Origin of the sequence: Tabrizicola sp., from assembly GCF_041911175.1 — a bacterium.
Lineage (GTDB): Bacteria > Pseudomonadota > Alphaproteobacteria > Rhodobacterales > Rhodobacteraceae > Tabrizicola.
Map to the genome: position 1 here is coordinate 1 of NZ_JAYRPN010000147.1, position 46,401 is coordinate 46,401.

General features: G+C 66.9%; 47 protein-coding genes. 25 read left to right on the plus strand and 22 right to left on the minus strand.

All coding sequences use genetic code 11. The annotated features are described in order from the left end of the window. The 12 genes from ACE3P6_RS20050 to pyrH form a co-directional block, all read right to left on the minus strand. Positions 1-532 (minus strand): lipid-A-disaccharide synthase (locus ACE3P6_RS20050; protein WP_374398231.1); only part of this gene is annotated, 532 nt, incomplete at its 3' end. 88 nt (positions 533-620) lie between these two features. Further along, on the minus strand, positions 621-1,424 hold the full coding sequence (locus ACE3P6_RS20055; RefSeq protein WP_374398197.1) for an LpxI family protein: 804 nt from the start codon (positions 1,422-1,424) through the stop codon (positions 621-623). Beyond that, positions 1,421-2,227 carry an acyl-ACP--UDP-N-acetylglucosamine O-acyltransferase gene (lpxA, locus tag ACE3P6_RS20060; RefSeq protein ID WP_374398198.1) on the minus strand — a complete coding sequence of 269 codons (807 nt, stop codon included), beginning with the start codon at positions 2,225-2,227 and terminating at the stop codon, positions 1,421-1,423. Before lpxA ends, ACE3P6_RS20055 begins: the two co-directional genes overlap by 4 nt. Positions 2,228-2,230: 3 nt before the next feature. Beyond that, positions 2,231-2,692, minus strand: a complete 462-nt coding sequence (gene fabZ, locus ACE3P6_RS20065) for a 3-hydroxyacyl-ACP dehydratase FabZ (RefSeq protein WP_374398199.1) — start codon at positions 2,690-2,692, stop codon at positions 2,231-2,233. Positions 2,693-2,778: 86 nt separating this feature from the next. Then, a complete protein-coding gene (locus ACE3P6_RS20070; RefSeq protein ID WP_374398200.1) occupies positions 2,779-3,339 on the minus strand; it encodes an OmpH family outer membrane protein in 561 nt (186 codons plus the stop codon). A 2-nt stretch (positions 3,340-3,341) separates the two neighbouring features. Beyond that, entirely contained in the window at positions 3,342-5,666 is a 2,325-nt protein-coding gene (gene bamA / locus ACE3P6_RS20075) for an outer membrane protein assembly factor BamA (protein WP_374398232.1), read from the minus strand. 165 nt (positions 5,667-5,831) lie between these two features. Further along, positions 5,832-7,160 (minus strand): RIP metalloprotease RseP, encoded by a 1,329-nt coding sequence (gene rseP, locus ACE3P6_RS20080; RefSeq protein ID WP_374398233.1) that lies wholly within the window; start codon positions 7,158-7,160, stop codon positions 5,832-5,834. Next, complete coding sequence (gene dxr, locus ACE3P6_RS20085) at positions 7,160-8,347, minus strand: 1-deoxy-D-xylulose-5-phosphate reductoisomerase (protein WP_374398201.1); 1,188 nt, start codon at positions 8,345-8,347, stop codon at positions 7,160-7,162. Before dxr ends, rseP begins: the two co-directional genes overlap by 1 nt. A 1-nt stretch (position 8,348) precedes the next feature. Continuing rightward, positions 8,349-9,155: a phosphatidate cytidylyltransferase gene (locus ACE3P6_RS20090; RefSeq protein WP_374398234.1), complete on the minus strand. Its 807-nt coding sequence runs from the start codon at positions 9,153-9,155 to the stop codon at positions 8,349-8,351. Beyond that, positions 9,155-9,829, minus strand: coding sequence for a polyprenyl diphosphate synthase (uppS, locus tag ACE3P6_RS20095; RefSeq protein WP_374371697.1), 675 nt, complete (start codon positions 9,827-9,829; stop codon positions 9,155-9,157). Before uppS ends, ACE3P6_RS20090 begins: the two co-directional genes overlap by 1 nt. 80 nt (positions 9,830-9,909) lie before the next feature. Continuing rightward, the gene (gene frr / locus ACE3P6_RS20100; RefSeq protein WP_374398202.1) at positions 9,910-10,476 is read right to left on the minus strand and encodes a ribosome recycling factor; all 567 of its coding nucleotides are present in this window, start codon (positions 10,474-10,476) and stop codon (positions 9,910-9,912) included. A 111-nt stretch (positions 10,477-10,587) separates the two neighbouring features. Beyond that, on the minus strand, positions 10,588-11,310 hold the full coding sequence (pyrH, locus tag ACE3P6_RS20105) for a UMP kinase (RefSeq protein ID WP_374371680.1): 723 nt from the start codon (positions 11,308-11,310) through the stop codon (positions 10,588-10,590). An 82-nt stretch (positions 11,311-11,392) separates the two neighbouring features. On the opposite strand from pyrH, the gene miaA reads away from it, so the two are divergent. The 6 genes from miaA (at position 11,393) to ACE3P6_RS20135 (ending at position 19,790) form a co-directional block, all read left to right on the plus strand. Continuing rightward, positions 11,393-12,259, plus strand: coding sequence for a tRNA (adenosine(37)-N6)-dimethylallyltransferase MiaA (gene miaA / locus ACE3P6_RS20110; protein WP_374398203.1), 867 nt, complete (start codon positions 11,393-11,395; stop codon positions 12,257-12,259). Between the two features lie 175 nt (positions 12,260-12,434). Next, positions 12,435-13,235 carry a helix-turn-helix domain-containing protein gene (locus tag ACE3P6_RS20115; protein WP_374398204.1) on the plus strand — a complete coding sequence of 267 codons (801 nt, stop codon included), beginning with the start codon at positions 12,435-12,437 and terminating at the stop codon, positions 13,233-13,235. A 224-nt stretch (positions 13,236-13,459) separates the two neighbouring features. Continuing rightward, positions 13,460-15,094, plus strand: coding sequence for an ABC transporter substrate-binding protein (locus tag ACE3P6_RS20120; RefSeq protein WP_374398205.1), 1,635 nt, complete (start codon positions 13,460-13,462; stop codon positions 15,092-15,094). 83 nt (positions 15,095-15,177) lie between these two features. Next, a complete protein-coding gene (locus ACE3P6_RS20125; protein ID WP_374371672.1) occupies positions 15,178-16,266 on the plus strand; it encodes an ABC transporter permease in 1,089 nt (362 codons plus the stop codon). 13 nt (positions 16,267-16,279) lie between these two features. Beyond that, a complete protein-coding gene (locus ACE3P6_RS20130) occupies positions 16,280-17,692 on the plus strand; it encodes an ABC transporter permease (protein WP_374398206.1) in 1,413 nt (470 codons plus the stop codon). Between the two features lie 4 nt (positions 17,693-17,696). Continuing rightward, positions 17,697-19,790, plus strand: a complete 2,094-nt coding sequence (locus ACE3P6_RS20135) for a dipeptide ABC transporter ATP-binding protein (protein WP_374398207.1) — start codon at positions 17,697-17,699, stop codon at positions 19,788-19,790. A 223-nt stretch (positions 19,791-20,013) separates the two neighbouring features. Here ACE3P6_RS20135 and ACE3P6_RS20140 read toward each other — a convergent pair whose 3' ends face one another. Beyond that, positions 20,014-20,619, minus strand: a complete 606-nt coding sequence (locus tag ACE3P6_RS20140; protein WP_374371695.1) for a lytic transglycosylase domain-containing protein — start codon at positions 20,617-20,619, stop codon at positions 20,014-20,016. A gap of 202 nt (positions 20,620-20,821) precedes the next feature. Here ACE3P6_RS20140 and ssb point away from each other — a divergent pair, with 202 nt between their 5' ends. The 8 genes from ssb to ACE3P6_RS20180 all read left to right on the plus strand — a co-directional run bounded on the left by ssb (position 20,822) and on the right by ACE3P6_RS20180 (position 26,715). Beyond that, complete coding sequence (gene ssb, locus ACE3P6_RS20145) at positions 20,822-21,340, plus strand: single-stranded DNA-binding protein (RefSeq protein ID WP_374398208.1); 519 nt, start codon at positions 20,822-20,824, stop codon at positions 21,338-21,340. A 108-nt stretch (positions 21,341-21,448) separates the two neighbouring features. Continuing rightward, positions 21,449-21,814: an SUF system Fe-S cluster assembly protein gene (locus ACE3P6_RS20150; RefSeq protein WP_374371664.1), complete on the plus strand. Its 366-nt coding sequence runs from the start codon at positions 21,449-21,451 to the stop codon at positions 21,812-21,814. A gap of 99 nt (positions 21,815-21,913) precedes the next feature. Next, a complete protein-coding gene (locus tag ACE3P6_RS20155) occupies positions 21,914-22,543 on the plus strand; it encodes a hypothetical protein (protein ID WP_374398209.1) in 630 nt (209 codons plus the stop codon). After that, the gene (locus tag ACE3P6_RS20160; protein WP_374398210.1) at positions 22,540-23,355 is read left to right on the plus strand and encodes a DUF3307 domain-containing protein; all 816 of its coding nucleotides are present in this window, start codon (positions 22,540-22,542) and stop codon (positions 23,353-23,355) included. The genes ACE3P6_RS20155 and ACE3P6_RS20160 overlap by 4 nt, the downstream gene beginning before the upstream one ends. A 24-nt stretch (positions 23,356-23,379) precedes the next feature. Next, complete coding sequence (locus ACE3P6_RS20165; RefSeq protein WP_374371658.1) at positions 23,380-23,739, plus strand: HesB/IscA family protein; 360 nt, start codon at positions 23,380-23,382, stop codon at positions 23,737-23,739. Between the two features lie 92 nt (positions 23,740-23,831). Beyond that, positions 23,832-24,575, plus strand: coding sequence for a triose-phosphate isomerase (gene tpiA / locus ACE3P6_RS20170; protein ID WP_374398211.1), 744 nt, complete (start codon positions 23,832-23,834; stop codon positions 24,573-24,575). Positions 24,576-24,625: 50 nt separating this feature from the next. Further along, positions 24,626-25,543 (plus strand): DMT family transporter, encoded by a 918-nt coding sequence (locus ACE3P6_RS20175; protein ID WP_374398212.1) that lies wholly within the window; start codon positions 24,626-24,628, stop codon positions 25,541-25,543. Next, positions 25,540-26,715 carry a cytochrome P450 gene (locus tag ACE3P6_RS20180; RefSeq protein ID WP_374398213.1) on the plus strand — a complete coding sequence of 392 codons (1,176 nt, stop codon included), beginning with the start codon at positions 25,540-25,542 and terminating at the stop codon, positions 26,713-26,715. Before ACE3P6_RS20175 ends, ACE3P6_RS20180 begins: the two co-directional genes overlap by 4 nt. A gap of 43 nt (positions 26,716-26,758) precedes the next feature. Here ACE3P6_RS20180 and ACE3P6_RS20185 read toward each other — a convergent pair whose 3' ends face one another. Continuing rightward, positions 26,759-27,220 carry an Lrp/AsnC family transcriptional regulator gene (locus tag ACE3P6_RS20185; protein WP_374375622.1) on the minus strand — a complete coding sequence of 154 codons (462 nt, stop codon included), beginning with the start codon at positions 27,218-27,220 and terminating at the stop codon, positions 26,759-26,761. A 144-nt stretch (positions 27,221-27,364) separates the two neighbouring features. Between ACE3P6_RS20185 and ACE3P6_RS20190 the strand changes: the two genes are divergently transcribed. The 5 genes from ACE3P6_RS20190 (at position 27,365) to ACE3P6_RS20210 (ending at position 31,397) form a co-directional block, all read left to right on the plus strand. Further along, the gene (locus ACE3P6_RS20190; RefSeq protein ID WP_374398214.1) at positions 27,365-27,670 is read left to right on the plus strand and encodes a DUF2849 domain-containing protein; all 306 of its coding nucleotides are present in this window, start codon (positions 27,365-27,367) and stop codon (positions 27,668-27,670) included. Between the two features lie 4 nt (positions 27,671-27,674). Next, complete coding sequence (locus ACE3P6_RS20195; RefSeq protein WP_374398215.1) at positions 27,675-29,345, plus strand: nitrite/sulfite reductase; 1,671 nt, start codon at positions 27,675-27,677, stop codon at positions 29,343-29,345. Next, a complete protein-coding gene (locus tag ACE3P6_RS20200; protein ID WP_374398216.1) occupies positions 29,335-30,087 on the plus strand; it encodes a phosphoadenylyl-sulfate reductase in 753 nt (250 codons plus the stop codon). Before ACE3P6_RS20195 ends, ACE3P6_RS20200 begins: the two co-directional genes overlap by 11 nt. Further along, on the plus strand, positions 30,084-30,500 hold the full coding sequence (locus ACE3P6_RS20205) for a DUF934 domain-containing protein (protein WP_374398217.1): 417 nt from the start codon (positions 30,084-30,086) through the stop codon (positions 30,498-30,500). Before ACE3P6_RS20200 ends, ACE3P6_RS20205 begins: the two co-directional genes overlap by 4 nt. Before the next feature lie 75 nt (positions 30,501-30,575). After that, positions 30,576-31,397: a ferredoxin--NADP reductase gene (locus tag ACE3P6_RS20210; protein WP_374398218.1), complete on the plus strand. Its 822-nt coding sequence runs from the start codon at positions 30,576-30,578 to the stop codon at positions 31,395-31,397. Positions 31,398-31,602: 205 nt separating this feature from the next. Here ACE3P6_RS20210 and ACE3P6_RS20215 read toward each other — a convergent pair whose 3' ends face one another. Further along, a complete protein-coding gene (locus tag ACE3P6_RS20215; RefSeq protein WP_374398219.1) occupies positions 31,603-32,130 on the minus strand; it encodes a hypothetical protein in 528 nt (175 codons plus the stop codon). Positions 32,131-32,338: 208 nt separating this feature from the next. Between ACE3P6_RS20215 and infC the strand changes: the two genes are divergently transcribed. After that, positions 32,339-32,878 carry a translation initiation factor IF-3 gene (infC, locus tag ACE3P6_RS20220; protein WP_374375627.1) on the plus strand — a complete coding sequence of 180 codons (540 nt, stop codon included), beginning with the start codon at positions 32,339-32,341 and terminating at the stop codon, positions 32,876-32,878. A gap of 52 nt (positions 32,879-32,930) precedes the next feature. On the opposite strand, the gene ACE3P6_RS20225 is transcribed toward infC, so the two are convergent. From ACE3P6_RS20225 to ACE3P6_RS20250, 6 genes are all read right to left on the minus strand, one after another. Further along, a complete protein-coding gene (locus tag ACE3P6_RS20225) occupies positions 32,931-33,929 on the minus strand; it encodes a molybdopterin-binding protein (RefSeq protein WP_374398220.1) in 999 nt (332 codons plus the stop codon). Then, positions 33,930-34,916, minus strand: a complete 987-nt coding sequence (locus ACE3P6_RS20230) for an XdhC family protein (protein WP_374398221.1) — start codon at positions 34,914-34,916, stop codon at positions 33,930-33,932. It lies immediately after the preceding gene. Between the two features lie 91 nt (positions 34,917-35,007). Further along, positions 35,008-37,293: an OmpA family protein gene (locus tag ACE3P6_RS20235; RefSeq protein WP_374398222.1), complete on the minus strand. Its 2,286-nt coding sequence runs from the start codon at positions 37,291-37,293 to the stop codon at positions 35,008-35,010. Positions 37,294-37,440: 147 nt separating this feature from the next. Next, on the minus strand, positions 37,441-38,691 hold the full coding sequence (locus tag ACE3P6_RS20240) for a VWA domain-containing protein (RefSeq protein WP_374398223.1): 1,251 nt from the start codon (positions 38,689-38,691) through the stop codon (positions 37,441-37,443). A 65-nt stretch (positions 38,692-38,756) separates the two neighbouring features. Continuing rightward, entirely contained in the window at positions 38,757-39,662 is a 906-nt protein-coding gene (locus ACE3P6_RS20245) for an AAA family ATPase (protein ID WP_374398224.1), read from the minus strand. Next, positions 39,659-40,594, minus strand: a complete 936-nt coding sequence (locus ACE3P6_RS20250; RefSeq protein WP_374398235.1) for a LysR substrate-binding domain-containing protein — start codon at positions 40,592-40,594, stop codon at positions 39,659-39,661. Before ACE3P6_RS20250 ends, ACE3P6_RS20245 begins: the two co-directional genes overlap by 4 nt. Positions 40,595-40,681: 87 nt before the next feature. On the opposite strand from ACE3P6_RS20250, the gene ACE3P6_RS20255 reads away from it, so the two are divergent. The 3 genes from ACE3P6_RS20255 to ACE3P6_RS20265 all read left to right on the plus strand — a co-directional run bounded on the left by ACE3P6_RS20255 (position 40,682) and on the right by ACE3P6_RS20265 (position 44,106). Continuing rightward, on the plus strand, positions 40,682-41,902 hold the full coding sequence (locus ACE3P6_RS20255) for an acyl-CoA dehydrogenase (protein WP_374398225.1): 1,221 nt from the start codon (positions 40,682-40,684) through the stop codon (positions 41,900-41,902). Between the two features lie 96 nt (positions 41,903-41,998). Beyond that, positions 41,999-43,024: a glycosyltransferase family 2 protein gene (locus ACE3P6_RS20260; RefSeq protein ID WP_374398226.1), complete on the plus strand. Its 1,026-nt coding sequence runs from the start codon at positions 41,999-42,001 to the stop codon at positions 43,022-43,024. Positions 43,025-43,188: 164 nt separating this feature from the next. Continuing rightward, the gene (locus ACE3P6_RS20265; protein WP_374398227.1) at positions 43,189-44,106 is read left to right on the plus strand and encodes a phosphoadenosine phosphosulfate reductase; all 918 of its coding nucleotides are present in this window, start codon (positions 43,189-43,191) and stop codon (positions 44,104-44,106) included. Here ACE3P6_RS20265 and ACE3P6_RS20270 read toward each other — a convergent pair. Next, positions 44,103-44,498, minus strand: a complete 396-nt coding sequence (locus ACE3P6_RS20270; protein WP_374398228.1) for a lysozyme inhibitor LprI family protein — start codon at positions 44,496-44,498, stop codon at positions 44,103-44,105. The genes ACE3P6_RS20265 and ACE3P6_RS20270 overlap by 4 nt on opposite strands. An 88-nt stretch (positions 44,499-44,586) precedes the next feature. Between ACE3P6_RS20270 and pyrC the strand changes: the two genes are divergently transcribed. Then, positions 44,587-45,627, plus strand: coding sequence for a dihydroorotase (gene pyrC, locus ACE3P6_RS20275; RefSeq protein ID WP_374398229.1), 1,041 nt, complete (start codon positions 44,587-44,589; stop codon positions 45,625-45,627). Positions 45,628-45,678: 51 nt separating this feature from the next. Beyond that, on the plus strand, positions 45,679-46,356 hold the full coding sequence (locus tag ACE3P6_RS20280; protein ID WP_374398230.1) for an orotate phosphoribosyltransferase: 678 nt from the start codon (positions 45,679-45,681) through the stop codon (positions 46,354-46,356). The last annotated feature ends 45 nt before the right edge of the window (positions 46,357-46,401 follow it).

Sequence of the window (46,401 nt, forward strand, 5' to 3'; positions counted from 1 at the left end):
CGAAAGCCGTCCTCTCCACGTCTGAAGCCAGCGGCTCAGCCACCACTGGATGCCCGACGAAATCGCAACTCATCCCCGCCGCCGTCATGTAGGGCGGCTCGAAGGGCAGCAGCGCGAGCACATGGTCGATCACCCGTGCCATCTTCGCCGCCCGCCCCGGCCGCCAGGCCCAGACCGAGGGCGCGACATAGTGGATGGTGCGAAAGCCGGGCCGCGACGCCTTGACCAGCGCCGCGACGCGCAGAGAGAAGTCCGGGCTGTCAATCGTCACCAGCGCCTCGGCACCGCTGGCCAGCACCGCCTTGGCCGCCTCGCGGATGCGCCGCTTGAGGGGGAAATACTTCGGCAGCACCTCGGCGATGCCCATCACCGACAGCTCCTCCATCGGGAAGATGCTTTCCAGCCCTTCCGCCTGCATCAGCGGCCCGCCCACGCCGGTGAATTCCACCTGCGTCAGAGACTTGAGCCCCGCCATCAGCGCCGCCCCCAGCCGGTCGCCGGAAGGTTCGCCCGCGATGAGGAAAAGCTTCAGAGACCCGCTCATCGTGGGTCTTCGACCCCTCTTCGCTGCGTCAGACCCAGCGAAGAGCGTCGCGAAGCAAGCAATGAGTATCCCCGGCTCATGTGCGAGCCCAAAGGAAAAGCCCCAGCTCCCCGGCCAGGCGCCGCATCTCCGCCAGGTCCAGGCAGATCACCGACCCGGCCTGAACCGCCACCCCGCCCAGACCCGCCACCGCGACACCGCGCAAGGTTTCCGGGCCGATGGTCGGCAGGTCGATCCGACGGTCCTGTCCCGGTTTCGCGGCCTTGTAGAACACCCCCCGTCCCCGCGCCGGATCGGGCCGGAGCCCGCCGATCCCCGCCACCTGCGCCAGCAGCGCATCGGTCCCCGGCAGCGCCTCGACCCCAAGGCACAGGCCCTGCGCCACGACCGCGCCCTGCCCCACGTCCACCGCGCCGAGCGCCGCGACGATGGCCGCCGCGCGCGCCGCATCCGCCTCGTCGCGGGGGCCGACCGAGCCCGCCAGCACGCCCGCGCCGGGCAAGAGAGCCGGGGCCACCTGATCCACGCCCACGACCGAAAAGCCGAACTCTTCGAACAGCTCGATCACCACCCGCAGCGTCGCATCGTCGCCCTGCGCCATCGCCGCCATCAGCCGGGGCAGCAGGCTTGCGGTGGCTTCGTCCAGCAGCGCCGGGTCGAGTCGCGGCCGCGTCACGGCACCGGCGAAGATCACCTGGTCCACCCCGTCCCGCTCCAGCGCGCGCAGGAAGGGGACCAGCCGCTCCACCCGGAAACGCAGGTCGACCGTCAATCCCTCGGGCGCGAACCCGTCCAGCGCGGCGACCAGGGGCGGCTCGGCCATCCCCGCGGCCAGAGCGGCAGGCAGGCGGCCTTCACCGGCGATGATGGCGGTTCTCACCGCCCGCCCTTCGGGGTCAGGAAGCTGCGGTCGGATTTCGACAGGATGAAATCGGCGATCTCGCGCACCAGCGCGTTGTCGCTTTCCTCGGCCAGCTTGCGCGCGCGGTCGAGGAAACTGCCGTCCTCCTGCGCCAGCGTCTGATAGGCGGCGCGCAAGGCGGTGATCCCGGCCCGGTCCACCCCCCGCCGCTTCAACCCGACCAGGTTCAGCCCGTCCAGCTCGCCCCGCGGCGCCTGCACCAGCCCATAGGGGATCACGTCGTTCGTCACCATCGTGACCGCGCCGATGATCGCGCCCTGCCCGATCCGCACCCATTGATGCACGCCCGACAGGCCCCCGACGATCACGTCATCGCCCAGCACGCAATGGCCCGCGATGGCGACGTTGTTGACCAGGATCACCCGGTTGCCGATCTGCGCATCATGGCCGACATGGGCCCCGGTCATGATCAGGCAGTCGTCACCGACCCGCGTCACCCCGCCGCCACCTTCCGTCCCGGTGTTCAGCGTCGCGCCCTCGCGGATGCGGCAGCGCGCGCCGACGATCAGCCGGGTATGTTCGCCGTGATACTTCAGGTCCTGCGGCACCTCGCCGACACAGGCGAAGGGCCAGACCGTGCAATCCTCGCCCAGCTCGGTCCAGCCGGTGATCACCGCATGCGATTTCACCGTGACGCGCGCGCCCAGCACCACTTCGGGGCCGATCACCGCGAAAGGCCCGATGTAGCAGCCTTCGCCGACGACCGCGCCTTCCTCGACAAAGGCCGAAGGATGGACGACCGCCGTGCCGTGAACTGCCATCGCTCAGGCCTTCGCCACGTCGAACATCGCCATGAAGGTCGCCTCGCAGGCAAGCTCCCCCTCGACCATCGCCCGGCCCTCGAACTTCCAGACCCGGCCCCCGCCACGGACAGCCTTGACATGCAATTCCAGCACGTCGCCCGGCACCACCTTGCGGCGGAACTTGACCCCGTCGACGCCCATGAAGAAGACCTTGGCATTCTTGTCGACCAGGTCCATCGACAGCCCGACCAGCACGCCCGAAGTCTGCGCCATCGCCTCGATGATCATCACGCCGGGGAAGATCGGCATCCCCGGGAAATGCCCCTGGAACTGCGGCTCGTTCAGCGTGATGCACTTGATCCCGACGCAGGACTGGTCGACGACGATGTCGCGCACCTTGTCGATCAGCAGGAACGGATAGCGGTGCGGGATGATCCGCTGGATGAGGTCCAGATCGGCGGTTGTGACTGCGGTTTCATCCATCTTCGTTCCCCTGAAAGTCCCGGGCTCTCCAGCCCTTTGCTGTAGCTAGCAAGTCGCGCCGGACGAGACAAGTTGACGCGCACCCGTCAGGGCGTCGGCGCGGGTTTCGCCGCCAGGGCCTTGTTCACCGCGGCAATCGCCTCGTCGGTCACGTCGATCGCGGACAGCGACACGATGACCAGGTTCTTGTCCAGGATCGCGGCGGCCTGCTTCTGTCCCAGAAGCTCGCCCAGGACCGGCACGGCGGCCTGCAGGAAGGCCTTGCGATCCTTGTCGCGCCCTTCGGTCAACGCACGCGCCTTGGCATCCTGCTCGTCGCGGATGCGCTCGACCTTCTGGTCGAAGGCCTCGGCCTTGGCCGAAAAATCCTTCGCCGGAAGGGTCTTCCGCTCTTCCGTCAGGGCCTGTTCCTCGGCGATCAGCTCGGCTTCGATCCGCTTGTTTTCCTGCTCCAGCGCGGCAGTGGCCGTCCGCTCGCGCTCGACCACCGCCTTGCCGAAATCCGACTGCAGGAAGAAGCGGTCCTGGTCGAGCGTCAGGAGCGGCACCGGCGTCTCCTGCGCCTGCACCTGCGTCGCCAGGACCAGCGCCGCCAGGATCAGCCGAAGCCCGGACCACCGGCGGGCCGCGTTGCGCCGCCCCGTCATGATCAGAACTTCGTCGAGATCGTCAGGTCGAAGGTCTGTTCCTTGTCGTAGTCTTCCTTCTTCACCGCATGGCTGAAGTTGAAGCGCAAGGGACCGATCGGCGTGGTCCAGAAGATCGACACGCCGACCGTGGCGCGCGGGATGAAGCTGTCGTCGACGGCCCCGCCATTGGTGTTGTCGAGACTCCAGACCGAGCCCACATCCATGAAGGCGCCGCCGGTGATGCCGTATTCCTCGGGCAGTCCCAGCGGGAAGTCGGCCTCGAACCGCGCCACCGCGAACATGTTGCCGCCAAGCGCGTCATCGTTCGTCGCCGTCAGGTCGCGCGGGCCGATCCCGTTCGGCTCGAAGCCGCGGATCTTGCCGTTGCCGAAGAAGCGGTCGGTCACACGCGTCACGGTGCCGCCGGTCGGCGTGATCGCGCCGCCCTCGAAGATCGCGCGGAGGGTGACTTCCTCGTTCATGACCTTGGTTTCCGCCATCGCCAGCGCGGTCGTCTCGACATACTTGGAATCGCCGCCGACGAAATCCTGGCCAAAGCGCAGGAGAACCCCGCCCTTCGGATTCAGCCCGGTGATCCGGTTGTCGTATTCGTAGCTGTAGCCCAGCGAGAAGGTCGTCAGCGCATCCTGGGCCTCTTCAGCCAGAAGGATCGCCGAGTCGCCGGTATAGTTGTACATCCTGTCCTCGGCGACGCCGACCCGCAGGTCGAGCGAGGACTGCTCGCCAAGCGGGAAGCCGATCCCGGTCTTGAAGCCGATGTTGCGGGTGTCGTAGTAGGAATAGTCCGAGTTGGACGTCTTGTAGTAGCCGCTGATGTTGAACTTCAGATCCCGGCCCAGAAGCGCCGGTTCGGTGAAGCTGAAGCTGGAGTTCTGGTTCTTCGACGCCGTCGAGATGTTCAACGACAGCGCCTGGCCGCGGCCCAGGAAGTTGGTTTCCGAGAAGCCGATGTTGAAGCCGACGCCGCTGGACACCGAATAGCTCATGCCGAAGCTGAGCGAGCCGGTCGGCTGCTCCTCGACGTCGACGTTCACCACCACCTGGTCCGGGTCGCTGCCCTGGTCGGTGCTGACCTTGGCATCGGAGAAGAAGCCGAGCGCGCGGATGCGTTCGGCGGACTGGCGGATTTCGCGCGGGTTGAAGGGGTCGCCTTCGACCGTGCGGAACTGGCGCCGGACCACCTGGTCCAGCGTCGTGGTGTTGCCCTCGATGTCGATGCGTTCGACGAAGATCTTCTCGCCACGCATGATGGCGAATTCCACGTCGACGACCTGGCCGCGCTGGTTCTTGGTCAGGCGCGGCTCGATGCGGATGAAGTTCAGCCCCTTCTTGAGGGCCAGAGTCTCCATCCGGGTGATGTTGTTGTCGATCAGGAGCGGGCTGTAGGTCTGGCCCGGCTTGATCTTCTGCACCGCCTCGAACTCGGCCGCATCCAGGCCCTCGACCTCCGACACCGTGGTCACCTTGCCGATATCATAGGACAGGCCCTCGCGCACCGTGAAGGTGACGAAGGTCGCGTCCCGCTCGCGGCTCACCTCGGCGCTGGCGTCCAGCACCTGAAAGTCGATGTAGCCACGCGACAGGTAGAAGTCGGTCAGAAGCTTCTTGTCGATGTCCAGCCGTTCGGGAACGTAGGTATCGCGCTGGATCAGGTTGCGCAGGAAGCCGGCCTGCTTGGTCTGCAGGATCTGACGCAGCCGCCGGTCGGAGAAATCCTTGTTGCCGACGAAGGAAATCCGCTCGTTCTCGACGACCTTGCCCTCGGTGATCTCGAACACCAGGTCGACGCGGTTGTCGTTGCGACGGATGATCTTCGGCGTCACAGATGCCGCCAACCGCCCGGCCACGCGATAGGCCTCGGCAATCGCCGCCGCATCGGCTTCGGCCTGGCTCGGCGAATAGATCCGGCGGGGTTGCGACTTGATCAGCTCGGACAGCTTCTCGTCCTTCAGCCGCTTGTTGCCCTCGATGCTGATGACGTTGACGATGGGGTATTCCACCACCTTGACCACCAGGGTCGACCCCTGCGGCACCAGCTCCACCTTCTCGAACAGGTTCGAGTTCATGATCCGCTGATAGGCATCGTTCAACTGCGCGGCCGAGACCTCCTCCCCGCGCCTGATTCCGGCGTAGCTGAGGATCGTCGCGGCATCGACCCGCTCGTTGCCCTGGATCTCGACGTTCGAAAACGAAAAGGACTGCGCATAGGCCGGGGCGAGGAAGGGAGCGGAAGCCGTTGCGGCGCCGAGGAAAACCGCCGTGGCGAGAAGACGCGCCCTAGAACTGGCCCTGAACGACCGGCCTTTGGCCGCGCTTTGGGTCATCCGCATGTTGCATCCTCGCCGTATTATCTGTTTCCCGGATAGCTAGCCGGAAAGCCAAGCTTTGTCAAAAGCCTGCGGTCGCTGTGGATAACTTTGCAAGATGTTGTGGCGTCAGGGCAAAGCGCGCGGGGTCGGGTTTTCCTGCCCCACGCGCCTCCGAAAGGGCTACTGGCAGAGAAGATCGCGGCTGAGCCCGAAAATCATGATCGACAGGACCAGCGTCAGCCCGACCGACATCAGCACTCGCAGCGCCCGTTCCGACGGTTGCCGACGCACCACCGCCTCGTAGGCGTAGAACACCAGATGGCCGCCATCCAGCACCGGAATCGGGAAGAGATTCAGCAGCCCGACGCCGAAAGACAGAATGGCTAGCATGCCGATGAAACTCTCCACCCCGTTGCGTGCGGCATCGCCTGCGGTTTCGGCCATGCCGATTGCCCCCGACAGGTTACAGCTGGAAATCGCCCCCTGGATCATGTGCGAGAGGCCCGAAAAGGTGGTGGTCGTCATCAGCCACATGCTTTGCGCGGCATTGGATGCGGCTTCCAGCGGGCCGACGCTGCGGGTGGCCGGTTCAAAGAACAGGCCCGAGTAGAGCCCGAGGAGGTAGCGTTCCGTGAAGCCGCCCTGGCCGTCGTCGACGGTGCGGATGCGCGGGGTCAGCGACAGCTCGAACGTCTTGCCCGCGCGCCAGACCGTCAGCGTCACCGGCTGGCCCTTGCTGGCCGCCACGATCTCGGGCAGCTCGTCGAAATAGCGCACGTCCTTGCCGTCCGCCTTCAGGATGACGTCGCCCTCCTGAATTCCGGCATCCATCGCGGCAGAGCGGATCTGAACCTCGCCCACCACCGGGGCCAGCGGATGCGGGCCTTCGACCACCAGCTCGTCCGTCCCCCGCCCGACCGTATAAGCCAGCGTCGCCTTGCCTTTCAGCCCGTCGGTCACTGTCCCGAACGTCTCCCAGTCCGGGGTCGCCTGGCCTTCGACGGCGCGGATCACGTCGCCTTCCTGCAGGGACGGACCCTCGAAGGGAAAGGCGCGCATCGCGCCGACGGTCGGCTCGTCGCGCGGGGCGCCCAGCACCAGCGCAAGCCCGGTCAAGAGCGCGAAGGTCAGGATGAAATTGAACACCGGCCCTGCCGCCACCGTCGCCGTCCGCGCCCAGAGCGGCGCCCCGGCCATCGTGTGCCGCCGCTCGTCCGCCGAAAGGCCCGAAACATCGCCCGGCCGGACCGAGGAGGCATCGGCATCGCCCAGAAACTTCACATAGCCGCCGAAGGGGATCGCCGCGACCTGCCAGCGGGTGCCGCGCTTGTCGGTGCGGCTGAACAGCACCGGGCCGAAGCCGATGGAGAAGACTTCCGAATGGATGCCCGACCAGCGCCCGACGATGTAGTGGCCATATTCATGGACGAAGACGATCACCGACAGGGCAAGGACGAAGAACAGAACCGTCCAGACCGTGCCGCCAAGGGCCGCCACTATCGTATCCATCATGCTGCTCCTGCCGTCGTCCTGCGCGCGATTTCGCCTGCGCGTCTCCGTGCCAGATGGTCCACCGCCTGCACATCCTCAAGGGTGGGCATGGCATTTTCGCGGCCCAGATCCGGGTCCATCGCCTCCAGCACCGCCTCGACGACGCTGCCCATGTCCATGAAACCGATCCGCCCGTCCAGGAAAAGGTCCAGCGCCACTTCCTTCGCCGCATTGAAGGCAGCCCCGGCCAGCCCGCGCCGCGCCATCACCTCGCGCGCCAGCCGCAAGGCGGGATAGCGCGCAAGGTCGGGTGCGCGGAAGGTCAGCGTGGCGATCTGCGCCAGGTCAAGCCGTGCCACCGGCAGGTGCGACCGCTCCGGCCAGTTCAGCGCATAGCCGATGGAATGGCGCATGTCCGGCGCCCCAAGATGCGCCATGATCGCCCCGTCGCGGTAGCCGACCATCGAATGGATCAGGCTTTCGGCGTGGATGATCACCTCGATCTGGTCAGGAGAGACTCCGAAGAATTCCCGCGTCTCGATGACTTCCAGCGCCTTGTTGAACATGCTGGCCGAATCGATGGTGATCCGCTGCCCCATCGCCCAGTTCGGATGCGCCAGCGCGTCCTTGACCGTCGCCCGCGCCAAGGCATCCAGCGGCCAGTCCCGCAGGGCGCCCCCGCTTGCGGTCAGGATGATCCGCTCGACCGAGGCGATGTCTTCGCCGACCAGCGCCTGGAAGATCGCCGAATGCTCGCTGTCGACCGGCAGGATGCGCGCGCCGTGCCGCCTGGCCTCCGCCATCAGCAAGGGCCCCGCCGTCACCAGGCTTTCCTTGTTCGCCAGCGCCAGCACCGCGCCATGCCGCAGCGCCCGGATTCCCGGCACCAGTCCCGCCGCGCCGACGATAGCGCTCATCACCCAATCCGCAGGCCGGTCCGCCGCCTCGGCAATCGCCTCCGGCCCCGCCGCCGCCGCGACGCCCGATCCCGCCAGCCGCTCGCGCAGCTCCGACAGCCCCGAGGGATCGGCACAGACCGCCACCTCGGCCCGCAAGTCCCGCGCCATCTCGGCCAGCCGGGCGATGTTCCGGCCCCCGGTCAGCGCGACCACACGGAAAGCCTCCGCCCCGCCCGCACGGCGCAGCAAATCCACCGTCTGCTCGCCGACAGACCCGGTCGCGCCGAAGATCGACAGGCTGCGCAATTCAGCCCCCGAACAGCCCGGCAACCGGCAGGACCAGCCGCAACACCATCACCACGACCACCGCCCCGATCAGCGCATCGAAGCGGTCCAACACCCCGCCATGCCCGGGGATGAGGCTGGAGGCATCCTTCACCCCCGCCCGCCGCTTGACCCAGCTTTCCGCGATGTCGCCCATCTGCCCGGCAAACGCCACCAGCGCCGAGAAGGGCACCAGCGCCCAGCTTGCCCCGGTCGCCAGCACCACGGCCAGCCCGACCAGCGCCGCGCCGATCCAGCCCGCCACCGTGCCCGACCAGGTCTTCTTCGGGCTGATCGCGGGCCAGAACTTCGGCCCCCCCAGCATCCGCCCGGCGAAATAGCCCAGCACGTCGGACGCCACGACCACCGCCACCAGCCAGAGGATCACCTGCGTGCCGCCGACCGCGCGCAGTTCGACCAGCCCGTAGCCCGCCAGCATGATCGCCAGCGCGTAGCCTCCCGCAAGCCGCTGGTCCCGCCGTGGCGTCAGCAACAGCGCCACCGAGGGCACGGTCAGGAACAGGACGGCAATTTCCGTCTTCAGCACCAGCGCCGCGACCAGCGCCACGCCCGCCACCCCCGCCACGACCAGCGCCGACCGCCGCTCAAGCGGGGCGGTCATCGTGGCCAGTTCCCAGATCATCACCCCGGTCAGCGCCACGACCAGCACCGCGAAGGCCAGACCGCCCAGCCAGATCTCCACCGCGCCGACCGCGACCATCACGATGGCCGACAGGATGCGGGTGCGCAGGTCGGACCATTTGCCGGACGGAACCGGCGCCGGGTCCATCATCGGGACACCCCGCCGAAGCGCCGCTCGCGGTTGGAAAAGCGCCGGACGATGGCCGCCAGCTCCTCCGGCCCGAAATCCGGCCAGAGCGTCTCGGTGAATTCGTATTCGGAATAGGCCGCCTGCCAGGGCAGGAAATTGCTGGTCCGCGTCTCGCCACTGGTGCGGACCACCAGGTCCGGGTCCGGCAGCCCGCCGGTATCCAGCCGCTCGGCGAAGGCCGCTTCCGTCACATGGCGCGGATCAAGGATGCCCTGCGCCGCAGCTTCCGCGATCTTCCTGACCGCACGGACGATCTCGTCCCGCCCGCCATAGTTGATCGCCACCGTCAGGTTCAGCCGGTCAAGGCCAGCCGTCCGCGCCTCGATCCCCGCCATCATCCGCTGCAGTTTCGGGTCCAGACGGCTGCGGTCGCCGATGAAGCGCATCCGCACCCCGGCTTTGGCCAGACGATCCGCCTCGCGCTCGATATAGCGGGCGAAGATCGCCATCAGGCCCAGCACTTCCTCGGTCGACCGCTTCCAGTTCTCGGTCGAGAAGGCGTAAAGCGTCAGCCATTTGATGCCAAGATCCGGGGCGGCCTTGACGATCTCGCGCACCCGCTCGGCGCCCTTGCGGTGACCCACCAGCCGCGCCCAGCCCCGGTTCGTGGCCCAACGGCCGTTGCCATCCATGATGATCGCCAGATGGTTCACCGGCCGCGCCGCAACACCCACCTGCAAGTCCTTGGACAAATCCGTTCTCCTGCCGCCGGTCAGACGTGCATGATCTCAGCCTGCTTGGCCTCCAGCGCCCGGTCGACCGCGGCAATCGCCTTGTCGGTCAGCTCCTGCACTTCGTCGGACCAGAACTTCTGGTCGTCCTCGCCCATGCCCTGCGCCTTGGCCTTCTTGATCTGGTCCATGCCGTCGCGCCGCACGTTGCGAATCGCAACCTTGGCGCTTTCGGCATACTGGGCCGCAACTTTGGTCAATTCGCGGCGGCGTTCCTCGTTGAGTTCCGGGATCGGCAGACGGATCAGCGGGCCGTCCGTCACCGGGTTGATGCCGATGCCGCTTTCGCGGATCGCCTTCTCCACCTTCGAGATCATGCCCTTGTCCCAGACGTTGATCACCACCATCCGGGGTTCCGGCACGTTCACCGTGCCCAGCTGGTTGACCGGGGTCATCTGGCCATAGGCATCGACCATGATCGGCTCGACGATGGATGCGCTGGCCCGGCCCGTCCGCAGGCTGGCGAATTCCGTCTTCAACGCCGCCATCGCCCCGTCCATCCGGCGCTGGATTGCATCGGTGTCGATCTCGATCTCTTCATGTGCCATAGGACTGGTCCTTCACTTCCCTGCAGGCCGATACCCGCGATTTCGCGCTCTATAGCAGAGCGGCAGGGAGCGGGTATAGGCCAAAGCGCCTGACCTGTCAGGCCGGGACCCTCAGTCCTGGACCCGCGTATAGGTTCCCTGCCCGGCCAGGATGCCCCGGAACCCGCCCGGCTCGTCCAGAGAGAAGACGATGATCGGCAGCGCATTGTCGCGGGCCAGCGCGATGGCGGTCGCGTCCATCACGCCGAGATGCTTCTCCAGCACCTCGTCATAGGTGACATGGTCATAGCGTTTGGCATCGGCGTGCTTCTTCGGGTCCTTGTCATAGACCCCGTCGACCTTGGTCCCCTTGAAGATCGCCTGACAGGCCATTTCGCTGGCCCTGAGCGTCGCCGCCGTGTCGGTGGTGAAATAGGGGTTCCCGGTTCCGGCGGCAAAGATGCAGACCCGCTTCTTCTCCAGATGCCGCACGGCGCGGCGGCGGATATAGGGTTCGCAGACCTGATCCATCGGGATCGCGCTGATGACCCGGGTGAAGACGCCCAGGCTTTCCAGCGCCGACTGCATGGCCAGCGCGTTCATCACGGTGGCGAGCATGCCCATGTAGTCCGCCGTCGTCCGCTCCATCCCCTGCGCGCTGCCCTGCAGCCCCCGGAAGATGTTGCCGCCGCCGATCACCATGCAGATCTCGACGCCCAGGTCGCGGACCGACTTCACCTCCTCGGCGATGCGCTGCACGGTCGGCGGGTGCAACCCATAGCCCTGGTCGCCCATCAGCGCCTCGCCCGAGATCTTCAGCATCACGCGGCTGTACTTGGTGGCCGTTGCGGACATGGCACCCCCCTGCATTTCGTTTTGTGTTTGGACTGCGCCGCAAAATGTCGCAAAACGGCGGCGGGTTCAACTGGGGTTTCGGGTGCAGATCGACAGCATTTCGCGCGAGGCCCCCGTGCTTGTCGCAGGGCCGACCGCCAGCGGGAAGTCGACGCTGGCGATGGCGCTGGCGGCCCGCGATGGCCGGCTGATCGTCAATGCCGATGCGCTGCAAGTCTATGAAAACTGGCGCATCCTGACCGCCCGCCCCAGTGCGGCGGACGAGGCCGCCCTGCCCCATGCGCTCTATGGCCATGTGCCCCGCGACGCTGCCTATTCCGTCGGCCACTGGCTGCGCGATCTGGCGCCGCTGCTGTCGCGGCCGGTGGTGATCGTCGGGGGAACCGGGCTGAATTTCAACGCCTTGACCCGCGGCCTCGCCGAGGTGCCCGACACGCCCCCGGCCATCCGTGCCGAGGCCGACGCCCGGATGGCAGCCGAGGGGCCTGCCGCGCTTCTCGCCGACCTCGACCCCGCAACCGCCGCCCGGATCGACCGCATGAACCCCGTCCGCATCCAGCGGGCGTGGGAGGTGCTGCGCGTGACCGGGCGCGGGCTGGCAAGCTGGCAGGACGACACGCCTGCCCCGCTTTTGCCGCTTGCGCAGGCCGAAGCGCTGGTCCTGCTGCCCGAAGTCGCCTGGCTGAACTCCCGCATCGACCGGCGCTTTCGGCAGATGCTGACCGAAGGCGCGCTGGACGAAGCGCGGGCGAACCTGCCCGGCTGGGACGCGAAACTCCCTTCGTCCAGGGCCATCGGCGGGCCGGAGCTGATCGCGCATCTGCGCGGCGAAATCGGCCTGGATGAAGCCACCGAAGCCGCCATCCTGGCCAGCCGCCAATATGCCAAGCGGCAGCGCACCTGGTTCAGATCGAACATGAAGGCCTGGCGGCAGCTTTCCCTTCCCTGACCGGGGCTTGCGCGGCAAAGTTGCAGCGGTTTTCCGCTTATCCACAGGCTTGTGCACAGAATAATGCAACATCGGTGGGTAACTCGCCCGCCCTTGTGCGAAATTCCCTTGGGTTGGCTTTCGCGCCCTGCTTTACTTCGCCAAACAGCGCCTCTGCCACAGGATCTGCCCCGAAATGCTGAAATCCGCCCCCGCCTCCACCCTGCGTCTCGTCGCCATTCCCCGCCTCGCCGCAGGCGGTCGCTGGCGGGTCGAGGCGATGCGCTCGCTCTCCGAACCCTGCCTGCTCTGGTTCACCAAGGGCCAGGGCCGCATCACGATCTCGGGGGTGACGCGCGGCTACACCGCACATAATGCGGTCTTCATCCCCGCAGGCGTCATGCACGGGTTCGAGGCCGGGTCCCAGGTCTTCGGCACCGCGGTCTTTTTCGGGCGCGATCCGAAGGTCACCCTGCCCAAATCGCCGCACCATCTGCGCATCCGCGAGGTCCATGCCCAGCAGGAGGTGAACGTCCTGCTTGATTCGATTCTGCGCGAACTGGAAAGCGACACCCCCGCCCATGACCGCGCGACCGAGGCCTATGTCGGCCTGCTCGGCGTCTGGCTGGAACGGCAGGCGCGCAAGGCCGATCCGCTGGAAAGCCCGCGCCAGGATGCGACCCGTCGGCTGGTGGCCCGCTACACCGCCCTCTTGGAACGGAACTTCCGCACCGGGATGAACGTCGCCGATTTCGCGGCGGCCCTGGGTGTGACGCCGACCCACCTCACCCGCTGCTGCAACACTGCCTGCGGCCGCCCGGCTTCGGCCCTTCTGCAGGACCGCCGCATCTTCGAGGCCCGGAAGCTCCTGGCCGAAACCCGCATCCCCGTCGGCAAGATCGCGGAACAGCTGGGCTTCAATTCCCCCGCCTATTTCACCCGCGCCTTCCAGCATCTGACCGGGAAATCCCCCACGGCCTTCCGCCGCGCCGGATAGGGCTTTTGTCCGGACGGTAAAGGAATCGACACTTCGATGTCGTTTTTGTCTCTCAACCGTCGAAACCAGCCGTTGACGCAACGTCGAAAAAGGTGCGCAATAGCGACGGGGGTGCGCAGTTGCGCAGGCTGTCGGAGTGTCCTGGCAGAAGCCGGGTTTCTTCGGTGGCATGATGGTCTGTGTCGCCCGAACGAACAGAAAAAAGACCTGACAGGGAGACCAGAATGAACGACATGACCGTGAAGACCGGCCTGCATTCCGCAGCCCGGATGTATGCGTCGGAATATGCCGAAGGCAAACTCAGCCGTCGCGAATTCCTGACCCGCACCACCGCGCTCGGCGTTTCGGCCGCCGCGGCCTATGGCCTGATCGGCCTGCCCACCCCGGCGATGGCGCAAGAGGCCAAGACCGGCGGGATGATCCGCGTCGCGATGGAAGTGAAGGGCACCAAGGACCCGCGCCTGGCCGACTGGCCGCAGATCGCGAACGTCTATCGCGGCTGGCTGGAATTCCTGGTCCAGTACAACAACGACGGCAGCTTCGAGGGCCGCCTGCTGGAAAGCTGGGAAGCCAACGAGGACGCGACCCAGTACACCCTGAAAATCCGTCCCGGCGTGACCTGGAACAACGGCGAGCCCTTCACCGCCGATGACGTGGTGCGCAACTTCGGTCGCTGGACCGATGGCAACGTCGAGGGCAACGCGATGGCCTCGCGCTTCCCCGGCCTCGTCGACGAAGCGACCAAGACGCTCCGCGAAGGGGCTGTGGTCAAGGTCGACGATTCGACCGTGCAGCTGAACCTGACGATCTCGGACATCGCCATCGTCGCGAACCTGTCGGACTATCCGGCCGCCGTGGTGCATTCCACGTTCAAGGACGGCGAAGACCCGGCGACGAACCCGATCGGCACCGGCCCCTATGTCCCGCAGGAAGTCTCGGTCGGCCAGAAGGCGATCCTGGTCCGCGCGCCGAACCACACCTGGTGGGGTGGCACCGCGCCGCTGGACGAGATCCACTACATCGACTTCGGCACCGACCCGGCGGCGATGGTTGCGCTGTTCTCCTCGGACGAAGTCGACAAGAACTATGAATCGGTCGGCGAATTCATCGACATCCTCGACGGCATGGGCCTGGTGAAGGAAGAGCTTGTCACCGCCTCGACCATCGTGGTGCGGATGAACTCCTCGTCCGACCTCTACAAGGACAAGGCCGTGCGCTCGGCGGTCCAGCTGGCGGTCGATCCGAAGGTGGTGCTGGAGCTTGGCTACAACAACCTCGGCAAGACCGGCGAGAACCACCACATGTTCCCGATCCACCCGGAATATCCGACCCTGCCGCCGCAGGTGATCAACCCGGCGGGTCTGATGCCGGCGCTGGAAGCGGCGGGCCTGAAGGATACCGAGTTCGAAGTCATCTCGCTTGATGACGGCTGGGAGGCAGCGACCACCGCTGCGGTGCAGGCCCAGCTCAAGGATGCGGGCATGAACATCAAGCACACGGTCATGCCGGGCTCGACGTTCTGGAACGACTGGCAGAAGTATCCCTTCTCCTCGACGACCTGGAACCACCGCCCGCTCGCGGTGCAGAACATGAGCCTCGCCTACACCTCGACCGGTTCGTGGAACGAGACCTCGATGTCCAACCCCGAGTTCGACGAGCTGATGGGCAAGGCGCTGGCGATCGCCGATGCCGACAAGCGGCGCGAGCTGGCGGCGCGGATGGGGACGATCCTGCAAGAGGAAGGCTACATCATCAACCCGTTCTCGCGGTCGCTGTTCAGCCACCACAAGGAAGGGTTCCTGGGGCTGGAACAGCACCCGGCCTTCGAACACCATCACTACAAGTGGTCGGTCGCCTGACCAGCCTGACCGGCTGACGAAACCGACAGGGGCGCCACGCGCGCCCCTGACCTGGTGGCTATTCTCAACAGACGAGGACCGGCATGGGACTGTTCGTGCTGCGGCGGCTGGGAGTCATGCTCCTGACAGCCATTGCCCTGACCTTCGTGGTCTTCTACCTGACGAACCTGCCACCGAACCTGGAGAAGCTGGCCCGCACCGAGGGCTCGGTCCGCATGAGCGAGGCTGCGGTGCTGGACTGGATCAAGCAGAACGGCCATTCCGGGTCGATCTTCGGGCGCTACGGCCAGTGGCTTGGCGTCGTGCCGGGCTGGACCTACACCGACGAGAAGGGCGACACCCGCGGTCGCTGCTTCAAGATCGGCGAGGACGCGGCAACCGCGCCGCGCTACTGCGGTCTGTTGCAGGGCGACTGGGGCTATTCGACCTTCTTCAAGAAACCCGTGATCGACTCCCTGGGCGAGAAACTGGCCGCGACCGGCTGGCTGATGCTGGCGGTGATGCTGGTGATGGTGCCAACCTCGCTGTTCCTCGGCGTGCTGTCGGGCATGCGTGAGGGTTCGGTGACCGACCGGACGCTCTCCACCTTCTCCATCGCCTCGACCGCGACGCCGGAGTACGTCTCGGGCGTCATCCTTGTCGCGCTCCTCGCCACCGCCTCGACCGGGCTTTCCCCGATCCTCGCCCAATACGGGCTGATCGAGCCGAAGAAGACCCTGTTCCTCGCCTCGGCCACGTCGGCGATGGACGACATCACCTTCTGGAACTTCGCCCTTCCGGTGATGACCATCGCGCTTTACGGCATCGGCTACATCGCCCGGATGACCCGCGCCTCGATGACCGAGGTGATGACCCAGCAATACATCCGCACCGCAAGGCTCAAGGGCGTGCCGTTCCGCACCGTCGTGATGAAACACGCGCTCCGGAACGCGCTGATCGCCCCCTTCACGGTGATCATGCTGCAGTTCCCCTGGCTTCTGAACGGCGTGGTGATCGTGGAAAGCCTGTTCAACTACAAGGGCTTCGGCTGGACGCTGGTGCAGGCGGCTTCGAACAACGACATCCCGCTCCTGCTCGCCTGTTCGTGTGTAGCAGTGGTCGTCGTCCTGCTGACGCAGCTGATCTCGGACATCGGCTATGTCTTCCTGAACCCCCGTATCCGGCTGGCCTGAGGGAGGGCGCGCGATGGATTTCCTGACCTGGACCGGAACTGCGGGCCACACGCTTCTTCCCATCCTGCAACTGGCCGTCGTCCTGCTGGCGCTGGCGCTGGTGGCGAAGCTGCTCTTCGCCCTGGCCGGGCTTGACGGTCCTCGCCTGCCCGCCCCCGACGGCACCACGACCGGCCGCTCGCCCGGGATGCTCGCCGGCATGGGCGTTCGCTACAGCTTCTTCGCCGCCATCGCTGCCTTCCTCTGCATCCTCGCCGCCGGGGCCGTCATGCCCTCGCCGGTCGAGGCCGGGATCCTTGGCGCGATGGCTGTCCGTTTCTGGCCGGTCTGGCTGGCGCTGGTCGCGACCTTCGTCCTGTCGATCCGCTTCCGCCGCAAGCTCGGCCTTTACGGCAAGCTCTTCGATTCCACCGTCGGCATGATCGGCTTCGCCATCGTGATGTTCTGGATCTTCACCGCGATCTTCGCCGGGATGATCGCCACCTATGACCCGTTCAGCCAGATCGCCGGGCTGAAGAACGACGCGCCGGGCGTCGTGGTGCCGGACGGCGCGGGCTACGGCTGGTATCTCCTCGGCGGCGATCATCTGGGCCGTGACGTCTTCTCCCGCATGGTGATGGGCGCACGCGAGGTGCTGAAAATCGCCCCCGCCGCCACGATGTTCGCCTTCATGGTCGGCATCACCCTCGGTCTGCCCGCCGGCTATTTCGGAGGACGGCTCGACACCTTCATCTCCTTCCTCGCGAACCTCGTCCTCGCCTTCCCGGTGATCCTGCTCTTCTACCTGCTCGTCACACCCGAAATCCGCGAGACCGGCATCCCGATCATCCTCGCCGCGCTGCTGTTCATCTTCCCCATCGTCTTCCTCTGCACGCTCTGGAACAGCCGCTACTACACCAACCCGCCGCGCCGGAACCTTTACGTCGGGATCACGCTCCTGATCGGCCTCTGGGCCTATTCCGGCCTTGCCTTCAACATGGACCCGCTCGGCGTCTGGTCGATGGAGCCGAACATGCTGAACGTCTTCGTCTCGGTAGTGTTCGTGAACTCGCCCGGCGTGTTCCGCATCGTCCGGGGGCTGGTGATGGACATCAAGGCGCGCGACTACGTGGCCGCCGGCCAGACCCGCGGCGAAGGCCCCTGGTACATCATGCTCTGGGAGATCCTGCCCAATGCCCGTGGCCCGCTGATCGTCGATTTCTGTCTGCGGATCGGCTATACCACCATCCTGCTCGGCACGCTCGGCTTCTTCGGCCTCGGCGTCTCGCCCGACAGCCCGGACTGGGGCTCGACCATCGACGATGGCCGCAAACTCCTGAACCTCTATCCCCATCCCGCCCTTGCGCCAGCCCTTGCCCTCATGAGCCTCGTCCTCGGCCTGAACCTTCTTGCCGACGGCCTGCGCGAAGAAAGCCTGAAGGATTGATGCCATGACCGCTTCCGACACCTGGGACCCCTCGCAACCGATCCTGGAAATCGAGCATCTCTCGATCAGCTTCTTCACCCGCCTCCGCGAAATCCCCGCCGTGATGGATTTCTCCTGCACCGTCATGGCCGGTGAGGCGATGGGCCTTGTCGGCGAATCCGGCTGCGGCAAGTCGACCGTCGCGCTGGCGGTGATGCGCGAGCTGGGCAAGACCGGCCGCATCGTCGCGGGCTCGATCAAGTTCAAGGGCCGCGACCTGACGCAGATGGACGACGAGGAGCTGCGCCATATCCGCGGCTCGGAAATCGCGATGATCTATCAGGAGCCGATGGCCAGCCTGAATCCGGCGATGAAGGTCGGCGCCCAACTGGCCGAAGTGCCGATGCTGCACTCCGGCATGTCCAAGGCCGAGGCCTGGAAGCTGGCCCGCCAGATCGTCGCCGACGTGCGCCTGCCCGACCCCGACCGCATCATCAACTCCTATCCCCACCAGCTGTCCGGCGGCCAGCAGCAGCGCATCGTCATCGCGATGGCGCTGATGGCCAAGCCCGCGCTCCTCATTCTCGACGAACCCACCACGGCGCTCGACGTGACGGTCGAGGCCGGGATCGTCGATCTGGTGAAGGAACTGGGCCAGAAATACGGCACCTCGATGCTGTTCATCAGCCACAACCTCGGGCTGGTGATGGATGTCTGCGACCGCATCTGCGTGATGTATTCCGGCGAGGCGGTCGAAACCGGCAATGTCACCGAAGTCTTCGACAAGATGCGCCACCCCTATACCCAGGCGCTCTTCCGCTCGATCCCGCTGCCCGGTGCCGACAAGAACGCGCGCCCGCTGATTTCGATCCCCGGCAACTTTCCCCTGCCCCACGAACGCCCCAAGGGCTGCAACTTCGGCCCGCGCTGCGACTATTTCCAGCATGGCCGCTGCGATGAAGCCGAGGTGCCGATGTTCCCGGTCCCCGACAGTGACCGGCATGAAACCCGCTGCTTCCGCTGGGACGAGATCGACTGGACCGCGCCGCCTGCCGCACGCGAGGTGAAGGAAAAGGCCGAGATCGGCCGCGTCGTCCTGAAGATGGAGGACCTGCGGAAATACTACAACGTCTCGACCGGCGCCTTCGGGGGCGGTGCGTCGAAGGTGGTGAAGGCGAACGAGACCCTGTCCTTCGAGGCCCGCGAGGGCGAGACGCTGGCCATTGTCGGCGAATCCGGCTGCGGCAAGTCGACCTTCGCCAAGGTGCTGATGGGGCTGGAAACCGCGACCTCCGGCTCGATCATGCTGTTTGACGAAAACGTGCAGTCGACCCCGATCCAGAAGCGCAACACCGACACCGTCAGCCAGGTGCAGATGGTGTTCCAGAACCCGTTTGACACCCTCAATCCGTCGATGAACGTGGGCCGCCAGATCATCCGCGCGCTGGAAATCTTCAACTACGGCAAATCCGACGAAGACCGGCACCAGCGGATGCTGGAACTTCTCGACCTGGTGAAATTGCCCCGCGCCTTCGCCGACCGGATGCCGCGCCAGCTTTCCGGCGGGCAGAAGCAGCGCGTCGGCATTGCGCGCGCCTTCGCGGGCGGGGCCAAGGTCGTCGTGGCGGACGAACCCGTCTCGGCGCTGGACGTCAGCGTGCAGGCCGCCGTCACCGATCTGTTGATGGATATCCAGCGCGAGAACCGGACCACGCTTCTCTTCATCAGCCACGACCTCTCCATCGTGCGCTACCTGAGCGACCGGGTGATGGTGATGTATCTCGGCCATGTGGTCGAGATGGGCACCACCGACCAGGTCTTCGCGCCCCCCTACCATCCCTATACCGAGGCGCTTCTGTCCGCCGTGCCGATCGCCGACACCAAGGTCGAACGCAAGCGCATCGTGCTGGAAGGTGACATCCCCTCGGCAGTGAACCCGCCGCCCGGTTGCCCGTTCCAGACCCGCTGCCGCTGGAAATCACAGGTGACACCCGCAGGTCTTTGCGAGCGCGAGGTGCCGCCGGTGCAGATGCTGGAGGGCGGCCACCAGATCAAGTGCCACCTCTCCCGCGAGGTGCTGGCGAAGATGGAGCCGGTGATCAAGATCGCGGCGGAATAGGTCCGTCGCTTTTTTCCTGCACGGTCGGATTTTTCGGCGGCATTGGTTGACGATTTCTGCGTCCGCCGCGCGTATGGATGGATGCCAGACGGAAGGAAGACGCGAAACCGATGCCATCCGGGCAGCTTTCGACCGCTCTTCGCCGACAGGTTGACGCAGCGCGCGACCGCTTCACTCCGGGGTCCGTTATCCGCCCGGGTTAAGACAGCGCGCGGTGCCCGCCTTACCCCAGGATCGCCTTCACATAGCTTTCCGTCTCGGCGAAGGGCGGGATGCCGTCATGCTCTTCCACCGCCGCCGGGCCCGCGTTGTAGGCCGCCAGCGCCAGCTCCCAGGTGCCGAACTTGTCGTACATCATCCGCAGGTAGCGCGCGCCACCTTCCAGGTTTTCCTCGGCATCGTTGATGTCGACCCCCAGATGCTCCGCCGTTTCCGGCATCAGCTGCGCCAGCCCCGTCGCGCCCTTGACCGAGACAGCGACCGGGTTCCAGCCGCTTTCCCGCTGCACCAGCCGCAGGTACAGATCCTCCGGCACGCCATGCTTGCGCGCCGCCGCCTTCGCGACCTCCAGGTATTCGCCCTTGTAGTTGCCACGATAGGCGGGAATGCCCTCGACCGCCGCCGTTTCCTCGCCCTTCTTGTATTTGGGAGTCAGCTTGACCGAGCCGGAATATTGCTTCTTCAGCTTCTTGTCGATCAGGTCGGCCTGCGATTTGAAGATCGCGGTGCGCGACTTGGTCGAGCCGGTCAGGTTCAGACCCTCTGCCAGCGCGCCGACCGGCGCACTCGCCAGCAGCACCGCCACCGCAACCTGGCCGATGATCCGCATGTCCACGTCCACACTGTCCCTGCGCACCCGCCGGTGCGACCCGGCAGGACTATAGCGGTTTCGCCCGGAAATTCCAGACGGCTCGTGGCGGGTATTCCAGACCCCGCCGAAGCCCGGTTGCGGCGGGCGCATTTGGCGCTATAGGGTTCCTTAACCATCCGGGGGCCAAGCTGCGCCCCGGACATCTGCAAGGGAGATTCGCATGGCGGGGTCGGTCAACAAGGTCATTCTCATCGGCAACCTCGGCCGCGACCCCGAGGTGCGCAGCTTCGGCAATGGCGGCAAGGTGGTCAACCTGCGCATCGCCACCTCGGAAACCTGGCGCGACCGCAACTCGGGCGAGAAGAAAGAGCGCACCGAATGGCACTCGGTCGCGATCTACAACGAAGCGCTTGGAAAGATTGCCGAGCAATATCTTAAGAAGGGTAGCACCGTTTACCTTGAAGGCGCGCTCGAAACCCGCAAATGGCAGGACCAGTCCGGGCAGGATCGCTATTCGACCGAGGTCGTCCTGCGCCAGTTCCGCGGCGAACTCACCCTGCTCGGCGGCCGCGGCGACGGCGGATCGGGTGGCGATCGCGACTATGGCGGTGACCGCGGCGGGCAGGACGACGGCGGCTACGGCGGCGGGTCCTCCGGCAGCGGGCGCGGCGGCTTCGGCGGCGGCTCTTCGGGTGGCAGCGGCGGTCGCTCCGACATGGACGACGAGATTCCCTTCTGAGGATCGGTCGGATCGTCGCAGGGCCGCAGGTCCCGGCCCGGCGGCTCTGGACCTTCCCGGACACATTCCCTATATAATCGGTCAACATCCCAGGACCGAGACGAAGCCATGCAGGACCAGACCGTGGGCCAGACCGAGGGGCAGCCGCTCATCAAGCCCTCCACCACCGACCATCCGCTTTATCCGCAGATCGTCGAGGCCTGCCGCACGGTCTTCGACCCGGAGATTCCGGTGAACATCTACGACCTCGGCCTCGTCTACACGATCGAGATCGGCCAGGAGAACGAGGTCGAGATCACCATGACCCTGACCGCCCCCGGCTGCCCCGTCGCGGGCGAGATGCCGGGCTGGGTCGCGAACGCGGTGGAACCGCTGCCCGGCGTGAAGCAGGTCGATGTCCTGATGACCTTCGACCCGCCCTGGGGCATGGACATGATGTCCGACGAGGCCCGGCTGGAACTGGGGTTCATGTAGGGCAAGCTATAAGGCTTTCATTGTCAAAATAAAAAGCTTGCTTTTAGAAAAGAAAGCCATATAGCCTTCTCTGGAAGCCATCAAAGGTTGCTCCTTCCGATGCAAGGCGCGGTTCTTCTTGGGGATCTGGTCCGGTCGCGGCGATTTCCCGCCGCCGAGACCGCCGCCGCGCTGGACAGCCTGCGCAATATGGCGGCCGAGCTTCAGCCGATCACCGGGCCTGCGCATTTCACCCGCTTCCGGGGCGATGGATGGCAGCTTGTCACCTCCCGGCCCGAGATGGCCCTGCGGCTCGCCATTGCGCTCATCGCCCGTCTTGCCACCACGACCGGGCCGGGGACGCGCCTCGTCATCGGGCTGGGCGAGATCGACGATCTGGCCGAAGGAGAGCTTGGCGCGGCCTCCGGCAGTGCCTTCCTCCGCTCCGGGCAGGCGCTGGATGACCTGTCCAGCCGACGACGCCTTGGCCAGCTCGGCGCGCCCGCACCGGTTGCCCCCTGGCTGGACGGCGCCCTTCACCTGATCGAGTTCGTCTCGGAGCGCTGGTCGCCGCCGCAGGCCGAGGCCGTGGCGCTGGCGCTGGTGCCCGGCTGGCAGACGCAGGCCGACCTTGCCGACCGTCTGGGCATCACGCGGCAGGCGATCCATGCCCGTCTGGCAGGGGCGGGCTTCCCCGCCCTGATGTCGGCGCTCGCGGCCTTCGAGGGTCATTCCTGGGGCGACATATGACCGAAACCTTCATCGCCCTCCTTTTCGCCCATACCCTCGCCGATTTCGCCTTTCAGTCCAACTGGATGGCCCTGAACAAGCGCAATCCGCTGGCGCTGGGCCTGCACATGGCCATCGTCTACGCCACCGCCGTCGCCGCGACCGGATCGGTCCACCCTGCCCTGCTGGCTCTGGCGCTGATCCACATCGGCATCGACACCGGCAAGCTGGTGCTGCGGGCGGCCTGGAAGACTGCGGGCGGACTCACCCTGTTCCTGATCGACCAGGGGCTGCACCTCGTCAGCCTTCTCGCCCTCACCCTCTGGCTCCCCGACCTCTGGGCGCAAGGGTTCTGGGCGCCCGGAGCCATCGTCACCGGCGACGACAGCGGCATCCTCGGCACTGGCCTGTGGTCCAGCGAGGCCGCGCTGCCCGTCACCCAGCTGCCCGCGCTGATGGTGCTTCTCACCGGCCTGATCCTTGCCACTCGCGCCGGGGGCTTCGCGGTCGGCCTCCTGATGGAGCCCTTCGCCCCGCATCTCGGCAAGGGCGACGCCGGGAAAAGCCTGCCCGGCGCGGGCCGCGTGATCGGCCACCTGGAACGCGGGCTGATCTTCGCCCTGGTCCTTTTCGGCCAGGCGCAGGGCGTGGGCCTGCTGATCGCCGCCAAATCCATCCTGCGCTTCGGCGCGGTCAAGGACGACCGCAGGCTCTCGGAATACGTCATCATTGGCACGCTCGCCTCGTTCGGCTGGGCGCTGATCGTGGCCTATGCGGTGCTTGCGGTCCTGACGCTGCTGCCCCCGCTTGGAATTCCGCCCGCGACGCCCTAGATTGGGGACAAAGGAGCATCCCCCATGTTCGGCATTCCCGGCAAAGCCGCCGTCACCCTGACCCCCGCCGCCACGCGCCAGATCACCCGGCTGATGCAGCGCGAGGGGTCGCAAGGCTTGCGCATCGGCGTCAAGAAGGGCGGCTGTGCGGGCATGGAATACACGATGGAATATGTCGCCGCGGTCAATCCGCTGGACGAGGTGGTGGAACAGGACGGTGCCCGGGTGCTGATCGCGCCGATGGCCCAGATGTTCCTGATCGGGACCGAGATCGACTATGAGACGGGCCTTGTCGAAAGCGGCTTCAAGTTCCGCAACCCGAACGTGGCCGAGGCCTGCGGTTGCGGCGAGTCGATCAAGTTCCGCGATACGCCCGCCGCCTGAACGCCCGCCGGGACGGATTGTTCGCGATCTGCCGTCTTTTCCTTCGGGCGCCAACACGCTAGGCGTGTGCCACGCGCAGAAGGAATTGCACCATGAAGAAACTCGCCGCCGGGAACTGGAAGATGAATGGCACCAAGGCCTCGCTGGCCGAGGTCACGGCGCTTCTTGCCGCCCACCCTGCCCCGGCCTGCGAGATGCTGCTCTGCCCGCCCGCCACGCTGATCGCCCGGATGGCCGAGACCGCAAAGGGCACCGCCCTGCAGGTCGGCGCGCAGGATTGCCACGCCAGGCCGCAGGGGGCGCATACCGGCGACATCTCTGCGGCGATGCTCAAGGACGCGGGCGCGACCCATGTGATCCTCGGCCACTCCGAGCGCCGCACCGATCACGGCGAGACGGATGCCCAGGTTCGCGCCAAGTCGGAAGCCGTGGTGGATGCGGGCCTGATCGCCATCGTCTGCATCGGCGAGACCGAGGCCGAGCGCGATGCGGGCAAGACCCTGGCGGTGATCGGGGCCCAGATCGACGGCTCGATCCCGATGGGCGCGACCGCCGCGAACCTGGTCGTCGCCTATGAGCCCGTCTGGGCCATCGGCACCGGCCGCACCCCCACGCTCTCCGAGATCGCCGAGGTGCACAGCTTCCTGCGCGGCCGGTTGCGCGGCCTGATCGGGGATGAGGCCGAAGGCGTGCGCATCCTCTACGGCGGCTCGGTCAAGCCCTCGAACGCGACCGAGATCTTCGCCGTTCCGCATGTCGACGGGGCGCTCGTCGGCGGGGCCAGCCTGAAGGCTGCCGATTTCGGCGCCATCGTCGACGCGCTTTCCGCCGCCTGACTGTCGCGGACGGGCCAGCCCGGCCCGCCGCCCCGGACTAGGTTCAGCCGATGACCACCTTCGACACCGCGCCGCGCAGCACCCTGGTTGCGTCAAACCTGATCTGCCTGGCCTCGATGGTGATCTGGGCCGCAGGCCTTCCGGCCGCCGACCTGATCATCCCGCACATGCCGCCCGTGGCCCTGACCGCCGCCCGCGCCCTGCTGGCGGCAGCGGTCCTGTTGCCGGTCTGGTGGTTTGTCGAGGGCAAGGCTGCGGTCCTTGGCGCGAACTGGCTCAAGGGCGCCTGGGTGGGCTTCGTCACCCTCGGCCTCGCCTCGTTCTTCGTGATCATCGCGCTGCGCTACAACGACCCGGTGACCGTCGCCATCGTCAGCGCGATCATGCCGGTGATCGGCATCCTCTTGGAATGCGTGGCCGACCACCGCCCCTTCACCCGTGCGCTGGCCATCGGGCTGGTGCTGTCGGTCGCAGGTGGGTTGATCGCCGTCAACGGGGCCGAGGGCGAGGTCCGGTTCGGCATCGGCGTCCTTGCCGCGCTGGCCTCGGTCGCGCTCTACACCTGGGGCTCGCGCGAGACGGTGAAGGCCTTCCCCGACCTTACCCCGCTTGGCCGCAGCACGATCACCATCGCGGGCGGGGCCATCGTCGCCACCCTCGCCGCCCTGGCCGATGGCGTGCTGCGCGGACAATGGCCGGACTGGGCCGCGATCGGCTGGCCGGAGTTCGGCGGCCTTGCCGTCTTCGGGATCGGCTCGATGGCCGTCTCCCAGCTCCTCTGGATCGTCTCGGTCGGGCGGATCGGCATCGGCGCGGCCTCGATGCACATGAACGCGGTGCCGTTCTACGTCATGCTGATGGTCTTCCTGGCGGGCGGCCCGTGGAACTGGGGGCAGACGCTGGGGGCGGCCATCGTGGTGACCGGCGCGGCCATCGCGCAGGGGCTTCTGGGGGGCACGCGGCAATGATCGAGCTTTCGCAATCACCCACTGACCCGGCCTTCGTCCAGGACCCCTACCCGTTCTACGAACGCGCCCGCGCCGCAGGCCCCTTCTTCCGCTGGGCGGATTACAACCTGACCTGCACCGGCAATGCCGCTGCGGTGAATGCCATATTCCGCGACCGCCGCTTCGGCCGCGAGCCGGTGGTGCCCCCGGCCATCCCGCCGCATCTCGCCCCGTTCTACGCGGTCGAGGCGCATTCCATGCTGGAGCTGGAGCCGCCCCGCCATACCCGCCTGCGCAACCTTGTCCTGCGCGCCTTCACCTCGCGCCGGATTGCCGGGCTTGCCCCCGACATCACCGCACTCGCAACCGAACTTGCCGGGTCCGCCCCGCAAGGCGAATTCGATCTTCTGAAAACCTTCGCCCAGCCCCTGCCCGTCCGCATCATCGCCCGCCTCCTCGGCGTGCCCGAGGAGATGGCGCCGGACCTCCTGCACTGGTCGAACGCGATGGTCGGCATGTACATGGCCGGTCGCACCCGCGCGATGGAGGACAAGGCGGTTGCCGCGACCGAGGCTTTCGTCGCCTTCCTGCGCGCCTATGTCGAGGACCGCCGCGCCCGGCCCGCCGACGACCTGATCACCCAGCTCATCGCCGCGGAAAGCGAGGGCGAGAAGCTCTCCACCGACGAGCTGATCACCACCTGCATCCTCCTGCTGAACGCGGGCCACGAAGCCACCGTCCACACCATCGGCAACGGGGTGAAGACGCTGCTCGAAACCCGGACGCCCCTCGCCGCCCTCGCCCCCGACAGCGTGGAGGCAACGGTCGAGGAAATCCTCCGCTACGATCCCGCGCTGCACATGTTCACCCGCTGGGCCTACGAGGACATCGAGGTGATGGGCCACACCTTCCGCCGTGGCGACCAGGTCGGCCTTCTCCTCGCCGCGGCCAACCGCGACCCCGGCGTCTGGGATCAGCCCGCCCGCTTCGACCCCTCGCGCCCGCCAAAACCGCTCGCGACCTTCGGCGCCGGCCTGCATTTCTGCGTCGGCGCTCCGCTCGCGCGCCTCGAACTCCAGATCGCCCTGCCAATCCTGTTCCAGCGCCACCCCAAGCTCGCCTTGGCCGCGAAGCCCGAATACGGCGACGTCTACCACTTCCACGGCCTCAGCGAGTTGCGCGTCACCGCCTGACCGTTCATCTTTGCCCAAATATCCCCGCCGGAGGCTCCTGCCCTCACAGCGGCAGGACGGTCGTCGACTTGATCTCTTCCATGCTCAGAAGGGCTGTCACGTTATAGATCCGCACCTCGGAAATCAGCGCCTGGTAGAAGGTGTCATAGGCCCGCGCGTTCTTCACCCGCACCTTCAGGATATAGTCGATGTCCCCCGCCAGCCGATGCGCCTCCAGGACTTCGGGCCGCTCGCGCAGCGCCTTGAGAAAACGACGCTGCCACTCCGCCTCATGCTCCGAGGTGCGGATCAGCACGAAGAAACAGGCCTCCAGCCCCAAGGCCTCGGCATCCAGGATCGCGGTCGTCCGGGTGATCACCCCCTGCTCGCGCATCCGGCGGATCCGGTTCCAGACCGGGGTCTTCGACGACCCCACCTTCCGCGCGATTTCGTCCAGCGATTGCTCGGCATCCTGTTGCAGTTCGGACAGGATTTTCCGGTCCAGATCGTCCAGCGCGGCGGTCATTCCTGATTTTCCCCATATCCCGGAACAGCGGTTCCCATCCCTGTCACTATCGGAACACACATCCTTATCTGCAAGGGCCACTGGTCCCCAACCGGGAAAATATTCTATATTGATGGCATCATTCCTTGGCCGAGGACCCCGAAGATGAGCCGCCGCTTCACGCCGAAGATCGTGACCGCCAACCGCCTGCGCGAAGGCGACGTGGTCTACCTGACCACCGATGACCGCTGGTCCGCCTTCCATCACGAGGCCGAGCTGATCGAGGACGAGGCCCATGCCCAGATGCGGCTTCTGCATGCCGCCGCGCAGAAACTGCTTGTCGTCGGCCCCTATCTGGCCGATGCAAAGCCGGGCGCGAAAGGCCCCGAGCCCACCCATTTCCGCGAGGAATTCCGCACCCGCGGCCCCTCGAACTACAACCACGGCAAGCAAGCCGACCTCGCGAGCTGACCTGATGTATTCCTACTCCGACTTCGACGAAGCCTTCGTCCGCACCCGCGTCGCGCAGTTCACCAATCAGGTCGAACGGCGGCTGGACGGCAGCCTCACCGAGGATGAATTCCGCCCGCTGCGCCTGATGAACGGGCTCTACTTGCAACTGCACGCCTACATGCTGCGGATCGCGATCCCCTACGGCTCGCTGAACCCCGGCCAGATGCGCCAGCTGGCCCATATCGCCGACACCTGGGACAAGGGCTATGGCCATTTCACCACCCGGCAGAACATCCAGTTCAACTGGCCGAAACTGCCCGAAGTGCCCGCGATCCTCTCCGCGCTGGCCGATGTGGAAATGCACTCGATCCAGACCTCTGGCAACTGCGTACGGAACGTCACCGCCGACCACTTCGCCGGGGCCGCCGCGGACGAGATCGCCGACCCCCGTCCATACGCCGAGTTGCTGCGCCAGTGGTCGATGGACCACCCGGAATTCCAGTTCCTGCCGCGCAAGTTCAAGATCGCCATCACCGGCGCGCCGCATGACCGCGCCGTGACCAAGGCCCATGACATCGGCCTGCGCATGGTCCGCAATGCCGCCGGTGAGCCCGGGTTCGAGGTCATCGTCGGTGGCGGCCTCGGACGGACTCCGATGGTCGGGATGACCGTCCGCGACTTCCTGCCGGAAGCCGACCTGCTTCCTTACGTCGAGGCTGTCCTCAGCGTCTACAACACGCTTGGCCGACGCGACAACAAGTTCAAGGCGCGGATCAAGATCACCCTGCACGAGACCGGCAAGGACGAGATCACCCGCATGATCGAGGCCGAATTCGCCCGGCTGCGCCCGCTTTTCGGCGGCAACGACCAGAAGCTTCTCGCCGACATCCGCGAGGCCTTCGCCCCCCCCGCTTTCCGCGACGCGCCGACCGACGCCTATGACGCCTTCCACAAGGCCGACCCGGTGTTCCGCGCCTGGGCCGACACCAACCTGACCCGGCACCACAACGACCAGTATGCCATCGTCACCGTCAGCCTGAAGGCTCCCGGCCTGACGCCCGGCGACGCGACCTCCGACCAGATGCGCCTGCTGGCGGACCTGGCGGAACGTTACGGTCACAGCGACCTCAGGATCAGCCACGAGCAGAACGTGATCCTGCCGCATGTCCACAAGTCCGACCTGCCCGCGCTACATGCCATGCTGATGAAAGCCGGTCTCGGCACCGCCAATGTCGGGCTCCTGTCCGACATCATCGCCTGCCCCGGCATGGATTATTGCGCGCTGGCCACCGCCCGCTCGATCCCCGTCGCGCAGGAACTTGCGACGCATTTCGAGGCGCTGAAGCTGGAACATGAGATCGGCCCGCTGAAGATCAAGATTTCCGGCTGCATCAACGCCTGCGGGCACCACCACGTCGGCCATATCGGCATCCTCGGCCTCGACCGCGCCGGGGTCGAGAACTACCAGATCACCCTCGGCGGCGACGGCACCGAAGACGCGGTGATCGGCGAGAAGACCGGGCCGGGCTTCGCCTATGACGAGATCGTGCCCGCCATCGAACGCATCCTGCGCGCCTATCTCGGGCTGCGGCAGGAACCGGCAGAGACCTTCCTGCAAGCCTTCAAGCGGGTGGGCATGGAGCCGTTCAAATCCGCGCTCTACGATACGGAAGACGCTCAAGATGCCGCGTGACGGGCGTCACGAAGGCCCGGTTGCCGACCGGGTCGCCACGCTGAATGCGCGCTACAAGCACCATTCGGCGACGGCGGTGCTGGAACATGCGCTGAAGGACGACGACCTGGGCCGGGTGGCGCTGGTCTCCTCCTTCGGGGCGGAATCGGTGGTGCTGCTGCACCTCGTCAGCGTCATCGCGCCCGAGACGCCGGTCCTGTTCATCGACACCCGGATGCTGTTCCAGGAAACGCTCGACTACCAGCGCGATCTGGCCGAGAAGCTGCATCTCTGCGACATCCGCACCATCCGGGCCAACCCCGCGCGGGTGAATTTCGAAGACCCTGACGGCACGCTGCACCAGTTCTCGACCGACGCCTGCTGCAACGTCCGCAAGGTGGAACCGCTGGAGCGCGCCCTTGCGCCGTTCGATGGCTGGATCACCGGCCGCAAGCGGTTCCAGAACGCCGACCGTGGCACCATCGACTTCTTCGAAAACGAAGGCGACTTCCGCATCAAGGTCAACCCGCTGGCGCATTGGGGCCGCGAGGACCTTGAGGAATACATGGTCGAAAACCGCCTGCCCCGGCATCCTCTGGTAGCCAAGGGCTACCCTTCGATCGGCTGCGCGCCCTGCACCAGCCCGGTGAAGCCCGGCGAGGACCCCCGCGCGGGGCGCTGGCGCGGGCAGGCCAAGACCGAATGCGGCATCCATTTCATCGACGGCAAGGCCGTGAAAGTTCCGAAGGAGAACGCGGCATGAGCGCTTCCCAGACCGTCCTCGTGACCGACGCGGGCTTCGCCCCCGCCCCCGTGCGCGAGATCGTCGCCTTGGCAGACCTGACCGACCAGACCTCGGTCGACCTGTCGAACACCGACGATCCCGAGGCGCTGGTCGGGCGGCTGGACCAGCTGACCCTGATCCGCGTGGCCTTCCCCGCCTTCAACGACGGCCGCGCCTTCACCGTCGCGCGAAAGCTGCGGATGCTGGGCTATACCGGGCAGCTGCTGGCCTTCGGGCCGGTGATCGCCGACCAGTACGCGATGCTGCGCCGGGTGGGCTTCGACGGGGCCGAAATCCCGGCCGAGATCGCCGCCCGCCAGCCCGCCGAGCAGTGGCAGTTCCGCGCCGCCGACTGGCAGGCGAACCACTACCAGGCCAGGCTCCGCGCCTGATTTCCTGTCCCCGAGATTTCGCCGCAGGGGGAAGGCTTCCCTTGCCGCGTCCGCTCGCCTATGGAGGGCGAAACGATGAACGAGACCGTGAAGATGGACACCCCCCAGGCGAAACCCCACCTGCCCGACGCGCAGACCGTGACCGCTGTCACCCACTGGACCGACCGGCTGTTCTCGTTCCGCGTGACGCGGCCTGCCAGCCTGCGGTTCCGCTCGGGCGAATTCGTGATGATCGGGCTTCTGGGCGACACCGGGAAGCCGCTTCTGCGGGCCTATTCCATCGCCTCGCCCAGCTGGGACGAAGAGCTGGAGTTCTACTCGATCAAGGTGCCGGACGGGCCGCTGACCTCGAAGCTCCAGCATATCAAGGTGGGGGACGAGATCATCCTGCGCCCGAAGCCGGTGGGAACGCTGGTCCATGATGCCCTGCTGCCGGGAAGCCGGATCTGGTTCCTCGCGACGGGGACCGGGATCGCGCCCTTCGCCAGCCTGATGCGCGACCCGGAGACCTACGACAAGTATGATCAGGTCATCATGATGCACACCTGCCGCGAGGTGGCGGAGCTGGAATACGGGCGGCGGCTGGTGGAGAGCCTGAAGGACGACCCGCTGATCGGCGAGCTGGTGGGGGACAAGCTCCTGTACTACCCGACGACGACCCGCGAGGCTTCGCCAAGGATGGGGCGGATCACCGACAACCTGACCAGCGGCAAGGTCTTCGCCGACCTTGGCCTTGCCCCGATGGACCCCGAGGAAGACCGGGCGATGGTCTGCGGCAGCCTGGCCTTCAACCACGACGTCAAGGCGGTGCTGGAGAAGTTCGGGCTGCGGGAAGGGGCGAATTCCGAGCCGCTGGAATATGTCGTCGAGAAGGCCTTCGTGGGCGACGGAATCTGACCCTGTCCACGGTGGACAGATTTTCCGAGCAAGCAAATTCAATGGGTTGCAAAGCCGCGTTAGGGTGGGGTTAACCTCTGGAGTGATCGGGCCGCGGGCAAATCCTGCGGCCTTTTGCGTGGCACAGCGGCACCGAGACCGCGCAAAGAAAAAGGCCGCGAGGGTTTCCCATCGCGGCCTTTCCGGTTTCGGCGGATGCCGAGGATCACATGCCGAGCGCGGTCTTCACTTGCGCGACAGTGTCGGCGACCAGCGCCGGGTTGGCCTTGGCGGCCTCGACGGCGGTCTTCAGGGTGGCCTTGGTCGCGTCGTCGAGAGTCGAGCCGTCGATCAGCGCCACAACGGCGTCCGCGTTGAAGTTGGCCGGATCCAGCGCGGCGGCAGCGTCCGTCGCGGCGGCGGTCGCATCGGTGGCGGTGCCTTCGACGGCAGCGGCTGCGTCGGTCGCGGCGCCTTCGACAGCGGTGGCGGCGTCGGTGGCAGCGCCTTCAACAGCAGCGGCAGTGCCTTCGGCAGCCTTGGCGGCTTCGTCAGCGGCCTTCTGCGCGGTGGCGGCAGCTTCTTCGGCAGCCTTGGCAGCGGCTTCTTCAGCAGCCTTGGCGTCCGCAGCGGCCTTCTCTTCCGCGGCTTTCAGCTCGGCAGCGGCTTCCTGGGCCGGCTTGTAGCTGAACTGGTAATAGCCGCCAGCGGCCAGAAGGACGACGATGGCGCCGATGATAACGGTTCTGTTCATGTCATATACTCCCATGACCGGAGCGAGCGCCCGGATGCGGGTCATATGCCAGCTTGGTTCCCAAATGAAAAGGGTGCTGCGATGCAGCACGGCGAAAAACGCCGGAAACATGCGGATTTCTCGACCCCAGGTCGGCCAGCCGGGTTGCAGAGCAGCGCGCCCTCGCCTAGATTGCCGCCGCGCAATCAACCATCAAAGGACGACTACCATAGCCCGCAGACCGCACAATGCCCCGCCGCAACGCGAAACCGGTCCCCGCATCAATGACCGCATCCGCGCTCCGGAAATCCGCCTGATCGGTGCGGATGGCGAAAACGTCGGGGTGGTGACCCCTGCCCGCGCGATGCAGATGGCCGAGGAAGCCGGACTGGACCTGGTCGAGATCTCGCCGACCGCCGTGCCGCCGGTCTGCAAGATCATGGACTTCGGCAAGTTCAAGTACGAGACGCAGAAGCGCGAGGCGGAAGCCCGCAAGAAGCAGAAGATCATCGAGATCAAGGAAATCAAGTTCCGTCCCGGCACCGATACGCATGACTATGACGTCAAGATGCGCTCGGTGGTGAAGTTCCTGGAGGAAGGCGACAAGGTGAAGGTCACCCTGCGCTTCCGGGGGCGCGAAATGGCGCACCAGGAGCTTGGGCTGGAACTGCTGAAGCGGGTCGAGGCCGACGTGGCCGAGATCGGCAAGATCGAAAGCTTTCCCAGGCTGGAAGGCCGTCAGATGGTGATGATGGTCGCGCCGAAATAGGGCCGACGGACTCGACCGGGGTCCAAAAATTTTCTAGAAAATTTTTGGACCTTTACTCCCGCATCTCGCGCAACCGACCCCGGATCGGGATTTCCTTCAGCAGGCCGCCGACGCCCATTCCGGCAATGTCCTCCGCGGTGACGGGGATACCGCAGATCAGCCGCTCCAGCACCCAGTCGGCCCCGTTCAGCGCAGGGCTGCGGACGCAGCCAGGCAGGCCGATGACCGGGGTTTCCCCGAGGCTGCCGAGGAAAAGAAGGTTGCCGGGGTCGACCGGCATTCCGAAGCGATGAACCCTGCCCCCTGCCCGGCGGACGGCGGCGGGGGCCACGTCGTCCGGGTCCGAGGTGGCAGAAGCGGTGAGGATCAGGATCAGCTCGGCCCCGTTGACGGCGGCAATCGTCGCGGCAAGGTCGGCCTCGCGGTGCGGGCTGTGCAGGTGGGTGATGAGCCCGGCCCCAAGCGCTGCGAGCCGGTCGGTGATGGCCGATGCCTTGAGCGGCCGGGCGGTCGGGTCGGTGTGGGTTTCAACCAGCGCGACGCGGGACAGCCGGGCCGGATGCAGGCGCAGGGCACAAGCTCCGGCGGTGCAGGCGGCGTCGACCGAGGCCCGCGCGACGCCGTAGGCGATGACCTTGACGGTCGCCACCATCTCGCCCGCCGTCACCCGCTGCCAGCGCGGAACGGTGGCAAGGGTGATCATCGGATCGACGGCGTTCAGCGCCTCGACGCGAGGGGCGAGAACCTCGATCACTCCTGCCACCTGGGCATGGAGGTTCACCCGGCCCGTGCCGACGGCGCGGAGGTCGAGGCCTGCGGCTTGCGGATCGGGGACGAGGGCCTTTGCGATGGCCAGGGCGGCGGCGTCTTCGTGTAGGTCATCTGCGTCGAGGCGGGCGGTGATGACCTCGCTGCGCCCGGTGGCCTGGAGTTGGGCGATTTCCCCGGGGCCGAGGATGCAGCCCTTGCGCAGGCGGCCCGCAGGCAGGGCGACGGAATGGGCGAGGATGGTGCCTTCGGCTTCCGCAAGGGGGATGGGACCGAAGCGCATCTAGGTTCGCAGGGTTTCGGTGATCTGGGCCATGACGCTGACGGCGATCTCCGAGGGCGTCCGGGCGCCGATGTTCAGGCCGACGGGGGCGTGGATCCTGGCGATCTGGTCGGGGGTGAAACCTGCTGCGGCCAGACGCTCGACGCGCTTGGCATGGGTGCGGGTGGAGCCGAGGCAGCCGAGGTAGAAGGCGGGAGAATTGAGCGCGAAGCGGATCGCCGGGTCGTCGAGCTTCGGGTCGTGGGTCAGGGTCACGATGGCGGTGCGGGCGTCGGGAGCGAGTTTCGCCAGCGCCTCGTCGGGCCAGTCGTCGAGGATGGTTTCGCCGGGAAAGCGGGCTGCGGAGCCGAAAGCGGCGCGGGGGTCGATGAGGGTGGGCGCATAGCCGCAGGTGCGGGCGATGACGAGCAGCGGCTGGGCGATGTGGACCGCGCCGATGACGATCAGGCGCAAGGGCGGGTTGTGGATGGCGATGAAGCGGCCATCCTCCTCCAGCCCTGAGCGGTCGGATTTGAAGCGGGCGTCGGCGGCGGGGTCCTCGCCCGGAGTGATGAGGGCCCGGGTCCAGGCCGCGGGCGTGGTCACGATGGCCAGCGCGCGGGAGGCGGCGCGGGCTTCGGTCAGGGCTTCAAGGAGCGGTTCGGGCAGGGCCTCGGGGCCGTCGCCCACGGGTTCGACGAGGATGCGGATGGTCCCCCCGCAGGCGAGGCCGGCGGCAAAGGCGGTCTCGTCGCTGACGCCGAAGGTCAGGATGCGGGGCTTGCGGTCGGCAAGGGCGTCGAGCGCCTCGGCGATCACCGCGCCCTCGACGCAACCGCCGGAGACGGAGCCCGTCATCTCGCCTTCGCCCGAGATGGCAAGCTGGCTGCCCGCGGGACGGGGGGCGGAGCCCCAGGTCTCGATCACGGTGGCGAGTGCCGCACCCTTGCCCGCGCGGACCCAGGCAAGCGCGGCTTCGGGGATCTGGTCATGGGAGGCAGGGGTCATGGCGGAAAGTATGCGTCCGCGCGAAGGTCATTGCCACAGAAATGAACGCGCCGCAGGGGGGCCCGCGGCGCGACTTTGGTAGGGGGTGGCCTCAGCCGCGGGTCTTGGTGCGCAGCAAGGGCGTGATCACCCGAACCTCGACCCGGCGGTTGGCGGCTTCGCTTTCCTGGGTGTCGATCAGAAGCTCCGTCTCGCCATAGCCCTGGACGACCATGTTCTCTGGCGGGATGTCGAAGTATTCGGTCAGGGCCAGCGCCACCGATTCCGCGCGGCGGTCGGAGAGCGCGAGGTTCATCGCCGCCTTGCCGGTCGCGTCGGTGTGGCCTTCGATCAGGAAGACCTCGCGCGGGTTGTCGTCCAGCAGTTGCTGCATGACGCGACCGAGGTCGGCGAGGTTGCGGGCCTCCTTCGCGCCCACCGCCGCCGAACCGGAGGCGAACTTCACCGGCTCGACGTCGATGGTCGCGGCCAGGGCGCGGACTTCCGGGATCTCGCGGATCTGGCGCAGCGAGAACTTGCGGCCTGCGCTGTCGGCTTCCAGCGCCGCAAGCTCGCGCTTCAGGGCGGCGTCGTCGTCCTTGGACGAGATGACGATGCGCTTCTTCGGCTTCGGCAGGTCGCGGACGTAGACCGGGTCTTCCGTCGCCAGGTCGTCGATCAGCACGATCTCGCGGCCCATGTCGTCATAGGTCGCGCGGCGCAGGACCCGGCCCGTCGCGTCGCGGATCGTCACCACTTGCGTCCCGTCGCCGCGCTGGACGATGGTGCGGGTGGAGCCGTCCTTGAACGTCTCGGTCCGAACGGTCGAGCCGGGGCGGCGGATCACGGTGTCGTCGTCTTTCAGCACGCGGTAGGTGCCGTCGGGTTGCAGCACGATCACCCGGTCGCCGGTGTTCGACACGACGCGGCTGTCGCCCATCGTCGAGACGGTGGTGTCGGTGGCGGCGGCCTCGCGGTTGTTCTTGATGATCGCACCGACGGCGAGGGCGCCAAGGACGAGGAGACCGGCCTTTTCAAGATCGGAGAGGCCGGATTTCTTGCCCCCCGCGAGCGCCTTTGGCGCAGCCGCGAATTCCTGGGCCGAGCTGCGGGTGTTGTCCGCCGTTAGGGTTTCCGTGACGTCCGCCACCAGCGAGGCCGGGTCGGCCTTGGCAATCTCCTTCGCATCCTCGGACGGCGGCGCGGAGGCAAGCGCCGCTGCACCAAGCGACGAGGGGTCGATGGCGGTCGGATCGGCGGTGAGGAGTTGGGTCAGGCCTTCCACCTCGGTTTCCGACACGACCGGCGCTTCGACCGGCTCGGCCACCACCGCCGGGTCGGGCTCCGCGACCTTCAGGCCAGCAGCCGGGTCGACGATCTCGCCCGAGGGTGCCACGAGTTCGGCCTCGGCGGCGGCAACGGCAGCGGCGGCGACGGCGGGGTCGACGACCTCACCCGTGGCCGAGTCGATGATGGCATCCGGGGCAACCGCTTCGCCGGTGGGTTCGGCGGCGGGCTCGTCGGTCGCAGGTTCGGCAGCGGGCTCTTCGGTCGCAGGTTCGGCTGCGGGCTCTGCAGCCGGTTCCTGCGCCGTCGGTTCCTCGACAGCCGCAGGTTCTTCGGCGACCGGTTCTTCAGCCGGGGCCGGTTCAACCGCAGGTTCTTCAGCCGGGGCGGCTTCCTCGACGGCAGGTTCCTCCGCCGGGGCTTCGTTCACGACCGGCTCTTCCGCCGGGGCGGATTCTACCGCAGGCTCCTCGGCGGGGGCCTGGTCGACGACCGGCTCTTCCGCAGGCGCGGCTTCTTCAGTCGCAGGTTCTTCCGCAGGTGCGGCTTCCTGCGCCGCAGCTTCAGCAGCGGCAGCGGCATCGGCTTCGGCCTGAGCGGCAGCTTCGGCGGCGGCTTGCTCTTCGGCCGCCTTTGCGGCCGCGGCATCGGCATCGGCCTGGGCCTGGGCTTCCGCTTCAGCCTGGGCAGCGGCGGCGGCATCGGCTTCTGCCTGAGCCTTGGCTTCCGCCTCGGCCGCAGCAGCGGCTTCCGCTGCGGCGGCGGCATCGGCTTCTGCCTGGGCCTTGGCGTCCGCCTCGGCCTGGGCAGCGGCTTCTGCTGCGGCCTGTTCCTCGGCGGCCTTGGCGGCATCGGCCTCTGCCTGCGCGGCAGCGGCTGCGGCGGCATCGGCTTCGGCCTGGGCGGCAGCGGCTGCGGCGGCATCGGCCTTGAGCTGTGCGATGATCGCATCCAGGTCGCAAGCGGCGTCGGCGGTGGGCACGCAGAGCACCGCGCCGTCGGGTCCGCTGACCGATCCGTCTTCGTTCATCACCTGCCCGAAACTGGGCACGGTGGCGAGCGGGCTGATGGCCACCGAAAGGGCCGTCGTCGATACCAGAAGCTTTCTCATTCACCAGTCCTCATTTTGAAGGGCTTGCGGGACAACCACCACGAGTCGGTCCGGTTCCCGTTTGCCCCGACAGGCATAACAAAGGGCGCATCTGCCTGATATGCGATATCACGGACTTGCCAGCGCATAACTTGCGCGGAGAGCCGCCTAATTTCGCAAGAGCGCGAGGAGGCGGTCCTTCTCTCCCCTGTCGTCCTTTTCCGAGATCGCCCGCCCAAGCGCTTCCAGCGAGGCGATGGAATGCCCGGCGCGGAAGCTGTCGACATGCGGGAGGAGCGCCCGGATGCCTTGCGCCTTCGGGGCAAAGCCGGTCCAGCGCAAAAGCGGATTGAGCCAGATCAGGCGGCGGCAGGACAGGTGCAGGCGTTCGGCTTCGCGGGCCAGCAGCGCGGTGTCGTCGCGGTCGAGCCCGTCGGTGATGAGGAGGACGACCGCCCCCTGCCCCAGCACCCGGCGCGACCAGTCGCGGTTGAAGGCATGGAGCGACTGGCCGATCCGGGTGCCGCCGGACCAGTCCTGCGCCTCGCTGCCGGCGGCTTTCAGCGCGGCATCCACGTCGCGGGCGCGCAGGTGGCGGGTGATGTTGGTGAGGCGCGTGCCGAAGGTGAAGGCATGGACCCTGGCCCAGCCCTGCCCCTTCCGGTTGGCGACGGCATGGACGAAATGCAGGACCATGCGGGAATAGTCGGCCATCGAGCCGGAAATGTCGCAGAGGACGACGAGGTTCGGCCAGCGCGGGACGGGGGCCTTGTGTTTCAGGGTGGTCAGTTCGCCGCCGGTGCGCATCGCTTCGCGGAGCGTGCGGCGGGCGTCGATGCGCGCGGTGAGAGTCGAGGGGGCGGAGCGGCGGGTTTTCAGCGGCTGCACGGGGAGTGCGAGTTTCGCCAGCATCCGTTTGGCTTCGGCGATCTCCTCGGTCGACATCTGCTCGAAATCGAGGGTTTTCAGGCGTTCTTCCGAAGACATGGTCGCGCTGGCGTCGATCTCGATCTGCTCGCCTTCGCTGTTGACTTTCGGCGGGGGCGGAAGCTGGCCGTCGAGCAGCGCCTCGGCGGCGCGTTTCTCGGCGGCCCGGGCGATGCGGTCTTCCTGCACGCCCTGGACCTGCGGCAGAAGCAGCGACATCATCTGATCGAGATAGCGCGGGTCGCGCCAGAACAGGCGGAAGACCTGGGCGAAAAGCGCGCGTTCCTCGGGGCGGGAGACGAAGATGGCTTGCAGGGTGAAGTAGAAATCCTCGCGCCGGTCGAAGCCTGCGGCAGCGACGGCTTTCACGGCATCGAGGGTGCGGTCGGGGCCGACGGGCAGGCCCGCCCGACGAAGCGCGCGGGCGAAATGGGCGATGTTCCGGGCGAGCTTGCCCTCTTCGGGAATGTCGAGATCGGGATAGGTCGTCATCTGGGCCTACCCCCGGGGGTTTTCCACCCCCGGACCCCCGAGGATATTTGCGCCAGTATGAAAGGTCATGCCGGGACCAGGTCGCGCTTGACCTCGTCGAGGAGGCGTCTTGCTTCCGAGCCTTGCAGTTTCTGGATGTCGTCCTGGTATTTCAGGATCGCGCCGAGCGTGTCGGAGATGACTTCGGGGGAAAGCGCGATGACGTCGAGGGCAAGGAGGCATTTCGCCCAGTCGATGGTTTCGGCCACGCCGGGGCGTTTGAACAGGTCCTCGCGGCGGAGTTTCTGCACGAAGGCGACGACTTCGCTGGAGAGCTTGGTCTGGGCCTCGGGCGCGCGGGCGTTCAGGATCTGCAGTTCGCGGTCGAAGGAGGGGTAGTCGACCCAGTGGTAGAGGCAGCGGCGTTTCAGGGCGTCATGCACCTCGCGCGTGCGGTTGGAGGTGAGGATGACGATGGGGGGTTCGGGGGCCTTGATCGTTCCGAGTTCGGGGATCGTCACCTGGAAATCGGAGAGGGCTTCGAGCAGGAAGGCCTCGAAGGGTTCGTCGGTGCGGTCGATCTCGTCGATCAGGAGCACGGGGGCGCCGCCGGGCTGCGGGCGCATGGCGGCGAGAAGGGGCCGTTCGATCAGGTAGTCTTCGGTGAAAAGCTGGGTCTGCAGGGTGTCGCGGTCGGCGGTCGCCTCGGCGGTGCGGATGGCGATCATCTGGGCGGCGAAGTTCCATTCGGCGACGGCGGAGGCGGCGTCGAGGCCTTCGTAGCATTGCAGCCGGATCAGGCGGCGGTTCAGTGCGGTGGCAAGGGTCTTGGCGATCTCGGTCTTGCCGGTGCCGGCCTCGCCTTCGAGGAAGAGCGGGCGACCGAGCTTGAGCGAGAGGAAGACGACGGTGGCCAGCGCGCGGGAGGCGACGTAGCCCTGGCTGGCGAGCAGGGTTTCCACGGCGTCGATGCTGGCGGGGAGTGCGGTCACGGGGCCTCCTGTCCGGGCAGAGTGGCGGGCGGGGCGAAGGGGGTCAAGGCGGGATCGGCGGCCTCGGCTTGCAACCATAGTCGTAGGGACCTGAGCGGCGCGCGTTCGGGGAGCGTGGCGGGCCAGACGAGGTGGTAGGAACCGAGCGCGCGGATCGGGGGGCCGAAGACGGCGATCAGGCGGCCCTCGGCCAGTTCGCGCTGGATCAGGAAGGTGGGGATGAGGGCGGCGCCCATGCCGTGGATCGCGCCCTGGGTGAGCGTGGCGAACTGGTCGAACATCATGCCGGGGGGGCGGAGGCCGGGAGAGCCGTGATGGGCCAGCCAGCGGCCCCAGTCGCCGGGGCGGGATTCAAGCTGCAGGAGGGGGTGGCGCAGGATGTCGGTCGCCTGCGCGAGCGGAGGGAAGCCGGGGGCGGCGACGGCGAGGATGTCCTCGTCCATGAGTTTCAGGCTGTCGGCGCCGGGCCAGTCCTGCCTTCCGTAGTGGATGGCGGCGTCGAAGCTGGAACCGGTGAAGTCGAAGGGGCGGAGACGGGTGGAGAGATTGACCGTGACCTCCGGGTGGCTTTGCGCGAAACGGGCGAGGCGGGGGGCGAGCCAGTGCATCCCGAAGGCGGGGAGGATGGCGAGGTTGAGGCTTCCCCCGGTGGGGTTGGCGCGGAGCGTAATGCTGGCGGAGGCGAGGAGGTGCAGGGCTTTTCGCACCTCGGCCACATAGTCGTGGCCCGCGGGGGTCAGGCGCAGGCGCTGACGTTCGCGGGTCAGGAGTTGGACGCCGAGTTGTTGTTCCAGACCCTGCAGCGCGCGGCTGATGGCGCCCTGGGTGAGGCTGAGTTCCTCGGCCGCAGCGGAGGCGGTGCCGAGGCGGTCGACGGCTTCCAGCGCCATCAATGCGGGGATCGGCGGCAGGTAGCGGCGGGGCAGCATTATGAGTTTCCCTCATGAACCCGTGCAGGGCTTTCGATAGCCTGCCCTGCCCTTTTCTGCAATGATCCCGCGCAAAGAAGGAGATGCGCCATGTCCGACAAACCGAAACTGAAAGCCAAGGATGCCCCCGATCTGGGCCGCTTCGACTGGGAAGATCCCTTCCGGCTGGACGACCAGCTGACCGAGGAAGAGCGGATGCTGCGCGACGGCGCGCGGGCCTATGCGCAGGAAAAGCTGCAACCGCGCGTCATCGCGGCCTATCGCGACGAGACCACCGACCCGGCGATCTTCCGCGAGATGGGGGAGATGGGGCTTCTGGGCGTGACGATCCCCGAGGAATACGGCGGGCTGGGCGCGTCCTATGTCGCCTACGGGCTGGTCGCGCGCGAGGTCGAGCGGGTCGATTCGGGCTATCGGTCGATGATGTCGGTGCAGTCGTCCCTGGTGATGTATCCGATCTATGCCTACGGCACCGAGGCGCAGCGCAAGAAGTATCTGCCGAAGCTCGCGTCAGGCGAGTGGATCGGGTGCTTCGGCCTGACCGAACCGGATGCGGGGTCGGACCCGGCGGGGATGAAGACCACGGCGAAGAAGACCGCCAACGGCTATGTGCTGAACGGCGCGAAGATGTGGATTTCCAACGCGCCCATCGCGGATGTCTTCGTGGTCTGGGCCAAATCGGACGCGCATGGCGGCAAGATCAAGGGCTTCGTGCTGGACAAGGGCATGAAGGGCCTCACGGCGCCGAAGGTGGGGGGGAAGCTTTCGCTGCGGGCGTCCATCACCGGCGAGATCGTGCTGAAGGATGTGGAAGTCGGCGAAGACGCGCTGCTGCCCAATGTCGAGGGGCTGAAGGGGCCGTTCGGCTGCCTGAACCGGGCGCGCTATGGCATTTCCTGGGGCGTGATGGGGGCTGCCGAGTTCTGCATGACGGCGGCACGGCAGTACGGGCTTGACCGCAAGCAGTTCGGCAAGCCGCTGGCCGGGATGCAGATCTACCAGCTGAAGCTTGCCAACATGCTGACCGAGATTTCGCTGGGCGTGCAGGCCTCGCTGCGCGTCGGGCGGCTGATGGACGAGGCCAATGCGGCGCCGGAGATGATCTCGATCGTCAAGCGCAACAACTGCGGCAAGGCGCTGGAGGCGGCCCGCTGGGCGCGCGACATGCATGGCGGCAACGGCATCCAGGAAGATTTCCAGGTCATGCGCCATATGGTGAACCTGGAGACGGTGAATACCTACGAGGGCACGCATGACGTCCATGCGCTGATCCTGGGCCGGGCGATCACCGGGCTGCAGGCTTTCTTCTGATCTGGCCTCCGTGCTACGTCTTCGGGCGTGGCGCGGGTGGAGAGGTCGGATGCCTCCGGCGGGGATATTTTTCGCAAAGATGAAAGGGCGGGCGTGGTGAAGATCACGACCGTCCTCTGCGTCAGGAACGAAGGCGCGTTCCTGCTGGAATGGCTGGCGCATCACCGGGCCTGCGGGGTCACCGATTTCCTGGTCTTCTCCAACGATTGCGACGACGGGACGGACGCAATGCTGGACCGGCTGGAGAAATTGGGCTGGCTGGTGCATCTGCGCAACCCCGGCCCGCACGGCGAAGGGCCGCAATGGTCGGCGCTGAAGCGGGCGGACCGGCACCCGCTGGTGACGGCGGCGGACCGGGTGCTGCCGCTCGACATCGACGAGTTCGTCAACGTCCATGTCGGCGACCGGACGCTTCCGGCGCTGCTGGCGGCGCTTCCGCAAGCAACCGCGATCACGCTGACCTGGCGGCTGTTCGGCAATGCGGGCGTGGTCGCTTACGTTGATGCGCCGGTGACGGAGACCTTCACCCGCGCCGCGCCGCATGTGCTGCACTGGCCCTGGCGGGCGCAGCTGTTCAAGACCCTGGTCCGGAACGACGGCAGCTACGGCAAGCTGGGCGTGCATCGCCCCCGTGCCCCGGTGGCGGGGAGGACGACGGGGCAGCGCTGGTTCGACGGGTCGGGACGGATGCTACCGGCGGCGTTCCACCGGGGGCGGATCTTCTCGGACGTCGGGCGGGACAATCATGCGCTGGTGCAGCTGAACCACTATCCCCTTGGCGCGGTGGAGAGTTTCGTCCTGAAGCGCGACCGGGGCCGGGCGGTCCATGCCGATGGCGGTCTTGATGCGGGCTACTGGATCGAGCGGAATTTCAACGTGGAGGAGGATCGGACGATTCTGCTTCTGGACAGCCAAGACCTGAGGGCGGGCCTGCACGCCGACCCAGTTCTGGGCCCGCTGCACCGCGCGGCGGTGGATTGGCGGCACGCCCGGTTCCGGGCCTTGATGCAGGAGGACGCCTGGCGCAGCCTCTATGGCCAGATCCTGATGGCCGGACCGACTCGGGTGCTGGATCGGGCCGAGGCGGAGACGATCTGGAAACCGCATATCGGACGGTCGTGACTACCCGTCGGCGGATTGCGGCAGCATTGCAACCATGGGTTGTCATGCCGCCGGAATGGTGCCGTACTGCAACCGCAAGAGCTGAATCCGGGGCGAATGTTTCCACCGCAAGGCCTTGTGGTGGCCGTATTCTCTCGCCAGAGTCCCGGGAACCGAGCCGAGACATGCCCAAGACCGAACCGATCGCCATGACGAATCCCGCCCAGCCGCCTGACTGGCAGCGCCCGATGCTCAAGATCGCAGAGGGGGATGGCGACTTCCTGCCGCTTGGGGACAAGCACTATGCCTTCTTCGCCGAAGAGCGCCCGCTGCTTCTGGTGACCTTCGAGGATGCGGCCTCGCTGCGTGAGCGCGAGAGCAAGCTGCCCGAGCATTTCGACCTGGCGCAGAACCGGGGCTGGTCGATGCTGACCATCCTCGCCGAGGGCGAGACCTGGTGGCGCGACCCGGCGGTCTTTCGCTATTTCGACCGGCTGGCCGATGACGGGTTCCTGGAGGATTTCGACCGGGTGGTGTTCTACGGCGCGGGGCCGGCGGGCTATGCGGCGGCGGCCTATTCGATCACCGCGCCGCAGGCGGAACTGGTGCTGATCGCGCCGCGCGCCACGCTGGACCCCGGTCTGGCGGGCTGGGACGAACGCCACCGGATCGCGCGGCGGATCAACTTCCGCGGTCGCTACGGCTATGCGCCGGACATGACGGAAAGCGCTGCGAAGGTCTGGCTGATCCATGATCCACTGCACCAGCCCGATGCGATGCACGCGGCGCTGTTCCAGCGGCCCTGGGTGACGCAGCTGCACGCCCGCTATACCGGCGAGGGGACCGAGGACACCTTGCGCGAGATGAAGGTGCTGGACCGGATCCTGGAAGCGGCAATGGAGGGCAAGATGTCGGCCGACCGCTTCTCCTGGCTCTGGCGCGGGCGGCGGTCGAACGGGAGCTACCTGCGGTCGGTCCTGGCGACGGCGCGGCTCTCCGGGCATCCGCAGCGCGAGGTCAAGATCTGCCGGTCTGTCACCGCGCGGCTGAATGCGCCAAGTTTCGCGCGGCGGCTGGAAGAGCTGACGGGTGAGGCGGTCTAGTTGCCGTAGCTGTCGGTGAAGGCGACGAGTTGCGCCGTGCGGTCCTCGGTCAACTGCCGCATGCAGCCGTAGACCAGAAGCGGCTCGGCTGACCCGCCCTTCATCGCATAGCCCTCGGCCTCGCACGCCCTGTCGCGGAAGGTGATCCAGGCGCGTTGGGCTTCCTTCAGGGCCTCTGCCCCACCCTGTTCGGCTTGCGGCAGGTCGGCATCCCAGCTTTTCAGAAGAGTCATCGCGCGCTTGTAGGCGGTGTTGAGGTCGGCATCGGCGGCCTCCCAGTCATTGTAGGCGCACTGGTTCATGTCCTGCTGGGTGACGGCGTTGGCGCAGTCGATCTCCTGCGCGGCGGCGGGAAGGGAAAGGCAGGCGAGGACGAGGAAGGGGCGGAACATGCGGGTCTCCTGATTTGCGGGCGATCCTGTCGCATCGGGCCGCGCGATGCCACTGGAAACGGGGGCGGGTTTGCGTTACCTGCCGCCCATGCAACGGATCATCCTGCCCCGCCCCGACGACTGGCACCTGCACCTGCGCGACGGCGCGATGCTGCAGGCCGTGCTGCCGGAAACCGCCCGCCATTTCGCCCGCGCGATCATCATGCCGAACCTGGTGCCGCCGGTGGTGACCTTGGCCGATGCCGCGGGCTATCGCGAGCGCATCCTGGCGGCCCTGCCCGAGGGGACGGCGTTCGAGCCCTTGATGACGCTCTACCTGACCGAGGGGACAGACCCGGCGGATGTGGAACGCGCGGCTGGGTCGGGCCTGGTCAAGGGGGTGAAGCTCTATCCGGCGGGGGCGACGACCAATTCTCAGTCCGGGGTGCGCGATCTGGACAGGGTCATGCCGGTGCTGGAGGCGATGGCGCGGATCGGGCTGCCGCTCTGCGTGCATGGCGAGGTAACGAGCGCGGAGGTCGACATCTTCGACCGCGAGGCGGTGTTCATCGACCGGGTGCTGGCCCCGCTGCGCCGCCGGTTGCCGGAGCTGCGGGTGGTGATGGAGCATATCACCACCGAGGAAGGCGTGGCCTATGCGGCGGAGGGCGGCGACACGCTGGCTGCGACGATCACGACGCATCACCTGATCATCAACCGCAACCATATCCTCGCGGGCGGGATCAAGCCGCATTACTACTGCCTGCCTGTCGCCAAGCGCGAGAAGCACCGGCTGGCCTTGCGCAAGGCGGCGACCTCGGGTTCGCCCCGGTATTTCCTCGGCACCGACTCGGCGCCGCATGTGGACGCCTTGAAGGAACATGCCTGCGGCTGCGCGGGGTGTTTCACGGCGACGAATACGCTGAGCCTCCTGGCGCATGTCTTCGAGGAAGAGGGTGCGCTGGACAAGCTGGAGGGCTTCGCGTCGCGGAACGGCCCGGCTTTCTACCGCCTGCCGGTGAACACGGGAACGATCGCGCTGGAGAAGCGGGCCGAGCCCTGCGTCTGGCCTGCGAAGATCATCTCCGAGGTCGGCCCCGTCACCGTCTTCGACCCCGGCTTCCCCGTGCATTGGCACGTCCTCCCCTGACCAAGTCTAAAAATTTTCGCGAAAATTTTTAGACGCTTGAAAGGCTTGCGCATGATCCCCTCCGCCTTCCCGCCCAAGGATGAAATCGCCCGGCTGACCGCGCGCGCGCTCCTCGAAATCAAGGCGGTGCATTTCAACGCCGAGACGCCCTTTACGCTCGCCTCGGGCCTGCCCAGCCCGACCTACATCGACTGCCGCAAGCTGATCAGCTACCCGCGCATCCGCTCGACCCTGATGGATTTGCTTGCCGTCACCATCATGCGCGAGGCCGGGTTCGAGGCCTTCGACAACATCGCCGGCGGCGAGACTGCGGGCATTCCCTTCGCGGCGCTGGTCGCGGAACGGCTGGCGCTGCCGATGACCTATGTGAGGAAGAAGCCCAAGGGCTATGGCCGCAACGCAAGGATCGAGGGCGCGATGACCGAGGGCCAGCGCGTGCTGCTGGTCGAGGACCTGACGACCGATGGCGGCTCCAAGCTCAGCTTCGTCGACGCGATCCGCGAGACCCGGGCCAGTTGCGGCCATACGGCGGTGATCTTCTACTACGGCATCTTCCCGGACACCGAGGCGAAGCTCGGCGCGCATGGGGTGAAACTGCATCACCTCTGCACCTGGTGGGACGTGCTGGCCGAGGCGCGGGCGCAAGGCGCGTTCGATGCGGGCACGCTGGCGGAGGTGGAAAGCTTCCTGAAAGCCCCCCGCGCCTGGCAGGACGCGCGCAAGGGCTGATTCTTCCTCCGCACGCCCGGCGACGGCGGACGAGCGCCCACTAGA

Bases quoted from the DNA above. Each gene is read 5' to 3' on its own strand.
- ACE3P6_RS20115 (WP_374398204.1), top strand. From the start codon at position 12,435: ATGCTGAAATCCGCCCCCGCCTCCACCCTGCGTCTCGTCGCCATTCCC.
- ACE3P6_RS20140 (WP_374371695.1), bottom strand. From the start codon at position 20,619: ATGCGGATCATCGGCCAGGTTGCGGTGGCGGTGCTGCTGGCGAGTGCG.
- ACE3P6_RS20185 (WP_374375622.1), bottom strand. From the start codon at position 27,220: ATGACCGCCGCGCTGGACGATCTGGACCGGAAAATCCTGTCCGAACTG.
- pyrC (WP_374398229.1), top strand. From the start codon at position 44,587: ATGCAACGGATCATCCTGCCCCGCCCCGACGACTGGCACCTGCACCTG.
- ACE3P6_RS20255 (WP_374398225.1), top strand. From the start codon at position 40,682: ATGTCCGACAAACCGAAACTGAAAGCCAAGGATGCCCCCGATCTGGGC.
- pyrH (WP_374371680.1), bottom strand. From the start codon at position 11,310: ATGTCCGCAACGGCCACCAAGTACAGCCGCGTGATGCTGAAGATCTCG.
- ACE3P6_RS20265 (WP_374398227.1), top strand. From the start codon at position 43,189: ATGCCCAAGACCGAACCGATCGCCATGACGAATCCCGCCCAGCCGCCT.
- rseP (WP_374398233.1), bottom strand. From the start codon at position 7,160: ATGGATACGATAGTGGCGGCCCTTGGCGGCACGGTCTGGACGGTTCTG.
- ACE3P6_RS20205 (WP_374398217.1), top strand. From the start codon at position 30,084: ATGAGCGCTTCCCAGACCGTCCTCGTGACCGACGCGGGCTTCGCCCCC.
- ACE3P6_RS20120 (WP_374398205.1), top strand. From the start codon at position 13,460: ATGAACGACATGACCGTGAAGACCGGCCTGCATTCCGCAGCCCGGATG.
- ACE3P6_RS20195 (WP_374398215.1), top strand. From the start codon at position 27,675: ATGTATTCCTACTCCGACTTCGACGAAGCCTTCGTCCGCACCCGCGTC.
- ACE3P6_RS20180 (WP_374398213.1), top strand. From the start codon at position 25,540: ATGATCGAGCTTTCGCAATCACCCACTGACCCGGCCTTCGTCCAGGAC.
- frr (WP_374398202.1), bottom strand. From the start codon at position 10,476: ATGGCACATGAAGAGATCGAGATCGACACCGATGCAATCCAGCGCCGG.
- ACE3P6_RS20155 (WP_374398209.1), top strand. From the start codon at position 21,914: ATGCAAGGCGCGGTTCTTCTTGGGGATCTGGTCCGGTCGCGGCGATTT.
- tpiA (WP_374398211.1), top strand. From the start codon at position 23,832: ATGAAGAAACTCGCCGCCGGGAACTGGAAGATGAATGGCACCAAGGCC.
- ACE3P6_RS20175 (WP_374398212.1), top strand. From the start codon at position 24,626: ATGACCACCTTCGACACCGCGCCGCGCAGCACCCTGGTTGCGTCAAAC.
- ACE3P6_RS20210 (WP_374398218.1), top strand. From the start codon at position 30,576: ATGAACGAGACCGTGAAGATGGACACCCCCCAGGCGAAACCCCACCTG.
- ACE3P6_RS20135 (WP_374398207.1), top strand. From the start codon at position 17,697: ATGACCGCTTCCGACACCTGGGACCCCTCGCAACCGATCCTGGAAATC.
- bamA (WP_374398232.1), bottom strand. From the start codon at position 5,666: ATGACCCAAAGCGCGGCCAAAGGCCGGTCGTTCAGGGCCAGTTCTAGG.
- ACE3P6_RS20215 (WP_374398219.1), bottom strand. From the start codon at position 32,130: ATGAACAGAACCGTTATCATCGGCGCCATCGTCGTCCTTCTGGCCGCT.
- ACE3P6_RS20200 (WP_374398216.1), top strand. From the start codon at position 29,335: ATGCCGCGTGACGGGCGTCACGAAGGCCCGGTTGCCGACCGGGTCGCC.
- ACE3P6_RS20230 (WP_374398221.1), bottom strand. From the start codon at position 34,916: ATGACCCCTGCCTCCCATGACCAGATCCCCGAAGCCGCGCTTGCCTGG.
- ACE3P6_RS20190 (WP_374398214.1), top strand. From the start codon at position 27,365: ATGAGCCGCCGCTTCACGCCGAAGATCGTGACCGCCAACCGCCTGCGC.
- ACE3P6_RS20090 (WP_374398234.1), bottom strand. From the start codon at position 9,155: ATGGACCCGGCGCCGGTTCCGTCCGGCAAATGGTCCGACCTGCGCACC.
- lpxA (WP_374398198.1), bottom strand. From the start codon at position 2,227: ATGGCAGTTCACGGCACGGCGGTCGTCCATCCTTCGGCCTTTGTCGAG.
- ACE3P6_RS20165 (WP_374371658.1), top strand. From the start codon at position 23,380: ATGTTCGGCATTCCCGGCAAAGCCGCCGTCACCCTGACCCCCGCCGCC.
- ssb (WP_374398208.1), top strand. From the start codon at position 20,822: ATGGCGGGGTCGGTCAACAAGGTCATTCTCATCGGCAACCTCGGCCGC.
- ACE3P6_RS20130 (WP_374398206.1), top strand. From the start codon at position 16,280: ATGGATTTCCTGACCTGGACCGGAACTGCGGGCCACACGCTTCTTCCC.
- ACE3P6_RS20225 (WP_374398220.1), bottom strand. From the start codon at position 33,929: ATGCGCTTCGGTCCCATCCCCCTTGCGGAAGCCGAAGGCACCATCCTC.
- ACE3P6_RS20270 (WP_374398228.1), bottom strand. From the start codon at position 44,498: ATGTTCCGCCCCTTCCTCGTCCTCGCCTGCCTTTCCCTTCCCGCCGCC.
- ACE3P6_RS20280 (WP_374398230.1), top strand. From the start codon at position 45,679: ATGATCCCCTCCGCCTTCCCGCCCAAGGATGAAATCGCCCGGCTGACC.
- fabZ (WP_374398199.1), bottom strand. From the start codon at position 2,692: ATGGATGAAACCGCAGTCACAACCGCCGATCTGGACCTCATCCAGCGG.
- ACE3P6_RS20125 (WP_374371672.1), top strand. From the start codon at position 15,178: ATGGGACTGTTCGTGCTGCGGCGGCTGGGAGTCATGCTCCTGACAGCC.
- ACE3P6_RS20070 (WP_374398200.1), bottom strand. From the start codon at position 3,339: ATGACGGGGCGGCGCAACGCGGCCCGCCGGTGGTCCGGGCTTCGGCTG.
- ACE3P6_RS20240 (WP_374398223.1), bottom strand. From the start codon at position 38,691: ATGACGACCTATCCCGATCTCGACATTCCCGAAGAGGGCAAGCTCGCC.
- ACE3P6_RS20235 (WP_374398222.1), bottom strand. From the start codon at position 37,293: ATGAGAAAGCTTCTGGTATCGACGACGGCCCTTTCGGTGGCCATCAGC.
- uppS (WP_374371697.1), bottom strand. From the start codon at position 9,829: ATGGATGGCAACGGCCGTTGGGCCACGAACCGGGGCTGGGCGCGGCTG.
- ACE3P6_RS20150 (WP_374371664.1), top strand. From the start codon at position 21,449: ATGCAGGACCAGACCGTGGGCCAGACCGAGGGGCAGCCGCTCATCAAG.
- ACE3P6_RS20160 (WP_374398210.1), top strand. From the start codon at position 22,540: ATGACCGAAACCTTCATCGCCCTCCTTTTCGCCCATACCCTCGCCGAT.